At 40.7% G+C, this 57,671-nt stretch carries 61 protein-coding genes (3 of these 61 running past the window's edge); 33 read left to right on the top strand and 28 right to left on the bottom strand.

From position 1 onward, the window contains the following. A protein-coding gene (locus tag VK159_RS16540; RefSeq protein WP_324231273.1) for a metalloregulator ArsR/SmtB family transcription factor crosses the window boundary here: on the top strand, positions 1-12 show its end. Its footprint begins 345 nt before the window's first position; 12 of the gene's 357 nt are visible here — the last part of the coding sequence; its start codon lies off the left edge, out of view; its stop codon occupies positions 10-12. Beyond that, positions 1-451, top strand: the 3' portion of a protein-coding gene (locus VK159_RS16535; RefSeq protein ID WP_324231272.1) for an SRPBCC family protein. 5 nt of this gene lie to the left of the window's left edge; the window shows 451 of its 456 coding nt (coding positions 6-456); its start codon lies beyond the left edge, outside the window; it ends in the stop codon at positions 449-451. The genes VK159_RS16540 and VK159_RS16535 overlap by 17 nt, the downstream gene beginning before the upstream one ends. A gap of 19 nt (positions 452-470) precedes the next feature. Continuing rightward, a complete protein-coding gene (locus tag VK159_RS16530; protein WP_324231271.1) occupies positions 471-941 on the top strand; it encodes an SRPBCC family protein in 471 nt (156 codons plus the stop codon). A 17-nt stretch (positions 942-958) separates the two neighbouring features. After that, positions 959-1,399, top strand: coding sequence for an SRPBCC domain-containing protein (locus VK159_RS16525; protein WP_324231270.1), 441 nt, complete (start codon positions 959-961; stop codon positions 1,397-1,399). Positions 1,400-1,410: 11 nt separating this feature from the next. Then, a complete protein-coding gene (locus tag VK159_RS16520) occupies positions 1,411-1,911 on the top strand; it encodes an SRPBCC domain-containing protein (protein ID WP_324231269.1) in 501 nt (166 codons plus the stop codon). A gap of 43 nt (positions 1,912-1,954) precedes the next feature. On the opposite strand, the gene VK159_RS16515 is transcribed toward VK159_RS16520, so the two are convergent. From VK159_RS16515 to VK159_RS16505, 3 genes are all read right to left on the bottom strand, one after another. Next, complete coding sequence (locus VK159_RS16515; protein ID WP_324231268.1) at positions 1,955-3,607, bottom strand: SulP family inorganic anion transporter; 1,653 nt, start codon at positions 3,605-3,607, stop codon at positions 1,955-1,957. Positions 3,608-3,804: 197 nt separating this feature from the next. Continuing rightward, positions 3,805-4,410, bottom strand: a complete 606-nt coding sequence (locus VK159_RS16510) for a class I SAM-dependent methyltransferase (RefSeq protein ID WP_324231267.1) — start codon at positions 4,408-4,410, stop codon at positions 3,805-3,807. Positions 4,411-4,428: 18 nt separating this feature from the next. Next, a complete protein-coding gene (locus VK159_RS16505; protein WP_324231266.1) occupies positions 4,429-4,839 on the bottom strand; it encodes a hypothetical protein in 411 nt (136 codons plus the stop codon). Between the two features lie 101 nt (positions 4,840-4,940). Here VK159_RS16505 and VK159_RS16500 point away from each other — a divergent pair, with 101 nt between their 5' ends. Further along, the gene (locus VK159_RS16500) at positions 4,941-5,645 is read left to right on the top strand and encodes a Crp/Fnr family transcriptional regulator (RefSeq protein ID WP_324231265.1); all 705 of its coding nucleotides are present in this window, start codon (positions 4,941-4,943) and stop codon (positions 5,643-5,645) included. Between the two features lie 147 nt (positions 5,646-5,792). On the opposite strand, the gene VK159_RS16495 is transcribed toward VK159_RS16500, so the two are convergent. Continuing rightward, positions 5,793-6,377 (bottom strand): hypothetical protein, encoded by a 585-nt coding sequence (locus tag VK159_RS16495; protein ID WP_324231264.1) that lies wholly within the window; start codon positions 6,375-6,377, stop codon positions 5,793-5,795. Here VK159_RS16495 and VK159_RS16490 point away from each other — a divergent pair. From VK159_RS16490 to nagA, 4 genes are read left to right on the top strand one after another with little or no spacing between them, the layout of a single operon-like run. Next, positions 6,376-6,942 carry a regulatory protein RecX gene (locus tag VK159_RS16490; protein ID WP_324231263.1) on the top strand — a complete coding sequence of 189 codons (567 nt, stop codon included), beginning with the start codon at positions 6,376-6,378 and terminating at the stop codon, positions 6,940-6,942. The two genes, VK159_RS16495 and VK159_RS16490, sit on opposite strands and share 2 nt — an antisense overlap. A gap of 36 nt (positions 6,943-6,978) precedes the next feature. Next, the gene (locus VK159_RS16485; RefSeq protein ID WP_324231262.1) at positions 6,979-7,947 is read left to right on the top strand and encodes a lipid A deacylase LpxR family protein; all 969 of its coding nucleotides are present in this window, start codon (positions 6,979-6,981) and stop codon (positions 7,945-7,947) included. Positions 7,948-7,956: 9 nt separating this feature from the next. After that, entirely contained in the window at positions 7,957-8,778 is an 822-nt protein-coding gene (locus VK159_RS16480) for a nitrilase family protein (protein ID WP_324231261.1), read from the top strand. 6 nt (positions 8,779-8,784) lie between these two features. Next, entirely contained in the window at positions 8,785-9,897 is a 1,113-nt protein-coding gene (gene nagA / locus VK159_RS16475) for an N-acetylglucosamine-6-phosphate deacetylase (RefSeq protein WP_324231260.1), read from the top strand. An 85-nt stretch (positions 9,898-9,982) separates the two neighbouring features. Here the strand turns inward: nagA and VK159_RS16470 are convergent, their stop codons facing one another. The 10 genes from VK159_RS16470 to VK159_RS16425 all read right to left on the bottom strand — a co-directional run bounded on the left by VK159_RS16470 (position 9,983) and on the right by VK159_RS16425 (position 18,467). Continuing rightward, on the bottom strand, positions 9,983-10,807 hold the full coding sequence (locus VK159_RS16470; protein ID WP_324231259.1) for a YoaK family protein: 825 nt from the start codon (positions 10,805-10,807) through the stop codon (positions 9,983-9,985). Continuing rightward, positions 10,788-11,261 (bottom strand): hypothetical protein, encoded by a 474-nt coding sequence (locus VK159_RS16465; RefSeq protein WP_324231258.1) that lies wholly within the window; start codon positions 11,259-11,261, stop codon positions 10,788-10,790. The genes VK159_RS16470 and VK159_RS16465 overlap by 20 nt, the downstream gene beginning before the upstream one ends. 17 nt (positions 11,262-11,278) lie before the next feature. Next, on the bottom strand, positions 11,279-11,779 hold the full coding sequence (locus tag VK159_RS16460; protein WP_324231257.1) for a hypothetical protein: 501 nt from the start codon (positions 11,777-11,779) through the stop codon (positions 11,279-11,281). A gap of 204 nt (positions 11,780-11,983) precedes the next feature. Further along, positions 11,984-13,354: a sensor histidine kinase gene (locus VK159_RS16455; protein ID WP_324231256.1), complete on the bottom strand. Its 1,371-nt coding sequence runs from the start codon at positions 13,352-13,354 to the stop codon at positions 11,984-11,986. Positions 13,355-13,392: 38 nt separating this feature from the next. Continuing rightward, entirely contained in the window at positions 13,393-14,091 is a 699-nt protein-coding gene (locus VK159_RS16450; RefSeq protein ID WP_324231255.1) for a response regulator transcription factor, read from the bottom strand. A gap of 182 nt (positions 14,092-14,273) precedes the next feature. After that, the gene (locus VK159_RS16445) at positions 14,274-14,573 is read right to left on the bottom strand and encodes a hypothetical protein (RefSeq protein ID WP_324231254.1); all 300 of its coding nucleotides are present in this window, start codon (positions 14,571-14,573) and stop codon (positions 14,274-14,276) included. Between the two features lie 82 nt (positions 14,574-14,655). Further along, the gene (locus VK159_RS16440; protein WP_324231253.1) at positions 14,656-16,158 is read right to left on the bottom strand and encodes a S41 family peptidase; all 1,503 of its coding nucleotides are present in this window, start codon (positions 16,156-16,158) and stop codon (positions 14,656-14,658) included. Positions 16,159-16,162: 4 nt separating this feature from the next. Then, positions 16,163-17,197 (bottom strand): thiamine-phosphate kinase, encoded by a 1,035-nt coding sequence (gene thiL / locus VK159_RS16435; protein ID WP_324231252.1) that lies wholly within the window; start codon positions 17,195-17,197, stop codon positions 16,163-16,165. A gap of 21 nt (positions 17,198-17,218) precedes the next feature. Further along, a complete protein-coding gene (locus VK159_RS16430) occupies positions 17,219-17,620 on the bottom strand; it encodes a four helix bundle protein (protein ID WP_324231251.1) in 402 nt (133 codons plus the stop codon). 67 nt (positions 17,621-17,687) lie between these two features. Next, positions 17,688-18,467, bottom strand: coding sequence for an inositol monophosphatase family protein (locus tag VK159_RS16425; RefSeq protein WP_324231250.1), 780 nt, complete (start codon positions 18,465-18,467; stop codon positions 17,688-17,690). A gap of 117 nt (positions 18,468-18,584) precedes the next feature. On the opposite strand from VK159_RS16425, the gene VK159_RS16420 reads away from it, so the two are divergent. From VK159_RS16420 to mtgA, 5 genes are all read left to right on the top strand, one after another. Further along, on the top strand, positions 18,585-20,522 hold the full coding sequence (locus tag VK159_RS16420) for a glycosyltransferase family 2 protein (protein ID WP_324231249.1): 1,938 nt from the start codon (positions 18,585-18,587) through the stop codon (positions 20,520-20,522). A 40-nt stretch (positions 20,523-20,562) separates the two neighbouring features. Continuing rightward, the gene (locus VK159_RS16415; RefSeq protein WP_324231248.1) at positions 20,563-22,089 is read left to right on the top strand and encodes a GH3 family domain-containing protein; all 1,527 of its coding nucleotides are present in this window, start codon (positions 20,563-20,565) and stop codon (positions 22,087-22,089) included. A 45-nt stretch (positions 22,090-22,134) separates the two neighbouring features. After that, on the top strand, positions 22,135-22,764 hold the full coding sequence (locus tag VK159_RS16410) for a LysE family translocator (RefSeq protein WP_324231247.1): 630 nt from the start codon (positions 22,135-22,137) through the stop codon (positions 22,762-22,764). Positions 22,765-22,923: 159 nt separating this feature from the next. Beyond that, entirely contained in the window at positions 22,924-23,442 is a 519-nt protein-coding gene (locus VK159_RS16405; protein WP_324231246.1) for a hypothetical protein, read from the top strand. A gap of 150 nt (positions 23,443-23,592) precedes the next feature. Further along, complete coding sequence (mtgA, locus tag VK159_RS16400) at positions 23,593-24,330, top strand: monofunctional biosynthetic peptidoglycan transglycosylase (RefSeq protein ID WP_324231245.1); 738 nt, start codon at positions 23,593-23,595, stop codon at positions 24,328-24,330. On the opposite strand, the gene VK159_RS16395 is transcribed toward mtgA, so the two are convergent. Both VK159_RS16395 and pnuC read right to left on the bottom strand, forming a co-directional pair. After that, the gene (locus VK159_RS16395) at positions 24,319-24,858 is read right to left on the bottom strand and encodes an ATP-binding protein (RefSeq protein ID WP_324231244.1); all 540 of its coding nucleotides are present in this window, start codon (positions 24,856-24,858) and stop codon (positions 24,319-24,321) included. The genes mtgA and VK159_RS16395 overlap by 12 nt on opposite strands. Before the next feature lie 49 nt (positions 24,859-24,907). Beyond that, positions 24,908-25,528, bottom strand: coding sequence for a nicotinamide riboside transporter PnuC (pnuC, locus tag VK159_RS16390; RefSeq protein WP_324231243.1), 621 nt, complete (start codon positions 25,526-25,528; stop codon positions 24,908-24,910). Between the two features lie 75 nt (positions 25,529-25,603). Between pnuC and VK159_RS16385 the strand changes: the two genes are divergently transcribed. The 3 genes from VK159_RS16385 (at position 25,604) to VK159_RS16375 (ending at position 27,635) form a co-directional block, all read left to right on the top strand. Then, positions 25,604-26,716: a saccharopine dehydrogenase family protein gene (locus tag VK159_RS16385; protein ID WP_324231242.1), complete on the top strand. Its 1,113-nt coding sequence runs from the start codon at positions 25,604-25,606 to the stop codon at positions 26,714-26,716. Between the two features lie 77 nt (positions 26,717-26,793). After that, a complete protein-coding gene (locus VK159_RS16380) occupies positions 26,794-27,213 on the top strand; it encodes an OsmC family protein (RefSeq protein ID WP_324231241.1) in 420 nt (139 codons plus the stop codon). Between the two features lie 62 nt (positions 27,214-27,275). After that, positions 27,276-27,635 carry a cupin domain-containing protein gene (locus tag VK159_RS16375; protein WP_324231240.1) on the top strand — a complete coding sequence of 120 codons (360 nt, stop codon included), beginning with the start codon at positions 27,276-27,278 and terminating at the stop codon, positions 27,633-27,635. 142 nt (positions 27,636-27,777) lie between these two features. Here VK159_RS16375 and VK159_RS16370 read toward each other — a convergent pair whose 3' ends face one another. Both VK159_RS16370 and VK159_RS16365 read right to left on the bottom strand, forming a co-directional pair. After that, a complete protein-coding gene (locus tag VK159_RS16370; RefSeq protein WP_324231239.1) occupies positions 27,778-29,490 on the bottom strand; it encodes a hypothetical protein in 1,713 nt (570 codons plus the stop codon). A gap of 154 nt (positions 29,491-29,644) precedes the next feature. Continuing rightward, entirely contained in the window at positions 29,645-30,241 is a 597-nt protein-coding gene (locus tag VK159_RS16365) for a NifU family protein (protein WP_324231238.1), read from the bottom strand. Positions 30,242-30,378: 137 nt separating this feature from the next. Here VK159_RS16365 and VK159_RS16360 point away from each other — a divergent pair, with 137 nt between their 5' ends. The 3 genes from VK159_RS16360 to VK159_RS16350 all read left to right on the top strand — a co-directional run bounded on the left by VK159_RS16360 (position 30,379) and on the right by VK159_RS16350 (position 33,497). Next, a complete protein-coding gene (locus VK159_RS16360; protein ID WP_324231237.1) occupies positions 30,379-30,903 on the top strand; it encodes a ferritin in 525 nt (174 codons plus the stop codon). Positions 30,904-30,993: 90 nt separating this feature from the next. Next, positions 30,994-31,725, top strand: coding sequence for an esterase family protein (locus VK159_RS16355; RefSeq protein WP_324231236.1), 732 nt, complete (start codon positions 30,994-30,996; stop codon positions 31,723-31,725). Positions 31,726-31,838: 113 nt separating this feature from the next. Continuing rightward, complete coding sequence (locus VK159_RS16350; protein WP_324231235.1) at positions 31,839-33,497, top strand: amidase family protein; 1,659 nt, start codon at positions 31,839-31,841, stop codon at positions 33,495-33,497. A 19-nt stretch (positions 33,498-33,516) separates the two neighbouring features. On the opposite strand, the gene VK159_RS16345 is transcribed toward VK159_RS16350, so the two are convergent. Both VK159_RS16345 and VK159_RS16340 read right to left on the bottom strand, forming a co-directional pair. Then, on the bottom strand, positions 33,517-33,828 hold the full coding sequence (locus tag VK159_RS16345; RefSeq protein WP_324231234.1) for a DUF3817 domain-containing protein: 312 nt from the start codon (positions 33,826-33,828) through the stop codon (positions 33,517-33,519). A 19-nt stretch (positions 33,829-33,847) separates the two neighbouring features. Next, a complete protein-coding gene (locus VK159_RS16340) occupies positions 33,848-34,246 on the bottom strand; it encodes a MerC domain-containing protein (protein WP_324231233.1) in 399 nt (132 codons plus the stop codon). A 102-nt stretch (positions 34,247-34,348) separates the two neighbouring features. Here VK159_RS16340 and VK159_RS16335 point away from each other — a divergent pair, with 102 nt between their 5' ends. Next, positions 34,349-35,005, top strand: a complete 657-nt coding sequence (locus tag VK159_RS16335; RefSeq protein ID WP_324231232.1) for an SCO family protein — start codon at positions 34,349-34,351, stop codon at positions 35,003-35,005. Between the two features lie 13 nt (positions 35,006-35,018). After that, complete coding sequence (locus VK159_RS16330; protein WP_324231231.1) at positions 35,019-35,438, top strand: Fur family transcriptional regulator; 420 nt, start codon at positions 35,019-35,021, stop codon at positions 35,436-35,438. A 213-nt stretch (positions 35,439-35,651) separates the two neighbouring features. Here VK159_RS16330 and VK159_RS16325 read toward each other — a convergent pair whose 3' ends face one another. Further along, positions 35,652-37,373 carry a M3 family oligoendopeptidase gene (locus VK159_RS16325; RefSeq protein WP_324231230.1) on the bottom strand — a complete coding sequence of 574 codons (1,722 nt, stop codon included), beginning with the start codon at positions 37,371-37,373 and terminating at the stop codon, positions 35,652-35,654. Positions 37,374-37,475: 102 nt separating this feature from the next. Continuing rightward, entirely contained in the window at positions 37,476-38,021 is a 546-nt protein-coding gene (locus tag VK159_RS16320; RefSeq protein WP_324231229.1) for a DUF5606 domain-containing protein, read from the bottom strand. Positions 38,022-38,302: 281 nt separating this feature from the next. On the opposite strand from VK159_RS16320, the gene VK159_RS16315 reads away from it, so the two are divergent. The 9 genes from VK159_RS16315 (at position 38,303) to VK159_RS16275 (ending at position 48,372) form a co-directional block, all read left to right on the top strand. Further along, complete coding sequence (locus VK159_RS16315; RefSeq protein WP_324231228.1) at positions 38,303-38,935, top strand: hypothetical protein; 633 nt, start codon at positions 38,303-38,305, stop codon at positions 38,933-38,935. 66 nt (positions 38,936-39,001) lie between these two features. After that, positions 39,002-39,748, top strand: a complete 747-nt coding sequence (locus tag VK159_RS16310; RefSeq protein WP_324231227.1) for an SDR family oxidoreductase — start codon at positions 39,002-39,004, stop codon at positions 39,746-39,748. A gap of 49 nt (positions 39,749-39,797) precedes the next feature. Further along, on the top strand, positions 39,798-40,376 hold the full coding sequence (gene gmk / locus VK159_RS16305; protein ID WP_324231226.1) for a guanylate kinase: 579 nt from the start codon (positions 39,798-39,800) through the stop codon (positions 40,374-40,376). A gap of 42 nt (positions 40,377-40,418) precedes the next feature. Continuing rightward, positions 40,419-41,681, top strand: a complete 1,263-nt coding sequence (locus VK159_RS16300; RefSeq protein ID WP_324231225.1) for a hemolysin family protein — start codon at positions 40,419-40,421, stop codon at positions 41,679-41,681. 111 nt (positions 41,682-41,792) lie between these two features. Next, a complete protein-coding gene (locus VK159_RS16295) occupies positions 41,793-44,384 on the top strand; it encodes a zinc-dependent metalloprotease (RefSeq protein WP_324231224.1) in 2,592 nt (863 codons plus the stop codon). Between the two features lie 172 nt (positions 44,385-44,556). Next, entirely contained in the window at positions 44,557-45,438 is an 882-nt protein-coding gene (tatC, locus tag VK159_RS16290) for a twin-arginine translocase subunit TatC (protein WP_255460266.1), read from the top strand. A gap of 98 nt (positions 45,439-45,536) precedes the next feature. Continuing rightward, complete coding sequence (gene rpiB, locus VK159_RS16285; protein ID WP_324231223.1) at positions 45,537-45,989, top strand: ribose 5-phosphate isomerase B; 453 nt, start codon at positions 45,537-45,539, stop codon at positions 45,987-45,989. Between the two features lie 88 nt (positions 45,990-46,077). Continuing rightward, positions 46,078-47,541 (top strand): M28 family metallopeptidase, encoded by a 1,464-nt coding sequence (locus VK159_RS16280; protein ID WP_324231222.1) that lies wholly within the window; start codon positions 46,078-46,080, stop codon positions 47,539-47,541. A gap of 270 nt (positions 47,542-47,811) precedes the next feature. Then, positions 47,812-48,372, top strand: a complete 561-nt coding sequence (locus tag VK159_RS16275) for a hypothetical protein (protein ID WP_324231221.1) — start codon at positions 47,812-47,814, stop codon at positions 48,370-48,372. A 97-nt stretch (positions 48,373-48,469) separates the two neighbouring features. On the opposite strand, the gene VK159_RS16270 is transcribed toward VK159_RS16275, so the two are convergent. From VK159_RS16270 to VK159_RS16245, 6 genes are all read right to left on the bottom strand, one after another. Continuing rightward, positions 48,470-50,137 (bottom strand): putative transporter, encoded by a 1,668-nt coding sequence (locus VK159_RS16270; protein ID WP_324231220.1) that lies wholly within the window; start codon positions 50,135-50,137, stop codon positions 48,470-48,472. Between the two features lie 151 nt (positions 50,138-50,288). After that, a complete protein-coding gene (locus tag VK159_RS16265) occupies positions 50,289-51,263 on the bottom strand; it encodes a deoxyhypusine synthase family protein (RefSeq protein ID WP_182803145.1) in 975 nt (324 codons plus the stop codon). Between the two features lie 171 nt (positions 51,264-51,434). Continuing rightward, positions 51,435-51,884 carry a hypothetical protein gene (locus tag VK159_RS16260; RefSeq protein ID WP_324231219.1) on the bottom strand — a complete coding sequence of 150 codons (450 nt, stop codon included), beginning with the start codon at positions 51,882-51,884 and terminating at the stop codon, positions 51,435-51,437. A gap of 274 nt (positions 51,885-52,158) precedes the next feature. Next, positions 52,159-53,904: an N-acetylmuramoyl-L-alanine amidase gene (locus VK159_RS16255; RefSeq protein WP_324231218.1), complete on the bottom strand. Its 1,746-nt coding sequence runs from the start codon at positions 53,902-53,904 to the stop codon at positions 52,159-52,161. An 83-nt stretch (positions 53,905-53,987) separates the two neighbouring features. Beyond that, on the bottom strand, positions 53,988-55,778 hold the full coding sequence (locus VK159_RS16250; RefSeq protein ID WP_324231217.1) for an acyl-CoA dehydrogenase family protein: 1,791 nt from the start codon (positions 55,776-55,778) through the stop codon (positions 53,988-53,990). Between the two features lie 46 nt (positions 55,779-55,824). Beyond that, the gene (locus VK159_RS16245; protein WP_324231216.1) at positions 55,825-56,265 is read right to left on the bottom strand and encodes a MarR family winged helix-turn-helix transcriptional regulator; all 441 of its coding nucleotides are present in this window, start codon (positions 56,263-56,265) and stop codon (positions 55,825-55,827) included. 138 nt (positions 56,266-56,403) lie between these two features. Between VK159_RS16245 and VK159_RS16240 the strand changes: the two genes are divergently transcribed. Next, positions 56,404-57,671, top strand: partial view of a DUF418 domain-containing protein gene (locus VK159_RS16240; protein ID WP_324231215.1) — the 5' portion only. The gene runs 40 nt beyond the window's last position; 1,268 of the gene's 1,308 nt are visible here — the first part of the coding sequence; the start codon lies at positions 56,404-56,406; the stop codon falls past the right edge of the window.

The following is a 57,671-nucleotide window of genomic DNA, read 5'->3' as shown; positions in this document are numbered from 1 at the left end:
CGCAGAAAATAATACATCTGATCGTTCCATTCGCTTAACAAAACAGCTCAATGCTCCTGTTGAAAAAGTATGGGAAGTATGGAGCAATCCCAATCATATTAAACATTGGTGGGGGCCGGATGGCTTTACCAATACCATTACAAAAATGGATCTGCAGCCCGGCGGCGAATGGTTATTAGTGATGCATGGGCCGGATGGTACTGATTACGATAACAGAAGTGTTTTTACCGAAATAGTTCAACACAAAAAGATCGTTTACGAACATATCAGCGGACATTATTTTATTGCAACGATCGACTTTGAACCGCAGGATAATACAACCGTAATGCATTGGGAAATGCTGTTTGAAACAAAGGAAGAATATCATCAGTTTGTTGAAGTATACAAAGTAGGCGAAAGCCTGCAACAGAATATTGAACGGCTGGCACAATACATTAAACGTTCAAATTAATCATCATTAAACGAAAAACATGCCTGCAGAAAATAATACCGCCGATCGGGAGCTTCGTTTAACTCGATTGCTGAATGCACCTGTTGAGCTGGTGTGGGAAGTATTTACTGATCCCGAGCATATCAAGCATTGGTGGGGACCAAACGGTTTTACCAATACCATTACCAAAATGGATGTGGTGCCCGAAGGTGAGTGGGACCTGGTGATGCACGGGCCTGATGGTACTGATTATAAAAACAAAAGTGTATTTAAAGAAGTGGTGAAACACAAAAAGATTGTGTACGTGCACATCAGTGTGCCGAAATTTTTAACCACAATTGAATTTGAAGAGCGTGGTAAGCAAACACAAATCAGCTGGCACATGCTGTTCGAAAGCAGAGAACAGTTTATACAGGTGGTAAAAACATTCAAAGCCGATGAAGGTCTTACACAAAATATTGACAGGCTCGAATACTACCTCAAGCAGCAATTATTGAATCAACAACCTTAACCATTAAACACATCATCATGCAAAAAGCAAACGACATTGTACTCGAAAAAATTTATAAAGCACCTGTTGCACTTGTATGGCAGGCCATTACCGATGAGCAACACATGCGTAACTGGTATTTTGATTTTAAAGGACAGTTTCAATTAAATACTGGGCATTCATTCGATTGGTATGCCGGCGACCTTAAAGACAAGCAATGGTTGCATCGTGGTGAAATGCTGGAGATCATCCCCAACAAAAAATTGGTGCATACGTGGACCTATCCCGGTTACAGCGGCAAAGCCATTGCTTATTGGGAACTGAGTGAGGTAGATGCGCAAACTACAAAACTCTACTTCCGTTTTGAATTTGCTGAACCGTTTGATGCAAGTGAACCTGCATTGGTGCGTGGCAATTTTGTAAATGGCTGGAACGAACTTATCCTCAACAGTCTTACACAATATCTCAACAAACAATAAACTATATCATCATGTCAACAGTTAAAGAACAGTTTTCAATTACACGTACATTCAAAGCAAGTAAGCAACAGGTGTTTGATGCATTTGCAAATGCAGAAGCATTAGCCAAATGGTGGGGGCCTGCAAAGATGCCCATTGATGTACTACAACTCGATTTTCGTCCGCAAGGCATTTTTCATTATAGCATGAAAGCCGGTGAGGTTTTACGTTATGGTGTATTTCATTATGTGACAATTGAAGAACCGAATCGCATTGAATGGATCAATTCATTCGCTAACGAAGCAGGAGAAATTATACAGGCACCTTTTCCGGGATTGGTTTTTCCAAAACAAGTGATGAATATATTGACGCTTACAGAAGAGGATGGTATCACTACATTACACTTAACAGGCTATCCGATCAATGCAAACGAAGAAGAAGAAAATACGTACTATAGTATGTTTGCAAGTATGAACCAGGGTTTCACAGGTACGCTTGATCAACTGGAAGAATATTTAAAAACTGTACAGTAACATAATGCATGACAGCTATTATTATTGATAGCTGTCATGCATTTTACTTCATCACTAACCTGCTTCTTTCCAATGCTTCTGTGAAACTCGTTGTTACATTTGATTTGCCGATGGCAAACAACAATCTTGCATCTTTCAATTCTTTCATCACCTGGTTGCTGTGCACTTCCGATAAAATAAGTTTCGTCCCTCTTCGCTTCGATTCTTTGTACACTTCCTCAATGGTCTTGATGCCGGTTGCATCAATAATGGGCACATGACGCATTCGTATAATCAATACGTTCGGTGTTTCTTCAATCAGCTTCATGGCGTCTTTAAACTTGTAAGCAGCGCCAAAAAACAGTGGCCCTGTTATTTCAAATACATCCACTCCATCCGGAACCTCGTAATTACCGATCGCTTCTTTATCCTGCTCATCAGAATTGTCTGCTGCTTCTCCCGAAAGCAAACGCACATCACTGAACTGGATCATTTTCCGCATGAATAAAAAAGCAGCCAGAATCATTCCTATTTCTATTGCAACTGTGAGATCAATAAATACGGTCAAGAAAAATGTTGTGAGTAAAACAGCAATATCACTTCGTGGTCCTTTTAATACCGAACGGAAATTTTCCCACTCGCTCATATTGTAAGCGATCACCACCAATATTCCTGCTAATGTTGACATAGGTATCAATGCTGCCCATTTCCCAACAAACAACATAATGAGCAATAACGTAACTGCATGCACTATGCCTGCTACGGGTGTACGTCCACCATTCTTAACATTGGTGGCAGTGCGTGCAATTGCACCTGTTGCAGGTATGCCACCAAATAAAGACGAGAATATATTCGCTGTACCTTGTGCAATCAGTTCCATATTCGATTTATGATTGCCTCCTGTCATACCATCTGCAACCACTGCAGACAATAATGATTCAATTGCGCCAAGCAAAGCAATGGTAAAAGCAGGTTGCACCAAACTTCTGATTGTTGCAAAATCCAGATGAGGAAATGAAGGTGTTGGAATGGAAGAAGGAATTGCACCAAACCGGCTGCCGATAGTTTCAACAGGCAATTGAAAAATTGAAACTGCCGCAGTTGTTACTAAAATAGCAATGAAAGTCCCGGGTATTTTGTGTGTTACTTTCCCCCAAAGTAATACGATCAGCACGGTTGCCAGTGCAATACCTGTTGCGTATACATTCATACTGCTGAAGTGAGTAATGTAAGCGCTCCATTTATCGGTGAATTCGGCAGGCACTGTTCCCATCTTCAGTCCAAAAAAATCTTTCATCTGAGATGAAAAAATAATGATCGCTATCCCACTGGTAAAACCAACAATAAGCGGATGAGGAATAAACCTGATCACAGATCCCAATCTGGCCAACCCCATAATGATCAACAGAACACCTGCCATGAAGGTGGCAATGATCAATCCGTTTACACCATGTGTTTGTACAATACCATAGACAATTACAATAAATGCACCTGTTGGTCCACCAATCTGTACACGGCTTCCACCTAATGCCGATATAATAAACCCGGCAATAACAGCAGTAATCAATCCTTTTTCCGGAGAAACGCCACTGGCAATAGCAAAAGCAATAGCGAGTGGTAATGCTACAATGCCAACAATAAGTCCCGCCATCAGATCTTTACTAAACTGTTGACGGTTGTAGTTTTTAAGGGTATCAAAAAGTTTGGGACGAAACATGATTATAAAGTGAGTTTTAGTGGTTGCCTTCGCTTCGTGTAATTGTAATAAACATGAAGTGATCTTTTTTGTACATCTTCATCAGCAGCAATTCTTAGACAAGTAAAAGGAGGATGCTGTTGGGTACAGCATCCTTGGTTGTTGTCAGGGCTTCCGTTGTGACGGTTTAATTTCTAAGACATGTTACAAGACGCCTTTTATACTTTGATCCAGAATTTCAACAGCTCGTTTGCTTCACTACCTACAAGATGGTAATCAGATGGTATTTCTTCTTCCAGGCTGTGAAAGGTTGCCAGTCTTGTACCGGCAGGTTTTTGCTGCAGTTTTCTGAATAAATAACGGTTGTAGTAGTTGTACAATTCAACTGAGTAATCAATACTGTCATCTATTTTATCGGTACCCGTCAGGTTTTCGTAAAACGGGTTATAAAAATAAAAATGGTCGTAACGATTAAAATCTAACTGTGTGAAATTCCCTTCAATAAAATGCACATTCTCTAACTCTAATTCTGCTTTTGCATGCTCAGCATAGTGGAGCAGCCATTTCCGTTGTTCAATGCCATAATAAAATGATTTGGGTTGATGTTGTGCAGCAGCAAGACAAAATTTTCCAACACCGCAACCAATATCAAGAATAGAAGTATTGGGTTCAGCAGCCAGGAAATCAGCTGCCTTGCGTGCTATACTCAATGCCGTCCAATGTTTAAATGCCAGTGCTTTTATATAGTATGGATAAAGATCATCGAACTCCTTGTCAGAACGAAACCATTTATCTCTGTATTTATTCTGTTCAAGAAAGTGCATAATTTTTATTGAGGATGATTAACTCTTGGCATACTTACTTTTGGTATGTATACTATATTCCTTAGGTAGTAACAGTCCGTTGCGTTCATCAGGTTGAAATGGAATAATCAATGCAACCCAACCTAAATTTTCAGGGTTATGAAGCAACAGCTCATAATTGCCTTCTAAAAAATGATCATTGATCTGAATGATCTTTCCATCCACCGGCATATGCGCTTCAATTTTGTAATCGTTGTAATGGATTGATGCAATTACTTCGCCTTTCTTTTTTACACCGGGAGCTTCATCAAACTTCATCTGTTGCACATTCCTGAAACCCGTTAATTTAAACCTGCATATCCCGGTATAGGCAACGGAACCCTGGAAATCGATCCATTCATGGTCATGAGTGAAATAAAGGTTTTTCTTGAATCGGTTATTCACTTGCATAGTGCAAAGCTACCGGCGTGTGCCTTCCGTTGCGGTTAACCTTATCACTCATAAAAGTGATATTTATCAAGTTTTATTAAACTAAATTTGAATATTCTACAATGAGTATACGCAGTCTTTTCCCTTTTGAAAAATGGGATTTTAAAAGTGAATCCATTTTGGCAGGTCTTCCACCGGAAGATTATGCTCTTCTTACGCTGCACCAAACAGAACATCTTTATGCAAAAGGAGAAATCATTTTCAGGGAAGGTGGTTTTCCCACAGGCATCTTCTTTATCAAGGAGGGAAAAGTAAAAAAATATAAAGCAGATAAAGAGGGCAGGGAACAGATCATTTATGTTGCCAACACCGGTGAGCTCATTGGCTACCATGCCATACTTGCGCAGGATCATTATCCTGATTCTGCAGCTGCCTTAGAAAACAGCAGTATTGTTTTTATTCCGAAAGAAGATTTCCTGGAAGCCATGCAACAATCGGAAGTATTAAGTAAACGGTTATTGAAAACACTCAGTCATGAATTTTCTGTGTTAACCAACAGCCTTTCTTTATTCACACAAAAATCTGCAAAGGAACGGCTGGCCATACAGCTCATCATCCTGAGAGAAAAATATAAGGTTGATTTTAAACCAGGCATGCATGTAGAAATAAACATGAGCAGGAAAGATCTCGCCAATCTTGTAGGCACAGCAAGAGAAAACGTAGTGCGCTTGTTAAGCGAATTAAAGCAGGAAGGTATTTTAGAAACAACGGGCAGCAAGATCACGATCCTTAATATTGACAAACTTTTATCGATCGCCAAAAGCTGAAAGAAAATACTGACAACCTCAAGAAATTATTTCATTAAGGATTGCTGATCTCCCAACCATCCGATAGCAATGAGCTCAACGAGTGAAACTATTTACTGTACAGCAAAAAAGTAATCTTTCAGCTATGTCAGGGCCAAGCAGCTTTCCTCACCCAAACAACAATTTCCGAAACGCAACTGCCGCCTTATGCACCAACTCGTTCCAGTCATCGGCGGCATCTCCATTGGCACCATCAGAAATGTATTTCAAACAGAGAAAAGGAATATTCTCCTGCATCGCAATTAAAGCAAGTGGATACGCTTCCATATCAACAACATTATAGTCCGTTGCTGTATGGCTCATTTCAAAATTATCGCCTGTGCCGCAAATGCTCTTTGGCAAGCCATCGATCTGTAAGCCGTATTGCAGTAGACGATCGATACCGCTCAACGGTGTTTCGTAAAGTTGAAAACCAAGTCCACGTACATCCATGTCCCGTTGTATGAATTGTGTACAGCAAACAATATCTCCTTTGTTGAATATGCTGCTTCCTGCTGAACCAAGATTGATGATCATAGCTGGTTTATGCTGTGCAATGTATTTGGTGAGTGCATACGCTGCACTCACTTTTCCAATACCGGTGATGAGTGTGTTGCAATCGGTAAATTCCTCTGCTGCTTCCGATTCAAGTGCAAAAACATACAAGGCTTTCTGCAAAGGAAGGTTCTGCGAAAGTGGGTGAAGTAAAGACATGTTGCAAATTAAGGAACGAATAGTATTTGAATGGTACAGGTTTGTATTTGGTTTCCGCCAAAGCAAATCATTTTTAAAAGGACTTCTTACATTTGCTTCACTCATGTACAAGCAACAACTCACCAAAGAACAGGCGCACCAGAAAGCAAAGCACTACTGTGCTTACCAGGAGCGTTGTCATAGTGAGGTAAAAGAAAAACTGTATGGCTTCGGGTTGCGTAAATCTGATGTGGAAGAGTTATTGTCGAAACTGATTGAAGAAGATTATCTGAACGAAGAGCGGTTTGCCGTTCAGTTCGCCGGTGGGCGTTTCCGTATGAAGCAATGGGGAAGGGTGAAGATCAAATACGAACTGAAACAAAAATATGTAAGTGAGTACCTGATTAAAAAAGCAATGAAAGCGATCGATGAAGAAGATTATTGGGCCACTGCGCAAAAGCTGTATGATCAAAAATTGAAACAACTGAAAGGTGAAACAAATATCTTCATCCGCAAAAGGAAGATCACCGATTATTTAATGCAAAAAGGCTATGAACAAAGCATCATTAGCGAATTGTTACGTTAAGCTTCATGTTCTGATTTTTAGTAATCTTGTAACCACATGTTGAAACCAGCCATTGTATCCTTCCTTCTATTTTCCTGTTTTGCCTTTGTACAGGCCCAGGACAAGGCGGCTGTTTATACCAAAGAGTTTACGTTAATTACCGAGAACGATAATTACAATTTCACCAAGCAGGATCGTTATTATTCCAACGGTCTTTTTCTTCGCTATCAATGGCTCGCAAAAAATACTTCATCGTCAAGACTGGCTACCAAACTCCATCGTGTTGAAGCCGGGCAAATGATCTATAACCCACATCTCAACCGTCGCTCATTGGAGCAGGTACTGGAGCGGCAGGACCGTCCTTATGCCGGTTGGTTGTATACAAGCTACGGACAAACCAATGTGTTTAACGATGAACGTGTATTGCTGTTCGATGGAGCAGTTGGTATTGTTGGTCCCGGTGCAAAAGGAAAAGAAGTACAAACGAATTATCATAAAATCATTGGTCTGTATAAACTTTATGGATGGGAAAACCAGGTGCAAAACGAACTAGGTGTAAATGCATCGGTGCGTTATTATCAGCCACTCATCGCTGCTACAAAAAACTTTAGTCTTCACGCCACAGGTAAAGCAACATTAGGCAATACGTTTACCAATGCATCAGCCGGCGTATTATTGAAACTCGGCTGGTTGGAAGATGAACAGTACACAGCTTACTGGACAGGCCGCCTTGGGCAAAACAAACAACAGCAACGACATCAAACTGAATTCATCTTTTTCCTTGAACCCACACTCATGGCGCAGGCATACAATGCAACTGTGCAGGGAGGTTTGTTCCGTGAGGAGAAAGGCAACTATACTTCAGAACTGAATCCGTTGATTTATATCGTTAAAACAGGAATCATGCTTTCAAACCGCCAGACTTCCTTCTCAGCTTTTTACCATATCAAACAACGGGAAGCGAAAACCATGATCGATCCGTTTGAAGTGTACGGTGCTTTTGCATTCAGCATCCGCTTTCGTTAACTTCGCTGCATGAGTCATCTTACATTCACACTCATTCAAACAAATCTTCATTGGGAAGATAAAGCAGCCAACCTGCAGATGCTGGAAGAGAAGATCAATTCTATTCAACATCCCACACAGATCATTGTGCTTCCTGAAATGTTCAATACCGGTTTCAGTATGAAGCCGGAAGAACTAGGTGAAGATATGAATGGCCCTACGGTTGAATGGATGAAAAAGATAGCAGCAGAAAAAAGGCTGATCCTTACGGGTAGCTTGATGGTGAAAGATGAAATAGTTCAGGCTGGCGAAACCATCCCTACCCTGCAATATTTCAACAGGCTGATCTGGATGTTACCGAACGGGCAATATGGTGTGTATGATAAACGTCATTTGTTTGCATATGCTGATGAAGACAAACATTATACAGCAGGCACTAAACGTTTGATCGCTTCGGTGAATGGCTGGAAGATCAACCTGATGGTTTGTTATGATCTTCGGTTCCCTGTTTGGGCAAGACAGCAATCAAACGATGATGAACCTGAATTTGATATATTGATCTATGTTGCCAACTGGCCCGAACGAAGAGTGCATGCATGGAAAACATTACTCACTGCAAGAGCCATCGAAAATCAATGCTATTTGATTGGCGTGAACCGAACCGGCAATGATGGCAACAGCATTTATCACAGTGGTAACAGCATGGTCATTGATGCAATGGGTGAAGTGTTGTATGAAAAAGAACATGAAGAAGATGTGTTCACCATTACACTCTCCAAAGAAAAACTTGAAGAGATACGTCATAAGCTTCCTTTCTTAAAAGACGGAGATGCGTTCAGCATTCTTCCATAATATAACATGCTGGCATTTTACAATGGAACAGTTTTTACCGGTGATCGTTTTATAAACGGTTATGCTGTGTTGGTAAGCAATGGAATGATCGAGGCAATATTACCTGCAGCTGATCTTGCTGCTGATATCGATCGTTATGATCTGGAAGGTAGTTTATTAGTACCTGCATTTATTGATCTGCAATTGTATGGCGGCAACGGCTTGTTATTTTCAGAAGCGTTGAATGAAGATGCAATACTTGCGACAGATGCTTATTGTGTAAGTGGTGGATGTACACGTTTCCTGTTAACGATGGCTACCAACAGCATAGATGTTTTTTTGAAAGGCATTGATATTGCAAAAACATTCCTGCAACAAAATGCAAATAGTGGCTTGATAGGGTTACACCTTGAAGGGCCGTATATCAATCCCTTAAAACGTGGGGCGCATTTGTCAGAGTACATTAAACAACCAACACTTGACGAAGTAAAGTTATTGGTTGATAAAAGTGAAGGCATTGTCAAGATGATGACACTTGCACCTGAACTGTGCAATGATGAAGTGATTCAGCTCCTGCTTGATAATAAGATTGTTGTTTCGGCCGGTCACAGTAATGCAACCTATGAACAGGCAACTGCCGGTTTCAACAAAGGCATTACAACAGCAACACATTTATTCAATGCCATGTCGCCTTTGCAGGGAAGGGAATTAGGCATGGTTGGCGCCATCTATGATCATGCAACTGCACATAGCAGTATTGTGTGTGATGGATTTCATACTTCTTTTGCCGCAGTGCGCATCAGTAAAAAAATGATGCAGGAACGTTTGTTTCTGATCACTGATGCAGTAGCTGAAACAAGAGAAGGTGCATATCAGCACTTATTAAAAGACGATCGTTATGTATTAACTGATGGAACGCTGTCGGGTTCTGCACTTACCATGATAAAGGCGGTGAACAATTGTGTGAACAATGCAGGTATTGAATTTGATGAAGCGTTGCGGATGGCTTCACTTTATCCTGCAAGAGTTGCACAGTTACATGATTTCGGTAAAATAGAAGAAGGGTTTAATGCCGATCTTGTTATTCTTTCCAAAGGTGGCTTGGTGAAACAGGTTTACCGGAATAACATGTTTCTTTGATGACAATCATCGCTACTTACAAAATAAAAGATGGACTACGGCAGGAATACCGCAGTCCCAATCAACATGAGTACCCTTGCAACATTCAATAGGCGGGTACTTCTTCTTGAGTTCGTTTCTTTTTTTGTTCCGGTATGTCTGGAAGTCGGTTTGACAGCGATTCCAATTGTATAGCTTGCGTTTTTGATCGTTTGTTGCTGAGATAGCGAAAGAGCTTCAATTTGTAGAAATCGTAAAAGATCACCACTACTAAAAACAAACTCACCACATAAAACAATCGAAAGCCCATATGCATATAAGTAATGCCCGACACAACTGCACCAGCCAGGTATGCAGCAGCAATAGATAATAACAGAATTGCTTTCCCTTTCATTTCCTTATTGTTTCGATATTCCTTGTGTGTGAACATCGAAAACAAAATACCCAGGTCAGTGGTAATGCCGGTAAGATGTGTGGTTTTCACAGCAAAATTTGAAATACTTGCCGTAAGTCCATTTTGTAAACCCATTGCGAACAACATTAACGCCAGCATGGCTTCTGTTTCAATGAGTGTTTCATTGTAAAAAAACTGCCCGTAGATACCCACTGCTACCAGGCAGATAATTTCCAGCACAATTGGTATTGCATGTGCTACATAGGTGTTTTTCTTATTCAAGTGTATGACAAACATGTTCGATACAAACCCTCCAAAGAAGAACAGGAAGATCCAGCCAAGTACAACGGCAGCCTGGTATAAATTTCCTTTTACCAATTCCGCCGCAAGAATGGCATAATGTCCCGTTATATTTGAACTGAAAGAAAAGAACAATAAAAGTGACGCAATATTGACCATGCCGGCCGAAAATGCAGTGAGCACGCCAAGTCTGATATTGTCACCTAACGTTCTGCTGTTACTGTATTTTCTGAGCATATGTTTCTGATTTTTCCCGTTCAAAAATTAATTGTGAAATCCCTCTTGCCTGCACATCCGATTCTGCATTAAGAATCATTTTATTATTATCTAAAACGGTTAGCTGATAATTTTCAATCCGGTCGTTTCCGTATTGGATCTGAAGTACATGACCCCTTCCTTTTATGCGCCAGGTTAAGAGCTCCTGCTGCCCTGCAATCTTTAATCGTAAATGCCCACCCGGTAAAAACTCCCAGTCTTCTGCTCTGTGAAAAGAAAACTCAGGTTGTGTTACTTTGGCTTTACTTGCTGCGGCAATATCTGCAGCAAAGGCAATTCCTGTTTCAAACTTCCAGTCTGTTTCTTTCCACTTTCCAAGGATCAGCTTTTCGGGATTTGCAGATGCATTGAACAACATGAAAACTCCAAGGATGCCACACAGAAACACAAGACTATAGGTAAGCACTAATTTCATAGATGTATAATTTGGTGTCAACTAACAGTTAAACGATTAAAAAACAACTCAGCCACTTTCCCTTTTTCAGGCATCGGCACATCTGATACTGAGCCTATTGTTTGAATACGAAGTTTACTTGCTTTGATATACGGAAGCAGGTCGAAACTGCTTTTGCTTTTGAACTTAGGATTGTAAAGAATGGGAATGCATACTTCATCAACACGGTTAGCTTCTGCATAATTGTTGAATGCTGCTTGTGTAAAACCACTAAACACGTCTTTGCGTATGCTGCGTATCTGCGATGCGTATTTATTTTTCAATACATGACAACCTTCATTAAACTCCCTGCTGGTTAATTCATCCAGCATGCGTGATTTGGAATAAAAAAGTAAACTCGTAATTGAATCTGCTTGGTGTAACCCGTGCAACAGGATAATGTTCAGCTTTACATCTGCGGGCTGCCCGTTCAAATAATTCTTTACAATGTTCAATGATGCAATGCTGAAGTCAGTTGGTATCAATACTGTTTTTTCCATAGCTATTTTGTTTTGCGTTTAGGATGCAAATTTGTTGTTGGAACATTAAAACGACTTTAAGCTGCTATTAGAATGTTGTTAGAATAACAGGACGGATATTAAAATGAGATTAAAAAAGACGCACTATTTTTTAACTGTTTAACAAACACAAATAACTGATGGAAGAATTGCTAAACAGGTTTTCGATTTTAATAAAAGCGGTGATTAATCGAAGCGGCCGATAGGAAGATTAATTTGTACTGTAGTGCCTTGCCCAACAATAGAAGAAACAAGTATTTCTCCATTATGCAAACGAATGATGTTACGGGTAAGCGGTAAGCCGATACCGTAACCTTCATATTTTAATGTGTTGGAAGCACGGAAAAAAGGATCATAAATATATTTCAACTCCTTATCAGGAATACCGATACCGTGATCCTTTACGATCACAAATACATTCTGATCAGATGCCCCGATGGATACATGCACCACATTGTTATTACTGTACTTGCATGCATTGCTGATGATGTTGCTTAAAGCAAGATGGAGCAATTGCTCGTTGCCTTTCACTTTCAACTTCACCGGGTTTTCGGGCAGGAGACTCATGTCGATATGAATACGGCTGTCAGTATTGATCTTTTCGATGGTTTCTTTTACATCCCACAGCAACTGATCGATACGGAGTTTATCAAACTTTTGATTTTTACCATTGAAGCCTGTTTGTGCAAGGAAGAGCAAGGCCTTTGTTTTTCGGTCAAGTGTTTCAGCTTCGTCTAAGATCACTTTGATGGTTTCAATATACTCATCTATGGTTCGGATCTTTGATAAGGTTACATCGGCTTCCCCAATGATCGCCGTTAATGGTGTACGAAGTTCGTGCGATGCATTGCTGATGAAATTATTTTGTGTTTCAAACGATGTTTCAATTCTGTCGAGCATATTGTTAAACGTGCGGGTAAGATCGGTCAGCTCATCGTTATTCATATTATTATCCAGGCGGAAATGTAGATTTTCAGAACTGATCTCTTTTACACGATCAGTTATTTTACGCAGCGGCCGAAAAACATAACGTGCAAAATATAAAGCAATCAATGCTGAAAAAAGAAAAGCAGCAATTATGGCGAAGATGAGTGTACGACGCAGATAAGCGGAGTGATGTAATTCAAAATAGTTTTGAGCCGACGCAATCACCACGTACTCACCCTGTTTACTTTTATAGCGTACGCCTTTATAAAACATGCTGTTTTTGTTGTACTCGCTTTCACCTTTTTTTATAACCTCGTTAAAAAAAGAAATAGGCAAACCAAGTTCCTGCGATTCATTTTTGAATGACTCACCCGGAGAGATACGGTAATAACGGTCTTTTTCCAGCGGCAGTTTTTCAAAAAACTCATTTCGCAGCGCTACCATTTCCTGCGAACTTCCTTCATGATCGAGTTCAACTTTCCCGGCAGTAACAGCACGTATTTCGAGCAGCTTATAAAAATCTTCGTACGAATAATTAGAAACAGAGAGGTACACAAAACCGCTAAACAACAGAATGATGCTTAAAAATGCTGTCAGCAATATAAGCGTGGTTTTGATCTGTATTTTCATTTTTATACTGTTGCCCTTTTCTATGAGAGCAGAAAGGATTATCCGTTATCTTTTAACACATACCCCATACCTATAACCGTGTGGATCAACTTTTGATCGGCATAGGTATCAATTTTTTTACGCAGATAATTTACATAAACATCTACCACGTTCGTACCAATATCAAAGTTCACACCCCATACTTCTTCAAGTATATCCGTACGGGACAGCACTTTGTTTTTATTTTTTATGAAATAGAGCAACAGCTTGTATTCGGTGCTCGTAAGTGAGACAGGTTTATTATCACGAACTACTTCTTTGCTGTAATCGTTCACTTCCAGGTCTGCATACCGGTAAATGTGGTCTTCCTGAATTTCCGGAATAGCCCCACCTGCTTCTGTACGGCGCAGCAATGTGCGGATGCGTGCAAGCAATTCAATAAATTTGAATGGCTTAACAAGATAATCATCAGCGCCTGTTTCTAAGCCCAACACAATGTTTTCAGAAGTGCCAAGAGCGGTTAAAAATAATACCGGGATATTATTATTCACCTTGCGTACATCCTTACATACTTCAAGCCCGTTTTTATCGGGCAACATAATGTCAAGGATAATCAGATCGAACTGGTTGTCATAAAAAAGCTGTAAGCCTGTATTACCGTCAAAGGCCACGGTTACATCAAAGCCTTCCTCAGTAAGACCCTTTTTAATAAAAGAAACCACATGCATTTCATCTTCAACCAGCAGAATCTTTTTCATACACATTGGTTTACTGCAACCTTTATTGGCCACAATAATGTGCAAAAATATCCTGAAACAAGTTAAACAAGATTAAAAACAGATTAGAGTATGGGTTTGAGTACCCTGATCTTAGATATAAACAGTAACTAACGGGAGCGATAAAGCGATCTTTTTACAGCCCGGATATGGACCATTTATAACTAACGCTTACGGATAGTTTCAATACTGTATACATCCAGCGGTTCTGCACAAAAGCATTGATACTTTTCATCTGTTTTCACCAGACAAGCTGATACTGCCAGATCATCTACCTGGTAAGTTGAACTGAGGTTCTTGAGCTTCACCGGTTTTGTAAATTCATCCGACTGGAAATACCAGCCCAACCCATCAACTGCAGGTTCACCACCCCACTGAATGGTTCCCTCAATACAATTTGCTTCTTTGGTGCAGGAAGTAAAAACGAAAGCGAATGCAATCAATGCACTATAAACCCTTTTCATGTGCTCATTTTTATTGTCAGAAATATTTCTATTTGGTGGCAACAATTGTGCTAACCAACATGTACCAATTCTGACAGATGTACTATCCTTTCCGTTGCATGATGAGCTGAACGGCTTTCTCCATTTTCGGATCACGGTTTTGCCTGATGCTCTCGGCACTGGCTTTTGCCTCTACATCGGGCAACACACCGTGGCCGTCTTTGGGGTAATCCTTATTATTTACAATGCGGTACAGCGGTAACCGCACCCGAAGTTTACTGTTTGGCAAGATCATCTCAGGAATAAACACACCGTTGTTACCATAATAGCCACCACCTGTTTCTTCACCAACAATTGTAACATTCTCCTGTCCTTTTACAACTGCTGCAAACAACGTAGTAGCAGAAAATGAAAACCCACCGGTAAGCAGGTACACCTGTCCGTTATAACGTTGTGGTAATGGTTCGTATATACGTTCATTAAAAAACCTGAACCTGTACTTTCCATCTTGTTGCTTTTTATTCAAAAAGAATAAACCAAGATTATAAATAAACCTGCGACTCACTTTTGCATCGCTTTGCACTTTTCGCTGAACAGAATAAATAGAGTCAGTAAACACAAACGGTTCCTTGCTGATGAAGCGTGTTAGGTATAATGATTTTTTGATGAGGCCGCCGCCATTGTTCCGCACATCAATTACCAGGTGCTGAATATTTTTCTTTTCTAACTGCTTAAACGCCCGCTTCAGGAAATGTTTCTGCAATGCCGGACCAAAACTGCTGATGCGTAATGTTGCAAATTTCTTTGATGAATCAATACTGAATGAACGGGTGCGTTGCAAACGTTGCTTTCTTTCTGAAATTTCAGGTTGTGAAGCCGGTGGGGTTTGTGGAGTAATGGAAACCGGTCGGCGTCTTGTTGTATCTCTTGCAGGATCAAACAACGGCAGCACAGTTCGTTTCACTTCACCCCTTGTATTTATATAGTTGATGGTGTAATTCTTTTGCAAACCAAATCGTATGTTATAATACGTGGTGAAGTTGTTACTGATATTCTGGTAGCTGAAATTTTTTGAATTACCATCAATAGACACAAGTGGCAAAAGCGAATCAATTACCTGTCTTGCTGTTAATCCATTGATGGAAAGAATCGGTGTTCCTGTTCTGATCAATGAATCACGACGATTAAGATTAGCAGTAACCACCAATGTCGAATCGTCCACCACTTTTGCAACAAAAGGAAAAGTTGGGAGACGCTTGCCAGCAATGAATTGATTATAGTTTTTAGAAAAACGCACACTGGTATGCCCGCAACGAATTGGGAAAATAGTTTCTGCAATTACATTCCTGAACTGTACTTCATTCAGCGAATCATTAAGCTTTTCATATGCCCGTTGAAATGAAGCATCCACTTCTTCTTTTGAATTATACCAGTAAAGTGAAGGATGATTTTTTTTGAATGTTTCTTCCATCACCTGCACATCTTCTTTCAACTGCTCCGGACTGTACTTACGTTCAGGTGTATAAGCAACACTTCCTGTTGCGGAACAGGAACTCAATGCATACAGAAACACTACTGCAATTACAAATAAGATGTTTTTCCTCATAAAACTATTTACCAAATGCATTCCATCCCTGAGCCGTCAGCTGATGTTTATTGCCACCTCTTGTTATGATATGCGCACCTTCTGCTGCTGCTGTAATATGACCTACGATCCTGATGCCGTTCACATCTTTTATCTTATCATAATCACTTTGTGCAATGGTAAAAACCAGTTCATAATCTTCACCTCCACTCAATGCACAAGCGGTTGGATCTAATTCTAATTTATACGCAAATTCTTTTGCGTCCGGATGCACAGGTATTTTGTCTTCGTAGATCAATGCACCCACTTCACTTTGTTTGCAGATGTGCAATATCTCACTGCTGAGTCCATCGCTGATATCCATCATTGCTGTTGGTACAATTTTCTCTTTCTCTAAAAAGTCGATGATGTCTTTTCTTGCTTCCGGCTTTAATAAACGGCCAACAATATAATCCCTGTTTTCAAGATCAGGCTGCACACCTTTTGTTTCAAGGAAGATTTTCTTTTCCCGTTCAAGCAACAATAAACCAAGATATGCACCGCCAAGATAACCGGTGACGCAGATCAGATCGTTTGGTTTAGCCGTGCTGCGTTTTACAAATTTATCGGGTGCTACTTCGCCAATAGCTGTTACGCTTATTACAAATCCTTTTGTAGAAGAAGTGGTATCGCCACCAACCAGATCAACCCCATATTCTTCACAAGCCACGTACACACCATCATAAAATTCTTCTAACGCTTCAAGACTGAAACGATTGCTCACAGCCAGGCTTAATGTGATCTGTGTAGGAGTCGCATTCATGGCATAGATATCACTCACATTTACCACCACACTTTTATAACCGAGGTGTTTAAGTGGTGTATACATCAGATCAAAATGCACACCCTCGATCAACAGATCGGTTGTAACAACAGTTTGTTTCCCGAAATGATCGATCACCGCTGCATCATCACCCACACCAAGAATTGTTGATGCGTTCTGATGCTCAATATTTTTTGTAAGATGTTCAATTAAACCAAACTCTCCGAGAGAGGATAATTCTGTACGTTCTTCACTCATTTCTAATTTCAGATTTTAGATTTACGATTTCAGATTCTTTCGAACCGATTTCTCAGTTTGTTTTTCAATTTCCATATTCTTTAAAGAAGTATTGATTGATGTAATAACAATAGACAATAATTCATTCGCCTCTTTATACAAATCTCTCAGTTCCTCTTTAAATGTTGGGTTAAACTCAGCCAGCAATTCAAAAAAATACATGCTTTCGTCTAACTCTTCTTCTACAATACGCAGCTTGTTAATAAAGTCAGGTTTCGACTTTGCCCTGCATGCCGCCCTGTAATTTGCTCCGCCAGAGGATGAGCTTCTTACAACCTGACTTACATACTCCTTATTAACGGCATTAAAAGGAAGTTTTAAGCATAGCCATCCTGTGTTGACAGCTAATTGCTTGGATCGTTTTTTTAGTTCATTCTTATCCATGGTGTTCAGGTTAATCTGAAATCGTAAATCTAAAATCTACAATTTCAGCAAGAACACATAATACTTCCTATAGCTTTTTCCTGTCATTAATCACTTCCACCAAATCATCATGAATTTTTCCGTTGGTGGCAACAATGTGAGGTTGATAAGGTGAATAATGATCGCCTTTAAAATCAGTAACCTTACCACCTGCTTCTTCCACCAGCAGAAAACCTGCGGCACTATCCCAAGCATTTAACTTATGTTCATAAAACCCATCAAAGCGACCTGCTGCTACCCAGCAAAGATCAATGGCTGCACTTCCTAAACGACGAACAGGAATACCCTTTCGGATAAACCGTTCAAACACCTGCAATGGACCGTTTGGCATATCGAGGTAAGTGTACGGGAAACCGGTAACCATACATGCTTTGATCAATTCGCTCTGTTCACTCACATGAATAGGTTTATCATTCAAATATGCACCTCCGCCACGTTCGGCAAAAAAGAATTCATTCATAAGCGGATTGTACACAGCACCCATGATCATCTTGCCATCTTTCTCAATGCCGATACTTACACAGCAGATAGGGATGCCGTTTGCAAAATTCACGGTACCATCAATCGGGTCGATGATCCATTTGTAATTTGAATCCTGCGCCATCTCTCCCGCTTCTTCACTCAAAATATAATGATCAGGAAATTCTTTCTTTATGACTTCAAAAATGGCTTTCTCCGCTGCATGATCAGCTTCGGTTACAAGATTGTTCACGCCTTCCTTGTTATGAACGATAAAATCACCATGAAAAAAATGCGTCAGTTGTTCTGCGCCTGCCTTGGTAGCAGCAATTAGGGTTTGTTTAAGCATGCGCAAAGATAACCCCGCAACACAGATTTGAGATTGCAGATTTTACCTGCCCGCCTTTTTATAATAATATATTTGCATTGGTCAGGCGGGGATTTTAGATTTGACCTTTTACAGCCTATGCAGCTTTCGGTTATCATCGTCAATTATAATGTAAAATACTTCCTGGAGCAATGCCTGCTTTCGGTGCAAAAGGCTGTTGAGGGGATTGATGCGGAAGTGTTTGTGGTTGATAATGCTTCGTCTGATGGTAGCCGTGAATATCTCGAACCAAAGTTCACGAACATTCATTTTGATTGGAATAAAGAGAATGTTGGGTTTGGTAAAGCCTGTAACCAGGCACTTAAACAGGCTAATGGCGATTTTGTGTTGTTCCTGAACCCCGATACTGTTGTTCCGGAAGACTGTTTTACTGCCTGCTTCAGTTTTTTTCAGCAAACACCGGATGCAGGTGCTATCGGCATCCGAATGCTTGATGGCAGTGGAATGTTTCTGCCGGAAAGCAAACGTTCTTTTCCATCGCCACTAACTTCGTTCTATAAGTTGAGCGGCTTGTCATTCCTCTTTCCTCATTCAAAAACATTTGGCCGATACCATCTTGGCTATCTAGATGAACATAAGAACCATGCGGTTGATGTATTAGCGGGTGCTTTTATGATGATACGGAAAGAGGTGCTGGCGCAAACAGGCGGGTTCGATGAAAGCTTTTTCATGTATGGCGAAGATGTGGACCTGAGTTACAGGATACAGAAGACAAAGAATAAGAATTACTATTTCAGCGACCGGTCGATTCTTCACTTCAAAGGCGAAAGCACCAAGAAATCATCGGTGAATTATGTGCGGATGTTTTATGATGCCATGAGTCTTTTTGTGCGCAAACATTACTCCTCCTCCCGTGCAGGTGTTTTCAGTTCGCTCATCAATGCGGCCATTTGGGCAAGAGCATTGATGAGTTTGTTGAAGCGTTTTATACAGCGTGTCGGTTTACCATTGCTCGATGCTGTGCTCATCTTCCTGAGTTATATGCTTGCAAAATTTGTATGGACAAATTATATAAGGCCTGAGATCGTTTACATGAATAAATTACTGTGGATCTCATTTGTGGTGTTTTCGTTCCTGTTTTTGCTGGTGAGTTATTACACAGGTTTATACGAGCAAAAGTTCCGCTATAAAAATCTCTGGCAATCATCGTTTATTTCCATTCTTATTATATTGGCTGTTTATTCATTATTGCCTGAAGAATATCGATTCTCAAGAGGTCTGGTATTACTTGGGGCAATGTACAGTTACCTGTTTCTTTACTTATGGCGAAGGATCTTGTTATATGCAGATATATTGGAGAAAGCCATTGATGAAGATGATTACTTTTCGTTGGTGGCAGGTACCGAATCAGATCTGATAAAAGTAAATAACCTTTTACATCTTCATGGTCGCAGCCAAACCATCCAGGGTTTTGTGAGTCCGCTGAACGAACCTAAATCGCTTGGTCGTTTAGACGAGCTGCAACAACTTTTGCAAAATACCCCGGCTAATGAATTGATCTTGTGCCAAAGCAAAGACCTGTCTTTTGCACAGATCATTACATTGTATGAGCAAACAGGCAAACGGGTAAAGCTGCGTTTACATGCCCAACATAGTGAAAGCATTATCGGTAGTGATTCAAAGAATGAAGCCGGTGAAGTATTGCATCGGCAGAAATTACAATTGAGTGAAGAAGTAAATCTTCGCCTTAAACGCTTGATCGATGTGAGTACATCAGCTCTCTTTTTACTCAGCTTTCCACTCCATTTCATCATCAACCGGCATGCATTGAGCTTATTGCAACATAGCCTTGCTGTCTTCACAGGTCGAAAAACATGGGTTGGTTTTTCTACTTCACGTCAACATTTGCCAACACTTCCCGCATCTGTATTGGGGCCTGCGGGACAACCGCATCATTCATCACAGCTGAAAGAAGAAGGTCTTTTATTGGCCGATGAATGGTATGCCCGTGAATACGAACCCATTTACGATCTCAAAACCATCTTTGCGAATTATCAAAAATTAGGCAGCAAGTAAGGCCTTGAGTTATTACATTTGTCAACACTGAACGGTAAGCATGTCATTAATTGAAATCAATCTCCCCAAGTCAATCAGCAAGGCGCTTAATTTGCCGGTCAATTCCCCGAAACGCCAGCAGATCAAAGTGCTTAAAAACCTGTTGAAGAAAGCGAAGCATACCGAGTTTGGTCAGCAATATCATTTCGACGAAATACTCAATAACCGCCACCCCGGGAAACGTTTCCAGGAATTAGTGCCGGTTCATGATTATAATAAGATCTACAAAGATTGGTGGCATAAAACACTGGAAGGTAATACTGATGTTTGCTGGCCGGGAAAGATCAAATATTTTGCGCTCAGCTCCGGTACAAGTGAAGCTGCCAGCAAATACATTCCCATCACGAATGATCTCATGAAGGGCAACCGTATTGCCATGATCAAGCAGTTGATTTCTTTACGCACTTATGAAAACTTACCGGTGCGGAGTTTGGGAAAAGGCTGGCTCATGTTGGGTGGCAGTACCGATCTGCAAAAAGGCCCGGGTTATTATGCAGGCGATCTCAGCGGTATTACCGCCAAGAAAATGCCTTTCTGGTTCAGCCCGTTTTATAAACCCGGAAAGAAGATCGCCAAAACCAAAGATTGGAATATTAAGCTCGACTATATTGTAAACGAAGCACCCAATTGGGATATAGGTTTTGTGGTGGGTGTGCCAGCATGGATACAGATGTGCATGGAAATGATCATTGAACGTTACCAGCTCAAAAATATCCATGAAATATGGCCCAATCTCGCCTTCTTCGTTCATGGCGGCGTATCGTTTGAACCCTATAAACATGGGTTTGAGAGATTATTAGGCAAACCACTTATTTATATTGAAACCTACCTGGCGAGTGAGGGGTTCATCGCTTACCAAAACAGGCAGGATGCGGTGGGTATGCGTTTAGTGATGAATGAGCACATTTTCCTTGAGTTTGTTCCATTTGAAGATAAAAACTTTGATGCCGACGGCAACATTGTGGCAAAACCGGAAGCTTTGATGATCCATGAAGTGGAAGAAGGAAAGGATTATGCATTACTGATCAGCACAAGTGCAGGCACATGGCGTTACTTAATTGGCGATACCATTCGTTTTACAGATAAAGAAAAATGCGAGATCGTTATTACGGGCCGTACTAAACATTTCTTAAGTCTTGTGGGCGAGCACCTGAGTGTAGATAATATGAACAAGGCTATTCAGGTGGTGAGTGAAGACATGAATATTTCAATTCCGGAGTACACTGTTGTGGGTGAACCGCACGGTAATTTCTTTGCGCACCATTGGTATGTTGCCTGCGATGATCGGGTAAACACAGAAGAGTTACGTGTTGCCATTGATAATGCTCTGAAAGAAATTAATGATGATTATGCGGTTGAACGTGGCAGTGCATTGAAAGACGTGTTCCTCGATATTATGCCTGAGTCAACGTTCATGGAGTTTATGAAGTTGAAAGGAAAGATTGGCGCTCAGCATAAATTCCCCCGTGTATTAAAAGGTAAAATGCTGGCCGATTGGCAACAGTTTTTAACAACAGGTAAGTTGTAAGTAATCGATCGCTTGATCGGTGTTTCTATCAATCCATCATCAGACATGACCGAAGCAATCATCAAGGGTTTGGCGTTAGGTTTATTGCTGGCCATCAGTATGGGACCGGTTATTTTTTCCATTATTAAACAAAGCATCAGTAACGGTCACAAAGGTGGGTTGGCATTTGTGTTTGGTGTATCGGCCAGTGATCTTACGCTTGTTCTCGTCAGCAATATTTTTACCGAGCTGTTTAACCGCCTGTTGAAATTTGAAAAAGTGATCGGTCTTGGCGGCAGTGCATTACTTATTGGCATTGGTGTGTATTTTCTCTTCTTCAAGAAAATAAAATTGAATGAACTAGGCGATGGTATTGAAATGAAACGCAGTGCCGGCGATTATGTAAAAATCTTTTTTGCTGGCTATTTCATGAACACACTCAACCCAAGTGTAATTGCCTTTTGGTTTACATGGGCTACGGCCTTTGTTACCATCCCGGTAAATGAACGGATCGCCACCTTCGCCGTTTGTCTTTCTGTAGTTTTTATTTTTGATCTGTTGAAAGTATTTCTTGCCAACAAACTCAGGAGCCGCCTCACTCAAAAGACAATCACCCTCATCAATAAAATATCGGGCAGCATCCTGATCGTGTTCGGAATTATACTCATCATCGGGCTTTTATTTTACAGGAAATAAATTAGCTGTACCTTCTTAACATACAATTTCATTTTTCTGATGTTCTTTTGAGCCTTGTTATGAAATGAGCCATAAAAATTATAGAGCAAATTATATACAGACGGTCACAATTTTTATGGCGAATAACATGTGGCAATAAAAACAATCATAAATAGACAGATGAAACCAGCCATTCTTGTACTGCTTTTATTAATTGCTTCTGTTGCCAACGCACAATTCAATGAATTGGTGTTGCGTAAAAATGGTATCGCCAAAAAACGATATGCCGAAGGTGAAACCATCACCCTTCAAACAAAACTTGGTTTAAAATATACCGGCACTATTTATCTGATCCAGAACGATAGTATCTATTTTCTTGGCGGCGGTATTCACAAACGTGATATTGCCATTGTGTTTAAGAAACAAAAGAAAAAGCACCGTTTTATTCCGTTTAATGGCCAGGCATTTTTATACAGCAATCTTGGTATTCCGTTATTTACTGCCGGTTTGGTCATCAGCGGGGAGCCTTTTTTAAACTCCGCTGTTTCGGGTGTGGCCTTAGTTTATATTCCTGTGCTGTTATTCAATGCGCAACAGCTTATTTTCAACGGAAATAAAAAATACAGGATCGGGAATAAATATGATCTGCAGGTTCTTGATCTTTATCCATCAGAAAAACTTCCTGAAAAAAAGCAGTAATACCATCTTGATTTTCGAAGTAGCCCAAAGGGCTTACGAGAAAATCTTAGATGGTATTAAGCAGCATTAAACAAATACTTACAACATAATCATATAAGCGGCATAACGTATATTGCAACCATGGCGGCAAAGAAATCCAATTCCTCCAACATGACATTTCTTCAAAAAACGTTTCGTTTCCTGAAACGCTTATTCATCATTCTTTTTATTTCCCAGTTTATTTATATCATATTACTCAAGTGGGTCGACCCACCTATTACCATAACGCAACTCGTAAGTGTACTAAAAGGCGAAGGGTTGAAACGTGATTACATCGACATCGAACAAATGGGCAGCAACCCACGGCTCGCCGTTATTGCTGTGGAAGATCAGCTGTTTCCCGATCATGGCGGTTTCGACTGGAAGCTGATTGAAAAAGCGATGGATCATAATGAAAAAAAACCAACACGTATCCGTGGTGCATCTACCCTTTCACAACAAACAGCCAAGAATGTTTTTTTATGGCAGGGCCGCAGCTGGTTCCGTAAGGGACTGGAAATGTATTTCACCAAAATGATCGAATGGATATGGGGAAAGAAACGCATTCTTGAAGTTTATCTTAATGTAGTGGAAATGGGTAAAGGTGTGTATGGAATTGAAGCAGCTGCACGCAGATTTTATTCGAAACCGGCCATACAACTTACACGTGTTGAGGCAGCGCAAATAGCCTCATCATTACGGAATCCCAAAAAATATACAGTAAAGCCATTATCAAAAGCAGTTGCTATCCGTTCCGGATGGGCAGTGCGGCAAATGAATAATCTTGAAGGCGATGAAGATATTCAGCAGTTGATTCGTGATGATGTGCAGCCAAAAAAAGAAAAGAAGAAAAAAAGATCAGCGAAGTAAAGCATCAACGGCTTTCACCGCTTTGTTGAAACGTTCGTCAAAATTTCCGCTTACAATTGTCCATGCTGTAGTTTGTTGTTGTAACAGTTCTTTGTACACAGCAAACAAATCGTTGCGTACTTTCTGTTCGGGATATTCTCTCAATTCATCTTCCACCCAGGGAATATCGGGTTTGCAAAGAAGATAGAGATCGTATTTCTGTTGTTTCAGTTCCTGAAGTATCCATGGATCACAGGAGCCAAATACTACTTCGCTCCATACTTTCATCACATGCATATCTGTATCGAAGAAAATTGTATTCACCTGTTTTGTGAGAGCATCAATTGTGTATTGCTCTGCAAGCTCGGTTTGATTTTTGGCGATTACCAATAAATCATCCGCAGTATAAGGCCTTCCCAACATCAGTAAATATTCTCTTGCATATTCAGGACACCATACCGATTGGTAGTGTTTTGCCAAACGTTCGCTTAAAAAAGACTTACCTGTAGATTCCGGGCCGAGTAGAACAACTTTCTTCGGGAAATTCATAAAGGTTGCAATGTAACGGGTGATGCAATACAAAACAAGGGTAAAACTGCTATCGTAATTTTACTCTTCTCATCCATTCTGCCAATCCAAAAAATGCCATGATCAATAACACCACATAATAGACACTGGTAAACACATATTGTTTCACAAAGTACAAAGGAATTGAAGCTATATTGGTAGCTATCCACCAATACCAACTTTCTACTTTCTTTTTTGCCATCAGCCACATACCTGTAAATGCAGTTGCTGCAGCAAAGGAATCGGCCCAGGGAATTGCACCCGGCGCAAAGTTCTGTTTAAGATAATACAACGAAATGTATAATGCAAGGTAAAAAGCGGCGAAGAATAAAAGTTGATAAATGATCCAGCGGGTATTTGAATAACTGATGTGCAAAACCTGCTGATGCTCTTTGTCCTTTTTTGCCCATAGCCACCAGCCATAAATACTCATGACTGTATAATAAATATTCACTGCAGCTTCGCCTAACAAATGGCCTTTGTAACTCAAATAAATATAGATAACCGTATTTACAAGACCCACTGGATAGACAAGGATGTTTTCTTTTCTGCTGAACCAAACACTCGCAATTCCACACACAACACCAATGTATTCAAGGGCCGTAGTTGCCTTCATCCCTGTTACAAACTGCTGCCAGATAGATTCGATCATGTTTCAAAAATGCATTGAAATTTTCAGATTGAGTGCTAAAAAATTTTCGGGCATCTTTGCAGAAATGTTTGCTGTATGACGATTGCTGTTCTAGGGGCCGGTATGGTAGGCCGTGCCATTGCACTTGATCTTGCCACCGTATTTGATGTTACTTCTTTTGATGTAAGTGAGCAGAACCTGCAACTCTTACAATCTAAATCAACCAAACTAAAAACAGTTGTTGCTGATCTGCAAAACACAGCTGCTTATTCTTCTTTACTGCAACCTTTTGATATTGTAGTTACTGCTGTTCCCGGTTTTATGGGTTTTGAAACCTTGAAAGCGGTGATCAATGCAGGTAAAAATGTTGCAGATATTTCTTTCTTTCCTGAAGATGCATTGCGATTAGATGCGTTGGCCAAAGAAAAAAATGTAACCGCTATTGTTGATTGTGGTGTTGCACCGGGCATGAGCAACTGGATCATCGGCCGCTACAATGCAGAAATGAAAATAGATTCATTTGAAATTTATGTTGGTGGATTACCCTTGCATCCAAAACCGCCGTTCTTTTATAAAGCACCGTTCTCACCCGTTGATGTAATTGAAGAATATACAAGACCTGCACGTTTGAAAGAAAACGGCGTGATTGTTACCAAGCCTGCGTTAACCGACAGGAAGATGATGAATTTTGATGGTGTCGGAACATTGGAAGCTTTCAACACCGATGGATTACGTTCGCTTTTATTCACCATGCCGCATATTCCCACACAGATCGAACAAACACTTCGTTATCCGGGGCATATCGATCTTATTATTGCATTGAAACAAAGTGGTTTTTTCAGCGAAAAAAAAATAGTAGTAGAAGGTAAAGAACTATCACCACTCCAATTCACTTCAAAACTGTTGATCAACGAATGGAAGCTGGGTGAAACAGAAGAGGAACTAACGGTGATGAAAGTAATTGTGCATGGTGAGGGAAAAACGATTGAATACAACCTGCTCGATAAATATGATGCGGCCACACAAACTTCTTCTATGGCTCGTACAACAGGATATGCTTGCACAGCTGCCGTTCATCTACTCACCAAAAAAATGGTTACAAAGAAAGGCGTATTTCCTCCCGAGCTGCTGGGTGATGATAAAAACGCTTTTGATTTTGTATTGAACTATTTACAGGAGAGAAATGTGAACTGGGTAAAGAAAGCATAAAAAAACTTTCATTAGCCCGGCTTGTGAAGAAACCATTTTTGAGTTAGATTTACCAGCTCAAATAAAAAACAAACATTATGATACGTCACGCAACAGCCGTTTGGAATGGCTCAGGAAAAGAAGGTAACGGACACCTGACAACACAAAGCACCGTTTTAACTGATACACAATATTCTTATCTCTCCCGTTTTGAAAGCGGCGTCGGTACTAATCCTGAAGAATTAGTAGCAGCTGCACATGCCGGTTGTTTTAGTATGAAGTTGAGTTTTGTATTGGGTGCCGCAGGATTTACTCCTGAAAAAATTGACACCAAATGTGAGATCACGTTTATTGAAGGAACATTATCTAAATCGCACCTCATTGTATCTGCTTCTGTGCCGGGTATTGATGATGCGAAATTCCAGGAGTGTGTAAAAGATGCAGAACAAAACTGTCCTATTTCAAAACTATTAGGAAAGGGTTTAGAGATCAGCAGCACAGCAACACTGGTTGCATAAATTATTGATCATTATTTATACAGCCGGTTTTCAAATGAAGGCCGGCTGTTTTATTTTACAGTATGGAAAAGATAAATCTTGCAGAAAAGTTTAACCTTTTTACCGAACACTGGAGCCCGCAGATTGCAGGCGAATTAAACGGACAACATGTTAAACTTGTAAAGTTCAAAGGACCATTCACCTGGCATCATCATGATCATGAAGATGAACTGTTTTATGTAGTGAAGGGAAGTTTTGATATGGAGTTAATTGATAAAACAATCACCATTAACGAAGGCGAATTCATTATTGTTCCAAAAGGTGTTGAACACCGGCCTAATGCAAAAGAAGAAGTGCACGTGCTGTTGTTTGAACCTGCTACTACATTGAATACGGGTAATGTGGAGAATGAGTTTACGAAGAAGGAGTTGGGAAGGTTGTAAGAAAAATTCTACTCATTTGATTCGTGTTGCAGCAAACAGCCCTCCAAATTTTCATCATGAAAACACACATTCTTCACAAGGATTGTGAATCACAAATCATATCTGCTTGCCCAATCACTTACTCCCATTTTATGATGTTGATTTAATATCTCCAACTCAACAAATCAACACCCTGCGGACTTCTTGTTTTTACTTCTTCGGCCCATTTAGTAATAAAGTAACGGTTGTAACGCAGGCGGCTGATGTAATTGGGTTGTGTATGATCGCCATTCCAGCAATGCTCTGCTCTATCGCCATAATCAACAAACGCAGCGGGAAATGGATTGGTTAAACGTTTCAATCGTTCTTCAAACAAATACACCGCATTGTTGAGGTAATAATTATCCATATCACCACAATAGATTTTTATTTTGCCTTTGAGTTTATTGCCAAGTTTATTCCAATCCCGTTCAAGGATGTAACCTAAATCATAATTCTCTTTCCAGTAACGTGCAACAGTTGAATCAATTTCGCCGCTGTATTTATTCCAGATGGGTTGCGGATACCCATCGCCACCGCAGGGAGAGAAAACACTCTCCCACACATCAAACTGTTCGCCACTGCGGCTGTTGGTGCCCAATGCCAGCTCACGAAGATTCATATCTCTCAATGTTGCATCAATATGACCCAGGTAATTTCTGTGTCCGGGACGTAACGTTTTTTTAAATGGCCCTTCCCGGTAGTAAGCATTTTTATCTTTATAAATATCAACCACCATATAGGCTCTGAAATCAATTGGATCGGGGCACGCACTATAACAACCATTGAATTCATCAGGATAAAACAGTTGGGCTGCCAGCACTTCCCAACCTCCTGTACTGCCACCATACATAAATCTTGCCCAACCTTCGCCAATACCTCTGAAACGTTTTTCAATTTCAGGAATCAGCTCATACGTAATGGCATCGCCATAAGGGCCATTGTTGGCACTGTTCACGGCATAACTGTCGTCGTAATAAGGAGTAGGGTGTTGAATTTCGATAGCAATTACTCTCGGAAAATCAGGACCCGTCCACAGTTTATAAAAATCATATTCTTCCTGCTGCACGATTTTATTGTAACCGGTTAAGTTGAACCGTGCTATATAATCGGGTTTTAAATCGGGATCGGGTGGCGTTGTTCTGAAACCACTAAAGTCATCAGGAAAATGTCCATGAAAAATTGCCAGCGGATATTTTACTGTGGGGTGCGTATCCCAACCTTCGGGCAACAATACATGAGCACCTATAAACATCGGCCTTCCCCAGAACTCCGTTAATAATTTGCTTTGTATTTTAATGTGCTTAATATACTTCGTGTCTTTTGGTGGTTCAATGGGGGGTATTTCATTATCAAGTGCAACGGTAACAACATCAGCACCGGTGTTGCTGAAACGAAGTTGAACAGGTTTGTTATACAAATTGCCCGGTGCTAAATTCCAATGTTGCCCTTCACCTCTGTCCATCGGCAATTTGACGGTGTGCCCGTCTTTTCGTTTGAACGTTTCATATTTGTGCAACAACACCTGAATATGGTAAGTGCCATTCTTTAATTGCTTCATATTTTCAACCGGGTAACCAAATGCTTTCGCATCAATTGTTTTTACTTCGCCCGGTTTCCAGTTGTCAACATTAATTCCAAACACCTGCTGTGTTTGTGGACCGTCGCTTATTTGAAAGCGTGGTTCTGATTTATTGTTGGTGCTGATGAGTAACAACAACCTTCCGTCTAACGGTTTGTTGCCGAATTTGGAAGGATAAGGAATAAGAAATTTTGTTTGACTGATAACAAGCAAGCTAAGAAGTGAGAGGTATGAGGTGAGAAGAAACTTCTTCATATCAATTATTTTAGAAAAGGAAGTTACTTGATTTTGCTTCTAATCCGGCTTGGACGATACAAATAAGGATCATTAATATTTTGCATAAAAAAAGCGTTGCAATATGTGCAACGCTTTTATCGATAGAATCATTTAAATCATTTCATCTGCGGTCTTATTCTGCCTCTGCCACCACTTCTTCCACTTCAGGGATCATACGCTTCATCATTCCCTCAATACCTGCTTTCAAGGTGATCATTGAAGATGGACAACCGCTGCAACTTCCCTGCAATGCAAGATTCACTTTACCATCTTTAAAACTTTTGAACTGGATAGCACCGCCGTCCATTTCAACCGCAGGCTTCACATAGTTCTCCAGAATTTCCTGGATGCGTTTTACCACATCGCTTTCATCGCCACTCAGGACAACTTCATCCTTCACCGGCTCAACGATCTTTGATTCGTCAATAACCGGTTTGCCTTCTTCCAGGTAATCTTTCAAAAACTGGCGGATGGTCGGGATCAGCTCCTGCCAATCAGTATCAGGTGTAGAACGGGTGAGTGTTACAAAATTGCTGGCAATGAACACGGCTTTCACAAACGGAAAACCAAAGAGTTCCTGCGCCAGCGGAGAGGCATCTGCTGTTGTTACTTCAGGAAAATCAATGCTCTTTCCGGGATACAATAGTTTGTTGGCCACAAACTTCATTGTTTCCGGGTTTGGCGTCATTTCTGTATAGATGCTGATAACGGGGTTACCTGTTTGTATCATGTTGGTGAAACTTTAAGCTGCAAATTTAACAACAAACGGGAGAGTTTGGTTGTGGTTTTCCCATTTTAGCAGATTTATGACTGTTTACAGGCAAAAAACTCCCTTTATCGTAACTTACAAAAACAAAAAACACAATTATGTTATCTCCAAAAATTGAAAAAGCACTGAACGAGCAGGTTTTGCTGGAAGCAGAATCATCTCAAATTTATTTAGCAATGGCCAGTTGGGCCGAGGTTGAAGGACTAAGCGGTGTAGCTGCTTTTTTATACAAACACAGCGATGAAGAGCGGTTGCACATGCTGAAACTGGTGAAATTCATTAACGAACGTGGTGGCCACGGGGTCATCCCTCAATTAAAGGCTCCTGCAGCAAAATATAAAGGAGTGAAAGAGTTGTTTCAGCAGGTGCTGGACCATGAAATACTGGTGAGCACAGAGATCAATCGTTTGGTTGACAGTTGCCTGAAAGAGAAAGACTACACCACACACAATTTCCTGCAATGGTATGTGAGCGAACAGATCGAAGAAGAATCACTGGCCCGCCATATCCTCGACAAATTGAAATTGATCGGTGGCGATAAGAGCGGCTTATATATGTTCGATCGTGATGTTTCTTCCATGGGTGGCGCTGCAGGTGGTAAAGCTGGACCTGCAACTACCTGATTGCACATCTAATAAACACTTCCTTTCTGTTTAAAAACAGAAAGGAAGTATATTGCTGCAGAAGCATGCGCTTCAATTAAATCTATATGTATGCATAGAGAATTATCCGGATGGTACAGCCCTGCATTGAATAAAGAAATGCCCATTGCTACTTACGGTCATTATGGTTTTGCGTTACTGTTGGTACCCACAGCAGCAGCTGACTACCTGGAGTATGAACGTTTTCAATTGATGGATACATTGCGTCCGTGGGTAGAAGCAGGTAAAGTGAAAATATTTTCTGTAAACAGCATCAATACAGAAAGCTGGATGCACAATGAAATGGAAGGCGCACATAAGGCTATCCGACATAACCAGTTCAACGAATATATTTTTAATGAAGTGGTGCCGTTCATCAAAACAAGCACATCATTCGATACGCCAATTATCACCTGCGGTGCATCATTCGGCGCATTGCACAGTATGAATTTATTTTTAAAACGTCCTGATTTGATCAATGGTGTAATTGCCATGAGTGGCGTATATAATCTGATGGAATACAGCAAAGGACATTATGATGAACAGGTGTATTACAACAGCCCCATGCATTACATGCCCAACTTAACTGATCATGCGGTATTGGAACAGATTCGCCAAAGCAATCATATTCATATTTTCAGTGGAAGTGGTGCTTATGAAGATCCTTCAAGCAGCGGGCGTTTTGCAAAAATTCTCTACGACAAAGGCATTAACTACGAACTGGATATTTGGGGCGAAGAGTGGCCACACGATTGGAATACCTGGCGTGCTTTATTGCCGCATTATCTTGAAACCAGGTTTTAGAAGCTCGCTTAATCAAGAGTTAAACATAAAGTCTTTCCATTCATCAAATGCAATCAACAATCTGTTGGTTGCATTTGTAGTTTTAGTAGTTTCCACTTCTTAAACCAAAACGCATGAGAAAATCATTCTTCTTTTTACTTACCTGTTTCCTATCTCTAACAATTGCTGCGCAACAAAAAGATACCATCAGCAAAGAAGATCTGAAGATCGCTGCGAAAGTGATTGGTCTTGATTTTACAGAACCTGAACGTGACAGTATGATGCGTGATGTGCGGGACAATTATACTGAGTATGTAAGAATGCGAAGCCTTCCGCTCAACAACAATGTGCCCATGAGTCTTTGGCAAAGTCCGGTGCTGCCGGGTATGCAGTTTGAAACAAAACAATTACCTGTAATATGGAATGTTCCTGTCAATGTAAACATGCCCATTAACAAAGCTGATCTTGCTTTCTATAATATTCTGCAGTTAGCTTCGCTCATCAAAAACAAAAAGATCACATCGGTTGAGCTTACAAAATTTTTTATCGAACGCATGCGCAAGTATGGCGACACCTTACAATGTGTTATTTCTGTAACAGAAGAAATTGCTATGCAGCAAGCGAAAGCTGCTGATGCGGAAATAGCAAAAGGAAAATATCGTGGACCATTGCATGGTATTCCATACGGACTAAAAGATCTGTTTGCAGTAAAAGGAACTAAAACAACATGGGGCGCTACACCATACAAAGACCAAACAATTGACGAAGACAGCTATGTGTACAGCAGGCTGAAAGATGCAGGTGCAGTATTAATTGCCAAGTTCACACTCGGCGCTTTAGCCATGGGCGATTGGTGGTTTGGTGGCCGTACAAAAAATCCTTGGAACCTCAACTTCGGTTCATCAGGTTCATCTGCAGGTTCAGCGTCTGCAACAGTTGCGGGTCTTGTACCTTTTGCTATTGGAACAGAAACCTTAGGTTCTATTATTTCACCTTCTACTGTTTGCGGTGCAACTGGCTTGCGACCAACATTCGGCAGCATCAGCAGAAGTGGAGCAATGACACTTTCATGGAGTCTTGATAAAGTTGGGCCTATCTGTCGTAGTGCAGAAGATGCTGCTGTTGTGTTCAATTATATTCATGGAACAGATGGGAAAGATCCCGGTGCGGTGAACATGCCGTTCAATTATGGAGTGAAGAAAGATATCAAAAAACTCCGCATCGGTTATGCAAAGAATTTTTTCGATCGTATTCGTGATACAAGTGCCAACGAATGGAAAGTGTTGAAAGCATTTGAACAAATGGGCATCAAACTTATTCCCGTTAATTTCCCCGACAGTGCTGCTTATCCATTCGACATTGTAGGCATCACCATTGGTGCAGAGAGTGCTGCAGCATTCGATGAATTAACAAGAACAGATATGGATGATCTGTTGACACGTCAAAATAAAAATGATTGGCCCAACTCTTTCCGTTCATCGAGATTAATTCCTGCAGTGGAATATATCAATGCAAATCGACACCGCTATTTGTTGATGCAACACATGAAAACATTTTTTGAAACAGTTGATGTAGTTATCACCCCAACTTATGGCGGGCGTCAATTAGCTATCACCAATCTTACAGGTCATCCCGCATTGGTAATGCCGACAGGTTTTAATCAAAGAAAGCTTCCAACAAGCATTACGTTGGTTGGCAAGTTGTATGATGAAGCAACATTGTTACAGGTGGGCAAAGCATTTCAATTAGCAACCGGTTGGGATGATGTGCATCCTGAAATGTTTAAGCAGTAAGAACAACTATAAGTAATAATTATTTGTTTGATGCAAGCAGCTGCTCTTCTTTCTTTAACTGCTTGTCATATACAAACGTTCCAAGCGGTAACCATGCTGCAACAAACGCATAGAGAAACTTTTTGAAGGGCCAGTTGTACACTTCCTTCACATAATAAGCGAGTGCTACATACACAACAAACAATAAACCATGTGCCCAGCCAACATACTTAACGGCCAAGGGAAGATCGAATATGTATTTCAAGGGCATAGCAATTAACAACAGCACCAGAAAAGAAATACCTTCTGCAATTCCTGTTTTGCGTAAAAGTTGGATCGGTTTCAGATTCATGTTACAAAGAAATAACAGATCAGTGATTACAATCTGTGGTATGACAATGATTTGCTTTTCTGCAAAAACGATGATTGAGAATATGTGCAGTAATAACCAATGCAACCGCCGGTATCACAAATACAAATGAAGAGTAAGGAAACTTTATAAACTGGTTGAGCGTAAACAGTAACATACCAATAGAGAAAGGAACGAGCGTTCCCCAATGGTGATGGTGTTTTTTATACCCATGCCACAAGGTTGAGAAACCGATCACAAAGGCGGTTCCCAATAAAAGTATTTCCACAAACACATTGTGGATGATGTTGATTCCGAAAAGAGGAAGGCTGGTGATAAATAAGGGCACAACAGCACAGTGGATGGCACAGGCTACAGATGCGGCGATTCCCAAGGCTTCCCAATTAATACGCATATTCATAAAGGACAGCAAAAATACATATTTGCAATTATGTTGCAAATTTTATTTTGAATTGAAATTCGCCTCGGTTCGCTCCGTACCTTTGCGGTTCATTTTAATGATATGTCCAAAAAGTTGTGGTTCTACCTTGGTTTCTTCGTGCTGTTAACGGGTGTTTTCTTTCTCGCTATTTTCTGGGGTACAGACCTGTGGCGTAAAAAATTGCCCACGATGAACGAGGTAAAAGACTTTGCGTTTGTAAACCAGTTGGGTGACACCATCACGAACAATAATGTGGCGGGCAAAGTACAGGTAGTGGAATTTTTCTTTACAACCTGCACCGGTATTTGCCCAAAGATGAACACCAACATGGCCGTGATCGCCAAAGATTTTGCTGATGAAGAAGATTTTATCATTCTCAGTCATACGGTTGATCCGGATAAAGATTCAGTTGCCCGTTTGAAGCAATATGCCGATTCAATGAAGATCGATCCAAAGAAATGGATGCTCTTAACGGGTACCAAAGAAAAATTATACGAAGCAGCCCGCAAAAGTTATTTACTCGATGATCAGAAGAACGGTCTTGATCCTATTGCTGATCAGTTTATTCATACCCAGCTTTTTGCCTTGGTTGATAAAAGCGGTAAACTGCGTGGTATTTATGACGGACTAAAAAAACAGGAGTTAACCAAGTTGAACGAAGACATCAGCCTGGTGTTGAAAGAAGGTTACGATGGCCCACGTTTTGTGAACGGAATTTTTCAGAATAACCCGAATTAAGTAATTTTCATACATGAGCGAAGCGATCAAAGAGTTGCTGAAAAAAAATCACATGAGTGTAACCGATAGCCGGTTGCAGATACTCGACATGTTTTATCATGCGCCCGGTGCATTGGCGCATGCTGATATTGAAAAGAAAGCCAGCGATAAAATTGACCGTGTTACCATTTACCGCACCTTACAAACCTTTGAAGAAAAAGGCATCATTCATACAATTCCAACAGCCGACAACTCGGTGAAATATGCATTGTGTAAAGATCAATGTGCCGAAGGTCATCATCACGATAACCATGTGCATTTTGTATGTGATCAATGTGGTAAAACCATTTGCCTGGATGATGTATTAGTGCCTGAAGTAAAATTGCCAACGGGTTTTCAACCACAGCAAAGTAATATGGTGGTGAATGGTTTTTGTAGTGATTGCAGAAGCTAGGGCTAAGAGATAAAGAAAGAAAAGAGTTAAAAAGAGAAGTGTACCAATGCTTCTCTTTTTTATTAATACTAATTGTCATATATCGTGCACTATCATCTACGCTTTTCCTCCTTCCACTCGTTCATCCTCTTGGCTAAAAATAAAAATGCCCTCCCGTAGAAACGGCAGGACATGATTAATGTTCTGATTTAGCAGTGCAAATATCGGTATTAATTAGTTAAGATTATCCATTTCTGTTTTTGTAAAATCCATAAGGGTTTTAATATGGCTCGGTGAAAAGTCGAACTTCAACCCTGCTGCTTCATACAATTGGGGCAATGTTTTCGTTCCGCCCAAGCTTAATGCATTGATGTAATTCTGCAAAGCTTCCTGCTGGTTCTGTTTGAACTGCATCCACAAACCAATGGCGCCTAACTGGGCAATTCCATATTCAATATAATAGAACGGCACTTCAAACAAATGCAACTGACGTTGCCATTCGTATGGACGGAATTGTTCCAAACCTGTGTAATCAATCAAGCCCGTACTGTATTCATTTGCCAGCGCCATCCACTTTGCACCACGCTCCTCAGCAGTATGTGCAGGATTTTCATAGAGCCAATGCTGAAATGCATCGATCCTTGCGATCCATGGTAAAATGGTGAGCACTCGTTCCAGTTGTTTGAATTTTGCACGGCGCAATTCTTCCTTATCCTTGAAGAAAATATCCCAATGCTCCATGCTGAAGAGTTCCATCGCCATACTCGCCACTTCAGCAATCTCAGCGCCATATTCTTTAAAGCCTGTAAGTTCAAGATTATGTGTAAGGAATGAATGAACAGCATGGCCACCTTCATGCACCATTGTAGTCACATCATCCAACGTACCGGCAGCATTCATAAAAATAAACGGTGCACCTGTTTCAGCTAACGGCATATTGTAACCGCCGGGTGCTTTTCCTTTGCGGCTGTCAAGATCAAAGCGTTTCAATTCATTCATCTTGCGCAAACAATCAGCAAAGAAAGGATTGAGTTGTTCGAAACATTCAATTGTTTTTTCTGTCAACTCTGTTCCATTAGTAAACGGTTGTAACGGAACGATGCCTTCCGGCTCTGCATCCATATCCCAGGGACGTAACTGATCAACACCAATCGCTTTGCGTTGTTCTTCGTAAATAATTTTCACCAGCGGTATCACATGTTGCTTCACTGCTTCATGGAAATTGAAACAATCTTGTGGCGTGTAATCAAAACGACCAAGTTCTTTAAACTTATAATCACGGTAATTTCTAAAATCCGCATTCAATGCTAATTGATGACGTTTTTCTACAAGTTTATCAAACAATGCATTCAATGCATCACGATCCTGGTAACGGCGGTTCTGTATTTTCATGTACACTTCTTCACGCAATTTCCGATCAGGATTTTCTAAAAATTTTCCTGCTTGTTGCAAAGTGTATTCTTTGCCATTTACTTCCACCGTCATCTTACCTGCAATCTGTCCGAACTGTTGTTGCATTACATTCAGTTCGCTCATGATCGGGATATTCGCTTCACGAAAAAGATCAATGCTTTTTTTGATCGAACGTAAGTAGGTAAAGTATTTATCGGCATCCAGTTCTTTGGTGTATTCGCATTCAACCAGTTTGCGGTTAAGCTTATCTGCATAGGGTTGCATCTTTGGTGCAATCTCAATGTAGAAATAGTTGAAGGCTTCTTCCAGTTGTTTATTCTCTGTGTCGCAGGTCATACGTACCTGGCGCCAGCAGGCATCTTCACTGATCACAGCTTCCAGTTCACTGCTGTTCTGCAACCATTGCTCAAGCTCTGCCTTACTGTTAATGGGTTGCTCAAGCAGCTGTTTAAAATAAGGCTCAAGAGTTTCCCAAGTTGTAATGGTGAAATCTTTCGGTAAGAATTCCCGCTCAATAGGTTTAATATCTGCTGTCAACGTCATAATCAAAACTGTTTAAAAAATGATGCCGGTAAACCGGTAAGCAGATAAGAAGTTTAACTTCCCGCTCCCCGTCTTACCGGCACCAAATGTGATGAGTATAAATTAATCTTCTTTCTTCTTTTTAGCAGCAGCCTTCTTTTTGGGTGCTTCTTCAGTAGCAACTTCTTCTGCTTTTGGTTCAGCTTTTTTCTTCGCTGCTTTCTTTGCAGGCTTCGCTTCATCTTCAACCACTGCTTCTTCAACCGGTGCTTCTTCCTCAGCCACCTCGGTTAATTTAATTTCAATTCCTTTTGCACTGATGATGCCATACCACTTCACCATTTTCTTCATATCACTGGTATACACACGCTCAAAATCCAGATCGGGGTATACTTTTTCGAAATAAGCTTTAATGGCTTTTGCATCTTTTTCATCGGGCAACTTGCCACCTGCACTTTCCATGGCTTTAAAAATATCAGTAAGATTTACATTGTCACGAACAGTGTAAACTTCAATACTTTCCAGGTGTGAGAACTGGTGTTGACGAGTAGATGCAAACTTTGTTGAGTTATCATCGAGCGAACGCACAATAGCACCATCGCTTTTGCTGCTAACGAGTTCAAACAAGCCGGGCATTCCGGTAACTGCAATTAATTTTCCGTATTCCATAATTTTCAATTCAAGGGTTGCAAGTTAAAGGATTTCGGTTAACCTCATTTCAATTTAACGCCAAACTAAGGAGCTATATCAGATTATCAGCGGCATTGGGAAATGAGGAATCAAAGCCAGTGAAAGCCAGTAAATATGCCTTTTGCGGTCATATCCGCCAGCTTTAACATGTATTTTGTAGTACTGTTTATGAAAAATGAGCGTTATACCTGCACAGTTAATTGCCTGAAGGCAGAAACTGTTTATATTCGTTAATAATTCTAAAAGCCAATTCCTATATCTTGAGCTTGCTACACACACAGGACGTAAATCTTGATCGAATTTCCAGTAAACAGGTTGTTTCTTTTATACATGATAACCAGTTGTACCAGCTGAATGATTTTGCGGCATTGGAATCGTTCTGTCCCAAATCAAATTGTACCAAGGCATTTTATACACACCATAAAACATTTCATATCCGTGAGCGGATCGAAAAAGTATGGGAAGCCTATAAAAACATTCACCCAAAACAAGCCTGGTGTGGCAACATGCTTCAGTTTGGTATGCAATACTGCCGCAAGAATAATTCCATTTCTTATATTGATGATGAATATACCGGTGCAAAAGCCGGGCAAATTGTTCTTATTCGTGTAAAAGCATTGGGCGGTTTGGCAAAAGTGGCGGTAGGTCATGAAATTACAGCCGTTCATGAAAAAGAGATGTGTCTTGAAACAAGCTATCTCGTGAAAGGAAAATCGTTGGGCAGCCAGCGTATTCAGTTAAAGACCTGTAAGGATGGTTTCACTGAAATTTCACATCACACAATTTATAAAAGCGGATCCTGGCTGAGAGATAGAATCATTTATCCGTTCTTCCACACCAAAGCCATCCGTGAATTCCACAATAATATACGCAGGTCATTAGGGCTTGCCTGATGCTGTTTCCCAGCCAACCAGTTTGAATACAAGATTCTTTTATCTTTAATCAAACACGCTTTTTTTATGAACTGGGAAAACACAATTGCCATCATTACCGGTGCCGGAACAGGCATTGGTAAAGCCACAAAAGAGCTCTTACGCAGCAAAGGCTGCACGGTTTACAATCTCGATTTTGCTGATCACGACCAAAGCGATCAACAATATTTTATTCCCTGTGATGTACGCAACCGGCAGCAGGTGAATGAAGCAATTGACAAAGTAATTTCTGTAGAAAAGAAAATTGATTTCCTCTTTGCCAACGCAGGTATTCATCTTTTTGCAACGCTTGAGCAAACCAGTGATGAAGAATTGCAACGTGTAGTTTATACCAATTTGTTTGGTGTGTATTATACATTGCAAAAAGTAATTCCTGTTATGAAGGCACAACAAAAAGGAAGTGTGGTGCTGATGGGATCTGATCAATCGTTTATTGGTAAAGCTGCAAGTTCTGTTTATGGCATGACGAAAGGAGCAATAGCCCAACTCGCCAAAAGCACAGCAATTGATTACGCACCGTTTAACATACGTGTAAATTGCATTTGCCCCGGCACAATTGATACGCCGTTGTTGCATAAAGCGGTCGATCGTTTTTCGCAACTGAGCAATACGGCTAAAGAAGAAATCTATAAAAGCTTAGACACAATTCAACCAATGGGGCGCATCGGGAAGCCGGAGGAAATTGCAAAAACTGTTGCCTTTCTGTTGAGTGATGAAAGCAGCTTTACCACAGGGAGTCTGATTGCTGTTGATGGTGGTTATGTTTGCCAGTAATTGAATGTTTCCGTTAACATTACAGCTATTCATTTATTTTTGAAGCTTTATGGAACAGGAATATCATAAGATCATCATCATTACCGCTCCTTCAGGCGCAGGAAAAACCTCCATCACCAGGCAACTGATGAAGCATTTCCCGCAACTTGCTTTTTCTATTTCAGCAGCTACACGTAAACCAAGAGCGCATGAAAAAGATGGTGTTGATTATCATTTCATGAGCACAGAAGCTTTTCAGCAAAAAATTCATGAAAATGCTTTTATGGAATGGGAAATGGTGTATGAAGGAAATTATTATGGCACCCTCAAAAGTGAAATGGAACGCATCTGGAGTAATGGCCAAATTCCGGTACTCGATATTGATGTAAAAGGTGCTATTCATGTGCAGGACCTGTATCCCAAACAAATACTCACCATTTTCATTGAGCCTCCATCCATTGAAGAATTGAAGCGGAGGTTAGAAAGCCGTGGTACAGAAACAGCTGATTCGCTCCAGGCCCGTGTTAGTAAAGCCTCTTACGAAATATCATTCAAGCATTCGTTTCAACACGTGATCGTGAACGACAATCTTGAAAAAGCTATTGCAGAAGCAACTGCCATTGTAGGGGCATTCATCAAGGCTGAGTAATCGGCCTTTGTAATTCCTGCAAAAACACTATTTTTAATTACTATGAATTGGGTGTTATTGATATGGATAGGGGTAAGTATGTTGTTTGTTGGCTTTTTTGCCGGATTGCAAACAGCATTTGGTTCGCTCAATCGTTTCTCCGTAGAGCTTAAGAAAAAACAAGGTGTTGCAAGCGGCCGCATCCTTAGTTTCTTTATCGAAAATCAAAGCCGTTTTATTGGTGCTTTACTCGTTGCAGTAACATTATCATTGGTGGTGTTTGTATTGTTGGTGAACCGTTTCTTTGACCCGTTATGGAAACAGATGCCAACGCCTATCCGCAATTCCGCTTTTTTGCGCATTACCATTGAGTTGTTTACATCTGGCTTGCTTGCATTGTTGATACAGGTTATATTCAAAGCCATCTTCCGCAAAAAAAGCAACTCTGTTCTTTCATTTTTTGCACGAACAGTGAGTTTACTTTACAGCATATTTTCACCTGTTGCTTCTTTATTTGTTGGTTTGGCAGAATGGATTTTGAAATATTTATTTGATGTGCGCATCAGTGATAAAAAAGAAGCATTCACAAAAGTTGATCTTGAACATTTTATTCAGCAAGGCAAAGATGATAACGAGGAATCGCAAGACATCAATACTGAGTTATTCGAAAACGCATTATCGCTACCCGGCGTAAAAGTGCGTGAATGTTTAATTCCACGAAAAGAGATTGTTGGTGTTGAATCGTCAGCAAGTGTTGAAGAAGTGAAACAAAAGTTTGTGGAAACAAAACTCAGCAAACTCATTGTTTACGAAGGCAACATCGATAATATTCTTGGTTACGTTCACCAGCTCGATCTGTTTCGTAAACCCGATGACATTAAATCAATTTTATTACCGATTCCTGCAGTACCTGAAAGTATGGGACTTACAGATCTTATCAGTCAATTCACCCGTGAACGTAAAAGTATAGCATGGGTGGTTGATGAGTTTGGCGGCACCAGCGGTATTGTAACCATGGAAGATCTGCTGGAAGAAATTTTCGGCGAAATTCAGGACGAATACGACACCGAAGAGTTTGTTGAAAAACAACTTTCCGATAATGAATTCATTTTCAGCGGCCGTTTGGAAACAGATTATCTCTCCGAAAAATACAACCTCGAGTTTAAGGAAGAAAGCGACGCCGAAACCTTATCGGGCTACATTGTTGAACACCATGAAACCATACCTGTTGCAAAAGAACGTATCATTATCGACGACTACGAGTTTGATATCCTCTCCGTAAGCGAAACAAGAATTGAGACAGTTAAGATGAAAGTCCTTCGCTGATTTCAGTTGTAATAACCAGTTACAGGAAGCTTTGTCCGCTTATACAAACCCCGCCCATCTACGAAAACTTTATTTTACCTTTTCTTATCAGTTAACAACAAAACAAGAATTATGAACAAGCGTTTCGCATTAGCCTTATCAGCTGTTTGTTTGTTACTGGGTACTGAAATTTCAGCCCAAGCAAAACCCGGAGCAGCCGCTCCCGCTGACTCAACCAAAAAGGCGCCCCCAAAACCTGCCGGTATTACCGACAAAGTAAAAGCCAGTAAAAAACATTCCGGTCTGTTTACCCTTTACCAGGATACCGTAACAGGCAGTGTACAGATGTACATCCGGAAAGATCAGTTGAACAAAGACTTTATTTACCAGAGTTTCTCTCTCAGCGGCCCTACAAGTTTGTTTCTTCACCAGGGTATGCACCGTGCAACATTGGTGTTTAAAATGAAAAAGGCCTACGACAAGATTGAGTTCTCTACAGTAAACACCAACTTCTACTACGATTCAAAGAATGCCGTAAGCAAAGCTGCGAATGTAGATGTGGCCGATGCGGTTTTTTATGCCGATAAAGTAGGTGCAGAAGATTCAACCGGTTATCTCGTAAGTGTTGACCAACTGTTTCTGAGTGATAAACTCGATCCAGTGAAGCCAATTTTCCCTCCAACCATTCCTCCGGGTGCTGTTTTTAACCTTGGTGGTTACAACCCAACAAAAAGTAAGTACAGTAATATCCGTTCATATCCCAACAACAGCGATGTAGTTGTTGATTTGGCTTACGATAACCCGATGCCTTTCAACCAGGGTGGAAAAGATATTACTGATGCACGTTTTGTGCGCATTAAACTCCAGCACACGTTTATTGAAATGCCGGTGAACGATTATAAACCACGTTTCGATGATCCTCGTGTTGGATTCTTTACTCAGGAAGTAGATGATCTTACATCAAACGAGATCGTTAACTATCGTGATATGATCAACCGCTGGCATTTGAAGAAAAAAGATCCTTCAGCTGCATTAAGTGAACCCGTTGAGCCGATCACATTCTGGGTAGAAAACACCACACCTGTTGAATACCGTGAAATTGTAAAAGCAGCAGGCGAACGCTGGAACGAAGCGTTTGAAAAAGCCGGTTTTAAAAATGCAGTGGTGATGAAGATCATGCCTGATGATGCTACATGGGATCCTTCAGATATCCGTTACAATGTGATCCGTTGGGTATCTTCTCCCTATCCTCCTTATGGAGCAATCGGGCCCAGTTTCGTAAACCCAAAAACAGGTCAGATACTTGGCAGCGATATTACCATTGAGTGGGCAAGCGGTGCTGAAACTCCTTTCCTCGATGTAACAGAAGAGAACAATGCAGCTGCTGCAACGCTTAACCTGCAACAGCAAATGATGGAGAACATGCCATCGCACATGCGCAAGCATTGGGCTACCTGCACCATTGGCAGTGAGTTGGCAAAACAATACATGGCAGGCTCAACACTTATTACAACTGCTGATGCTCCTCCCGGAGAAGTGAGAAAAGCACATGAACAGTTTTTGTATTATCTCATTCTGCATGAAATGGGTCATACCCTTGGTTTGAACCATAACATGAAAGCCAGCCAGATGCTGAGCCCGGCAGAAGTACATAACACTGCTATCACACAAAAATTAGGATTGCAGGGTTCAGTAATGGATTATCCTTCTATCAATATCAATAGCGACAGAAGCAAGCAAGGAGATTATTACACCATGAAACCCGGACCATACGATCTGTGGGCAATTGAATTTGGTTACCGTGAGTTCCCTGCCGGCCAGGAACAAACTGAGCTGAATAAGATTCTCCGTCGCAGTCATGAACCACATCTTACGTTTGGTAATGATGCTGATGATATGCGTAGCCCCGGAAACGGTATTGATCCACGTGTTATGATCAATGATATGAGTAATGATATGGTTGCTTATGGCGAAGACCGTATCAAATTTGTGAACAGTGCCATGAGCAAACTGGTAAGCAAATATGCGAAAGGCGATAAGAGCTACCAGGAAGTACTGATCCGTTACAATGTTTTGAACGGACAGCGTTTCTCAATGGCCAATGCCATCAGCCGTTATATTGGTGGTGTGCAGGTTGACAGAAGTTTCCCCGGACAGAACAATGGCAGCAAACCATTTGTGATTACGCCGGTTGCGTATCAGAAAAAAGCAATGAACTTCCTGGCAACTTATGTATTTGCGCCAAATGCGTTTGAAGCAGATCAGCAATTGTTGCCTTACCTGCAGGTTCAGCGTCGTGGTTATAATTTCTTTGGGGCACCGGAAGATCCGAAACACACTTCACTTGTGCAGAATTTCCAAACGAATATTCTTGCACAACTGTTGCACCCAACTACGTTGCGTCGTATCAACAACAGTGCATTGTATGGTAATACTTACAGCGTGGCTGATGTAATGAACGATATTATGAATGCCATCTTTAAAGCAGATGCAGCGGGTGCAGTAAATGTGTACCGCCAAAACCTGCAGACAGAATTTGTTAAGGGTGCGGCAGCAATTGTGGCAGCACCAGCCGGTTTCGATAACCCTTCGAAAAGTGCTGCTTACAACACTTTACGCAAGGTAAGAACCATGCTTGCTACGGCGGTTTCGCCGAACGAGCAAACACGTGCTCACCGCAGCATGCTCACATTTTTGATTGATAAAGCATTGGCTGTAAAATAAACAGACCTGGTCTGTTGATTGAAAGCGGTCCTTCGGGGCCGCTTTTTTTATGAGCGTATCAGGGTTGCCAACCTGGATTTATTCCCGCAGGTGCAGAGGAATTGTTGAAAGGTTGGCAACCCTTTTTTTGCTCATCCATTTCGGGTTACATTTGCAACTGAAATCATTAACCGTGGCGGAAACTAAATCAGAACGCAGATCAATTATACAACGCATCCGTGGTGCAAGAGGCGAAGAAAAAGCTGAAATGAGTTTTATTGATCACCTCGAAGAACTGCGTTGGCACGTGGTGCGTGCCGTTATTGCCATTATTATTGCTTCCCTTATTGTATTGTTCAATATCGATTATGTGGTGAATAATATTTTTATGGGACCGGCACATAAAGATTTTATCACCTACCGTTGGTTGTGTGATCTTGGCAAATGGATGCATGTAGATGCTCTTTGCCTTTCTGATTTCAGTATCAAATTCCAGAGTAATGCCATGACGGAACAGTTCCTTACCACGTTCACAGTTGGTTTTACTTCAGGTTTCATTTTAGCCTTCCCTTATATCTTTTGGGAGATCTGGAAATTCGTTCGTCCCGCTTTGAATGATAAAGAACGCAGCGGCACAACCGGTGCTATCTTCTGGATATCGTCTCTGTTTTTCCTGGGTGTGGCATTTGGTTATTTTGTTCTCACACCGTTCATGGTAAATTTTTATTCAAACTATTCGCTCAGTCCGTTAATTGAGTTTCGCCCTACCATCAGTGATTATTTTGAGAACCTGATCTACTTAACTGTTGGTGTGGGATTGCTGTTTCAATTACCTGTGGTGGTAATGCTGCTTACAAAAGTGGGCATGCTTACGCCTATTACTCTTCGCAAGATCCGCAAGTATGCATTCGTGGTGATCATTATTATGGCGGCCATCATCACTCCATCAACAGACCCATTCAGTCTTGCTTTGGTGACGATTCCTTTATATGGCTTGTATGAATTCAGTATTATGCTGAGTATGCGTATTTACAGACGCCAGATCAAGCAGGAAGATATTGAGGAGTGGAGTTAGTTCTTAATGGATAATTTTAAAATGAATAATTGATATTGCCTACAACTTAAACAGAGGTGCTACCTTTGTAAAAGATCATCAATTCTAAACTATTCGATATGCAAATTTTTGATATGAGTAAGCCCGTTGCAATTGGTTGCGATCATGCAGGGTTCGATTACAAAGAAGACCTGATCTCTTATCTTGAAGGGAAAGGAATTGCATTTAAAGATTTCGGCACTTATTCAAAAGACAGTGTTGATTATCCTGACTTTGCTCATCCTGTTGCTTCAGCTGTTGAGAATGGCGAAGCTGCTTTTGGTATTTTGTTATGCGGCAGTGCCAATGGTGTTGCCATTACAGCAAATAAGCATCAGGGTATTCGTGCCGGGCTTTGCTGGGGCGAAGAAATTGCTCAGTTGGTTCGTGCGCACAATAACGCAAATATCATTTGTATTCCTGCCCGTTTTGTTCGTGAAGGTGATGCTGAAAAAATGGTGGACACCTTTATGACGACTGAATTTGAAGGCGGTCGTCATGGGTTGAGAGTTGGCAAAATTGCATGTGCCTGACAATTGCTTACTTACGCAACCGCTCATATATCTATCCCGCCAATGGCGGGATTTTCTTTTATATTCGGCCTTCTAAAAAAAATAATGCATGAGGACATTCTTATTGGCAGCACTCAGTTTGCTCGCCTTCTCCGTATCGGCCCAAAAGAAAAACAAAACGGCTGAACAGTTTTCGAAAACCATTACAGAAAATGATCTCAAAACCCATCTCTACATCCTTGCCGGACCGGAAATGGAAGGAAGAGAAACCGGCACTGCAGGACAACGTAAAGCAGCCGAGTATTTGAAACAACAGTTTCAGCGTATTGGTATTGCACCCGCAAACAATGGTAACTACGAACAGTTTTATCCTTTGTACAAAGACACGTTGAAAGATGCCACTGTAGCAGTGAGCGGAAAGAAGTTTGAATTTGGAAAAGACTTTTCAGCAGCACTCAACAGCGTTATCACTTCACAACAGTTTTTCAGTGAAGTGGTTTACATGAGTAAAGTTGATACAACAACTGATATTCGTGGTAAAGCAGTAGTGATCGTTGCAAAGAACGGCACACAGCTTCCTGCGTTTAACGATATCAATAAATTGTACAGCCGTCAACCTGCAGCTGTCTTGTTTGTAGTGAACAATATTGACAAACAACCTTCACCACGTGGCGGTCGTTTAACATTCAGTTTATACCGCAGCCGTCAAACTCCATTGGTTGTTCGTGTTTCTGAAGCTGTAGGCGAAACGTTATTAAAAGAAGATTTCGCAACGGCAAAAGCACAAACACTTGAAACAAAAACTTTGGCAACTGAGTTGATGCTTGATTTCCGTAAAGAAACAGAGATCACACAGGCATCAAATGTGTTGGGTATGATCGAAGGAACAGATAAGAAAGATGAGTGGATCATTATTTCTGCGCACTACGATCACGTAGGTATTATCAATGGTAAACTTCACCCCGGTGCTGATGATGATGGTAGTGGTACTGTTGGTGTATTGGAAGTTGCTGAAGCGTTTGCAAAAGCAAAAGCAGCAGGCAAAGGACCACGCCGAAGCATTTTATTTTTAGCTGTAAGCGGTGAAGAAAAAGGTTTGTGGGGAAGTGCTTACTATGCTGATCATCCTGTGTTTCCATTAGAGAAAACAAGCATCGATATCAATATTGACATGATCGGCCGTAAAGATGATAATATCAAATCACTCGATACAAATAATCATGTGTACTTGATTGGTGATGATAAACTCAGCAGTGAGTTGCCACGTTTTGTTGACAGCATCAACAACATGTACATCAAAATTATTACCGACAGAAAATACAACGATCCAAAAGATCCGAATCGTTTATACTACCGCAGCGACCATTACAACTTTGCAGCAAAAGGAGTTCCCATTGTATTTTTCTTTGATGGTATTCATAAAGATTATCACAAACCAAGTGATACGCCTGATAAGATCAATTATGATTTGCATGAAAAACGTACACGCCTGGTGTTCTTCCTTGCATGGGATGCAGCCAACAGGAATAATATGTTTGTGAGAGATATTCCTTTGAATGTTCCCCCGAGATAATTTATTGAATTGAGATAAAAACAAAACCCCGGCATTTCTGTCGGGGTTTTTTTGTACGCCGCTCTAAGATTAACATAGTTCAGCACTTATACTTTTTAACCACACACTTACAAAATAAGTTATCTCACATTTTGAAATCGGTTGAATCCCATTTACATTAGCACAATATCTTTTAACTTCTACATTCCATACAAAGCATCCCCAATTTGTGCGTTACCACAGCCGACCTTGTGTTTCCAACCTATTTTTCATTAGTAATTAAATCATTTTATGAAACAAAAGTTTGCTTTTCTTTTTATTTTTTCTGTTTTATTAGTCCCTGGTTCTTACTCACAGATTACAAAAGGGTTTTGGATGTTTGGAGGAAACGGAAGTTTTGAGCACAGTAAAACAACCTATCCGCAAGGGCAAATAAAGGTTACAAATATTCGGGTGAGCCCTAATGCCGGGTATTTTTTAGTTGACAAATTTGCTGCAGGATTGCGGGTAGACGTTCTACATACCAAAGGTGGAAGTATTACGCCACCTTTTTCCAAATCCACAACGTTACAAGTGGGGCCATACTTAAGGTACTATTTCTTAAAAGCCGACAAGAGATTTAACCTTGTTTCGGAGGCGGGTGTTTCATATTTCACCAACAAGGCAAGCGACTCTCAGGTTAATTCATTTGAATTTAATTCTTTGGCAGGGGCAGTTGTTTTTTTGAATTCATCTGTTGGGCTTGAGATGCTTGCCAGTTACAAAGCAGGTAAAGCGGAATCGATACCCTATAACAATTTTGGTTTCTTAATTGGCTTGCAAATACATCTTGAACGAGATCGGGACAATTAATTGAATTGACATAAATATAAACCCCGGCATTTCTGTCGGGGTTTTTGGTTTTTTAAACCTATACATCATCAATAGTAGTCAGTTTAATTTCCTGTTTTCAGGAGAGGAATAATATCAGCAATTGCGCTGCAATGATCCGCAAGATCATTGTCAATGGATAAACTGTTGCATACGTAACAGATGCCACTTCGTTTTTTGCCAGTTGTGCAGAGAATGCCAATGCAGGCGGATCGGTACTTGCACCTGAAAGCAATCCACACACTTCAAAAAATGTTTTACGAAATACGTAGTGAGCGATCATGCCAACGATCAACAGTGGAACAATCGTAATAGTAAGTCCCATCACGATCCATAACCACGCATTGTTACCGGATAATGCTGTTTGCAAATTCGCACCACTGCTTAAGCCTACGCTGGCAAGGAATAAACTGATACCTAATTCACGCAGCATTAAGTTAGCGCTGTAAGTTGTGTATTGATTCAAATAAAGCTTACCGCCATAACGGCTCAGTAACAAAGCAATAATGAGTGGACCACCTGCCAAACCGATCTTCACCGGTACAGGCATATTAAAGAAGAACATGGGAATACTCCCTAGCAATACACCAGCCACAATACCAATAAAGATCGGTGCCAGATCTGGCACATCTAAACGCTTTAATTGATTGCCGATTGTTTTGGTAACCATATCTACACCTTCTTTTGTACCAACCACTTTCAATTGATCACCGAGTTGCAGAACAATATCACCATGTGCCACCATCTCCACACCTGCACGGCTTAAACGTGTTAGTGTAAAATCGTGTTGATGCAGTGCAGCTATATCGCCTAATCGTTTATGCGTAACATCTGCCTGTGTTACCACAACAATACGAGAGATCAATTCACTTTGAGGAATCTCTTTCAGATTCATTTTGCTTTCTTCGCCAATGATCATCTTCAACACTTCCAGTTGATCTTTATGTGCAACAATCAGCAACACATCATTCTCACTTAAATGTGTTTGCGGCGTGGGCGTAACAACTGAACCATTGTGAAATAATCTTGAAACAACAATGGGCTCTTTCAGCAACTCAAAAATTGTACGAAGGGGTTTGCCGATCAGTTGTTTGTTCTGCATTACTAAATGAATGGAGACCGGCTTATTTGATTTGATTACATCAAGCTTACGGTGCAACTCCCGTTCTTTATCCAGGTTAACACGAAAGACAGCTTTCAAAATAAGAATGGCACCAATAATACCAAACACACCAAACGGATAAACCACCGCATATGCTAATGTGATAAACGAAGTATCATTTGCAGCAAGATGCAGATCTTTTGCAGCAGCCTGTGCTGCACCAAGTCCGGGTGTATTGGTAACTGCACCACTCATTACGCCGGTAAGTGTGGTAATGGGTTGCTGCAACAGGTAATAAAAGGCAACAACTACCGCTACGCCAAGAAAAACCACCATTGCTGCCAATCCGTTGGTAACAGCGGCGTTCTTTTTAAGTGACGAAAAGAAACCCGGCCCTACCTGCAAACCTATCGAGTAAACAAAAAGAATCAAGCCAAACTCTTTTAAAAAATGCTCCGTTTCTTTATTAATGTGAATGCCGAAATAGGATACCGCCAACCCCATAAATAAGATCCAGGTTACGCCCAGCGAAATACCGAAAATTTTTAAGCGTCCAAGCCAGATGCCGATAGCGATGACGATTCCATAGATGATCACGGTTTGAGGAATACTTTCTTCCGTGAGAAGTTTTATAAACCAATTCATAATGCAGTAAAAGTAGTAGCGGGTTATAAGTTGTTCAACCAATCACAATCAGCCGCAAAGCTTTTTATAAGCAGTGAAATTTAAAAACAAGGTAAAAAAAGAAGGCGACACTTTTTGAATGTGCCGCCTTTATCAAAATAAATGATTGTAATTACAAACCAAGAATCCATGCAAAGATCAAAGGCGCTACAATGGTAGCGTCACTCTCTACAATAAACTTTGGTGTGTTAATGTCGAGCTTACCCCAGGTAATTTTTTCGTTGGGTACAGCACCGCTGTATGAACCGAACGATGTGGTTGAATCGCTGATCTGGCAGAAATAACTCCAGAAAGGAACATCATGCCATTCAAGATCCTGGTACATCATCGGCACAACACAAATCGGGAAATCACCTGCAATACCTCCACCGATCTGGAAAAAGCCAACGCCTTTGCCACCGCTGTTCTGGCGGTACCAATCGGCCAGCCATACCATGTACTCAATACCATTCTTTACCGTGCTTGCTTTCAGTTCGTTCTTAATGACGTAGCTGGCGAAGATATTACCGGTTGTACTGTCTTCCCAACCTGGCACCACGATCGGAATATTTTTTTCAGCAGCCGCTACGATCCAGCTGTTCTTTGGATCGATCTCATAATACTGTTTCAGATCACCACTTAAAACGGTTTTGTATAAAAACTCATGTGGGAAATAGCGTTCGCCTTTTGCTTCTGCTTCCACCCATTGGCGGTGCAAATGTTTTTGCAAACGACGGAAGGCTTCTTCTTCAGGAATACAGGTATCGGTTACACGGTTGTAGTGGTTCTCTAACAGATCCCACTCATCCTGTGGTGTAAGATCACGATAATTTGGTACACGCTTGTAATGACTGTGTGCAACAAGGTTCATCACATCTTCTTCCAGATTGGCACCTGTGCAACTGATGATCTGCACTTTATCCTGGCGGATCATTTCGGCGAGGCTTAAACCAAGCTCAGCAGTACTCATGGCGCCTGCCAATGTGATCATCATCTTGCCACCTTCGTTCAGGTGTGTTTCATAACCTTTGGCAGCATCTATTAATGCAGCAGCGTTGAAATGACGGTAATGATGTTGAATGAATTGTGAAACGGGTCCTTTGTTCATTTTTTAAATTTTAAAAGTGACCGCCTTCAGATCCCGATCGTTTGCATCGGGAGACTTTGCGAAAGAGCTGCAAAAGTAAAGATTATCGGGGTTTGGCTTTATTAATTCATAAATAAAAAAGCCCCCCGATTCAGATCGGGGAGCCATTCCAAAACAACACCTGTAGTGTTTTTATTTTCTCTTTTTTGTTTTACTGATGCGTGTATAATCACCAGATGCAGAAACTTTATAAATAGAGAAGCATTTTGCTTCATCAGTTTTTACTAGGTAAAACAATTCACCCTGCTTGCTTATTTCAGCGATGTTCAATATTTGTTTGTCTTTGGTAAGCTGTGTCACAGCTTCCGATGCGAGGAATGTCATTTGCTTTTGTTGAATCAAACGATGAACAGCTTCCACTTCACCATCTGCGGTATACCAGGCCAGCATGCGATCATTATTCAATTTAAAAGAAGCGAGAAAGTACCCTTGTTTTTCAGTCCATGAAACATCTACTGCTTCTGTAAATTGTTTTTCGAAAGCAGCCATTACTTTTTCATTTTCTACAGGAGAGGGTGAAGGCGAGGCCCAGGCTGATGCAGCGATGACAACTGCAAACAGCATTACAAATACTTTTTTCATAATTAACATTTTTAAGGTTTAATGATTAATGACTCTTTTACAGAAATCATTGATGAGCCAAATGTAGTTTGCTGTATATAGTAGTGCAAGCTAATCTTGACAAAAGGCTGTTAACACATCCTTCATAGTGATGAACGGGTGCAACAAGTGTAACATGGACATTGCCAAATAGTAAAACCCTTTACAGCAAAGGGTTTCAACTACTCTTAAAGAAATGATAAATGCCGAGTGCCATGCTGAGTGGCAAAACCGGTAAGGATGAATGGAAACGGGTTTACTGTTTTTTACATAGCTCCAGCCAATCGTTGATGCCTTTTACAATGGCATCGGCCATTTGTTTACGGTAAGCCGGATCAAGTACATTGGCTTCATCTTCGGGATGGCTGATAAACAATGTTTCTACAAGAACATTGGGAAACTCGGTAAAGCCATTAAGGATAAAATTAAAATTGCCAATATTACCGTACTCGGCCAAACCCATCTCCAACATACGCTGCAGAATTGTTTTTGTTAGCAGTCGGTAACCGATATGCTTGTAGTATGTGCTTGCTCCTTTTACACGCACAGGATCGGCACTGCTGTTTAGATGAATACTGATGAGCAAATGAGGATTCGCCTGTTGAAACACAGTATAGCGATCGTGGTTATCATAGGTGGTATCTCTTGTTCTTGTGGTAACCACTTTTGCTCCTTCAGCTTCCAGTGCAGCCTGAAGTTCCTTAGCAATGGCCAGAGTCATATCTTTTTCCATTACACCTGTTAAACCAAAAGCCCCTTTATTATTACCGCCATGCCCTGCATCAACTGCAATAACAAGATTGTTGAGCGAAAGTATTTGTGGCTGACGCTTGATGCGAATGACGAGGTTGTTGCCATTGTAATAAATACGATGACCCCAGTGTCGTTTGTTTTTAAGATCAATACTGATGCGGAAAATATCCTGGTCGAGTTGATTATAGTAAACATCGCCGATCTCTTTGGTACTGCCCATTTGTGTGATCCAGTTGCTATTGGATGTTGCACCAAATACATCCACCACGATCTTTGATGGGTTTACCTCCTGAAATGTTTGATAGGCCAACCGCTCAGTTAATGGAAGAGATACATAATCAAAACTGCTATCGCCCCAAACCCGCATATTGCCGGTGAGCGATGATGGTGTATAATTATGTTCAAGCACTTTCACATGTTCATCTTCAATATAAGCCTGGCGATTTTTGCTCAACTGCACACAATATTTATTCCCGACTTTGCTCACAGCTTTTAACCGAACAAGTGAATCAACATAGCCCATCTTTGTTCCTCCCAATCTGTCTTCACCAAGTCCTAAAAGAATGTACGGTATCTTTCCTTTTGTTTCAAGTAACAAACCATTGGCAGGCATCATTGCAAAATTACTTTTGCTTGTAGCTTCAATAGGATCATCAGTTCCTTTAGCCCATACCATCAGTTTTAGTTTAGATGGCTTATCAGCAAACAGATCGTCTTTATCTTTCACCACATATTCCATTTGATAAATGCCTTTTACTCCGTTTGAATCCTTCACATAAATTTCTTTGAATGATGTGCCATTTTCAAGTTGTACCACAGCACCAGGCAGAGCTTTGACTGTCATCTTTAATTTATCGCCCGGCTTTACCAATAACAGATCGGCCTGTGGTTCTATTCGCCAATAGGCGACGGTATTTGTTGTAAGAGTTTTTTCCTTTTCAGGCAATTGATAATTGAAAAAGAGACGCTTCGATTCCTTTGCTCCTTTGTCATTTGAAGCTTCCAGTAAAAAACTTGTATCGCCGAGTTTCAGATTCAGTTCAACAGCAAACGTACCCGTAGGCCATACTTTTGTTTCAATTCCGTTTACTGTAATTGTACAACCCTTGCAGGTAAGCCCTGCCACAAATTGTTTTGACGATACAACAGCATTCTGTGTTTTTGATGGAGTACTGATGCGCAGAAAAACCTGCTGTGCTGCTACCGTATGAAAAAACAAAACAGAAGTAATGAAAAAAAGAAACTTCATAATGTGAGTTGAAATGAAATAAAAAATCCTTTGCAAATTAGGCAAAGGATTTTTAAAAGGTGAGATGACTCACCACATCAACATTATAACGGATACTTTCCGTCGTTTCTCAGCTTTGCTACGATTCGCCTTCTAGCTTCTTTTGAATTATAGGGATCCACTTTTGTAAAACGTTTCAGGCCCAGCAACATCATGCGATGTTCGTCTCCATCTGCAAATGCATTGATGGCATCTTTACCATACTTGTTAATACGGTCAGCTGCATCATACAAATACGTATGCATCATATCCAGTTCAAACTGACAGGCTGCTTCACCTTTTTCTTCAACCATTTTGGCCGCACGCAACAAGGCGCTTTCCGCATTAAATGTTTGAATGGCCATGTCTGCAATATTCATCAATACTTCCTGCTCATGTTCGATCTTCATCATGAATTTTTGTACCGCAGCACCTGCTGTTAACATGATGGCTTTTTTGAAATTGGCGATGGCCTTGTATTCTTTTGCAAACGGCGTATCATCTTCACTGCCAAAATCAGGAATGCTCATCAGTTCTTTTTGCACATTCATAGCAGCCGTCATAATATCCAGACGGCCTTTCATGGCACGCTTCAAAACCATATCAACGGTGAGGAGTCGATTGATCTCGTTTGTTCCTTCGTAAATACGGTTGATACGGCTATCACGATAAGCTCTTGAAATATCATATTCATCACTGAATCCGTTTCCGCCATGTATCTGCACACCTTCATCAACTACATAATCCAATACTTCACTACCATCAACTTTCAACATCGCACACTCAATGGCATATTCTTCAGCGGCACCAAGCAATGCTTCATTGAAAGGTTTGCCTGCAGCTAAAAGATCATGTTCCATATCATCGATCCACTTACTGGTGCGATACAAAGCACTTTCGCAAACCCAGATACGGGTTGCCATTTCTGCCAGCTTGTATTGAATGGCGCCGAAGTTGATAATAGGTGTTTTGAATTGCTCACGTGTTGTTGCATAGGTTAATGCAATATTCAATGAGCGTTTTGAACCCCCTAATGCAGCGGCTGCTAATTTCAAACGACCAATGTTTAAGATGTTAAACGCAATGATATGACCTTTGCCTTGTTCACCCAATAAATTTTCAACCGGTACTTTACAATCCTGGAAATAGAGTTGCACAGTTGATGAACCTTTAATGCCCATCTTATGCTCTTCCGGTCCTTGTGTAAACCCTTCCATACCACGTTCAACAATAAAGCCGGTAAAATCTTTCCCGTCAATTTTTGCAAACACGGTATAGATATCTGCAAAACCACCATTGGTGATCCAGCATTTTTGTCCGTTTAAGATGTAGTGCTTACCATCTTCACTTAACACAGCTGTTGTTTTTGCACCCAACGCATCACTGCCACTGTTGGGTTCGGTTAAACCGTAAGCACCTTTCCATTCACCCGTTGCTAACTTGGGAATGTATTTTGTTTTTTGTTCGGGTGTACCGAAATATAAAATCGGTAATGTACCGATGCCCGTGTGTGCAGCAATAGCAACAGAAAAAGAGTAACCACCACCTAATCCTTCATTCACTAATGTTGCAGTAATAAAATCTTTACCGAGTCCGCCAAACTCTTCAGGAGCAGATGTACCAAGTAAACCTTGTTCACCGGCTTTATCCATCAGCGAAGGCATCAACCCTTCTTCCATTTTATCGAGTCGGGCTACAACAGGTAAAACTTCAGTATCAAGAAATGATGCACACATTTCTTTCACCATCACTTGTTCCTCATTAAAATTTTCAGGCGTAAATGTATACTGCGGTGTGCTTGTTTTAATTAACCATTCGCCACCTTTCAGTTTTGTTGCAATCGTTGCGGTGCTCATATCAATAGTATTTAAAGTGTGTAGAATTATTTTTTTGAAATGATTCTTATTTCAGATTATCATATACTATCTGTAACACTTCTTTACAGATATCAATTTTATCAGCAGGTACTCCGAGTAATGCTTCGTTCAATGTGTTGTTGGCTACATTCATCGTTTCTTCTTCCAGCTTACGACCCTGATCAGTTAAGAACACCTGGTTAATACGCCGGTCGTTTTTACTCGCTACCCGTTTTACAAGCTTCAGCTTTTCGAGGTTATCGACCAAACGTGTAATACTGGGTTTATCCCGAAACGTAGCATTGCACAAATCCTGCTGACTCAAACCATCATTCTTCCACAAATGGTAGAGTACGCTCCATTGTTCAACGGTAATTTCAATTTTACCCTGCTTCATATTCTTCTGCAAACGCCGTGCTATTGCCGTGCTGGCTTTGCCCGTCATGAAGCTGTATAATTCGCCTTTTCTAAATTGGTTGTTTGGCATATAGTTGTTTATGCAACTACCCAAATATAATAATACTTTCCGAAAGCTGGCAAAATTTTTCTTAAAAGAGTATCTTACTATTTCTCCTCTCCCTACACAAAGCTGCCTCCCATTTTTCACCACCAAAACCAATCTAACATGACCATCGATCAGGCCGCTCCTGTTTCGCAGAGCGAACGTATTGTTCTTCTCGATTCCCTGCGGGGAATTGCTATTCTCGGCATTTTATTGATGAATATCCCGGGCTTTGCCTTACCCGATCCTGTTTATCACGATCCATCTGTACTCAATGAATGGGGAACCATCAACTTCAATACCTGGTATTTTATTGATTGGTTTATGGAAGGAAGCCAGCGGGCACTATTTTCCATGTTATTCGGTGCCGGTATTATTTTATTTATCAGCAGGCAGGAAAAGAAGAGTGAGGGACTTTGGCCGGCCGATTATTTTTTCCGCAGACAACTCTGGCTGCTCGTGTTTGGCCTGTTCAATGCGTTTGTGCTGTTGTGGTTTTGGGATATTCTGTTTCACTATGCCTGTATTGGTATGATTGCGTTTACGTTTCGCAGAATGACGCCTAAAGCATTGATCATCGCTGCTATTGTTTGTCTTGGTTTGCAAACGGCAAGAGATAATGTAGATGCATACCGTGATCGTAAAATGATTGCAAAAGGAGAATTGATCGCTAAGATGGATACATCAACAATTAAACTCACTGATCAGCAGAAAGAAGATCTCGGGGCAATGACTGCTTTGAAAGAAAAAGCCAGTGAGAAAGGAAGACTTAAAGAAACGAATAAAAACCTTGCAATTGTGAGAGGTGATTATTGGGGTTTTTATGATTATCAAAGTGCAAGAAGTTTGCGGGGCGAATTATTTTACACCTACTTCGGCATTTGGGATATTTTGATCTTTATGTTTTTAGGTATGGCCTTTTTTAAATCGGGCATCTTAATAGGACAAGCTTCAACAAAAGTTTATTGGGGTTTATTCATTGGCGGGCTTGGTATTGGTCTTGTGCTGTCTTACTTCCGGTTACAACCTTATATCGATTACAAGTTCAACGAATTTGATTATAAGAAAAATGTACTCTTCGAGTTTTATGAAATTTCAAGAGTCTTCCGTTCAGTTGGAATTTTTGGTTTGATCATGTTGCTTTACAAATCGGGTTTGTTCAAATGGTTCTTTGCATTGCTTCGGCCTGTTGGCCAAATGGCGTTCACCAATTACCTGATGCAATCGCTTTTAGTTGGATTGTTCTTTTATGGTGTTGGTTTTGGCATGTATGGCAAACTAACCCGTTTTGAAATGTATTATGTGGTTGGAGCAACCTGGTTGCTGCAAATTATCTGGAGCCATATCTGGCTACGGTTCTTCCGCTTCGGTCCGCTTGAATGGTGTTGGCG

The organism is Lacibacter sp., from assembly GCF_035299325.1.
Lineage (GTDB): Bacteria > Bacteroidota > Bacteroidia > Chitinophagales > Chitinophagaceae > Lacibacter.
The sequence above is the reverse complement of the archived record's forward strand: the minus strand, read 5'-3'. Positions and strand labels throughout refer to the sequence as shown.

What these genes read in the sequence shown, in the direction of transcription:
- VK159_RS16505 (WP_324231266.1), bottom strand. Translation starts at nt 4,839, where the DNA reads ATGCAAGTGAATAACCGATTCAAGAAAAACCTTTATTTCACTCATGAC.
- VK159_RS16410 (WP_324231247.1), top strand. Translation starts at nt 22,135, where the DNA reads ATGACCGAAGCAATCATCAAGGGTTTGGCGTTAGGTTTATTGCTGGCC.
- VK159_RS16515 (WP_324231268.1), bottom strand. Translation starts at nt 3,607, where the DNA reads ATGTTTCGTCCCAAACTTTTTGATACCCTTAAAAACTACAACCGTCAA.
- VK159_RS16405 (WP_324231246.1), top strand. Translation starts at nt 22,924, where the DNA reads ATGAAACCAGCCATTCTTGTACTGCTTTTATTAATTGCTTCTGTTGCC.
- VK159_RS16425 (WP_324231250.1), bottom strand. Translation starts at nt 18,467, where the DNA reads ATGCTTAAACAAACCCTAATTGCTGCTACCAAGGCAGGCGCAGAACAA.
- VK159_RS16295 (WP_324231224.1), top strand. Translation starts at nt 41,793, where the DNA reads ATGAACAAGCGTTTCGCATTAGCCTTATCAGCTGTTTGTTTGTTACTG.
- VK159_RS16530 (WP_324231271.1), top strand. Translation starts at nt 471, where the DNA reads ATGCCTGCAGAAAATAATACCGCCGATCGGGAGCTTCGTTTAACTCGA.
- VK159_RS16370 (WP_324231239.1), bottom strand. Translation starts at nt 29,490, where the DNA reads ATGAAGAAGTTTCTTCTCACCTCATACCTCTCACTTCTTAGCTTGCTT.
- VK159_RS16280 (WP_324231222.1), top strand. Translation starts at nt 46,078, where the DNA reads ATGAGGACATTCTTATTGGCAGCACTCAGTTTGCTCGCCTTCTCCGTA.
- VK159_RS16385 (WP_324231242.1), top strand. Translation starts at nt 25,604, where the DNA reads ATGACGATTGCTGTTCTAGGGGCCGGTATGGTAGGCCGTGCCATTGCA.
- VK159_RS16510 (WP_324231267.1), bottom strand. Translation starts at nt 4,410, where the DNA reads ATGCACTTTCTTGAACAGAATAAATACAGAGATAAATGGTTTCGTTCT.
- VK159_RS16380 (WP_324231241.1), top strand. Translation starts at nt 26,794, where the DNA reads ATGATACGTCACGCAACAGCCGTTTGGAATGGCTCAGGAAAAGAAGGT.
- mtgA (WP_324231245.1), top strand. Translation starts at nt 23,593, where the DNA reads ATGACATTTCTTCAAAAAACGTTTCGTTTCCTGAAACGCTTATTCATC.
- VK159_RS16320 (WP_324231229.1), bottom strand. Translation starts at nt 38,021, where the DNA reads ATGGAATACGGAAAATTAATTGCAGTTACCGGAATGCCCGGCTTGTTT.
- VK159_RS16490 (WP_324231263.1), top strand. Translation starts at nt 6,376, where the DNA reads ATGTTGCAAATTAAGGAACGAATAGTATTTGAATGGTACAGGTTTGTA.
- nagA (WP_324231260.1), top strand. Translation starts at nt 8,785, where the DNA reads ATGCTGGCATTTTACAATGGAACAGTTTTTACCGGTGATCGTTTTATA.
- VK159_RS16265 (WP_182803145.1), bottom strand. Translation starts at nt 51,263, where the DNA reads ATGAACAAAGGACCCGTTTCACAATTCATTCAACATCATTACCGTCAT.
- rpiB (WP_324231223.1), top strand. Translation starts at nt 45,537, where the DNA reads ATGCAAATTTTTGATATGAGTAAGCCCGTTGCAATTGGTTGCGATCAT.
- VK159_RS16495 (WP_324231264.1), bottom strand. Translation starts at nt 6,377, where the DNA reads ATGTCTTTACTTCACCCACTTTCGCAGAACCTTCCTTTGCAGAAAGCC.
- VK159_RS16325 (WP_324231230.1), bottom strand. Translation starts at nt 37,373, where the DNA reads ATGACGTTGACAGCAGATATTAAACCTATTGAGCGGGAATTCTTACCG.
- VK159_RS16415 (WP_324231248.1), top strand. Translation starts at nt 20,563, where the DNA reads ATGTCATTAATTGAAATCAATCTCCCCAAGTCAATCAGCAAGGCGCTT.
- VK159_RS16445 (WP_324231254.1), bottom strand. Translation starts at nt 14,573, where the DNA reads ATGAAAAGGGTTTATAGTGCATTGATTGCATTCGCTTTCGTTTTTACT.
- VK159_RS16350 (WP_324231235.1), top strand. Translation starts at nt 31,839, where the DNA reads ATGAGAAAATCATTCTTCTTTTTACTTACCTGTTTCCTATCTCTAACA.
- VK159_RS16270 (WP_324231220.1), bottom strand. Translation starts at nt 50,137, where the DNA reads ATGAATTGGTTTATAAAACTTCTCACGGAAGAAAGTATTCCTCAAACC.
- VK159_RS16275 (WP_324231221.1), top strand. Translation starts at nt 47,812, where the DNA reads ATGAAACAAAAGTTTGCTTTTCTTTTTATTTTTTCTGTTTTATTAGTC.
- gmk (WP_324231226.1), top strand. Translation starts at nt 39,798, where the DNA reads ATGGAACAGGAATATCATAAGATCATCATCATTACCGCTCCTTCAGGC.
- VK159_RS16335 (WP_324231232.1), top strand. Translation starts at nt 34,349, where the DNA reads ATGTCCAAAAAGTTGTGGTTCTACCTTGGTTTCTTCGTGCTGTTAACG.
- pnuC (WP_324231243.1), bottom strand. Translation starts at nt 25,528, where the DNA reads ATGATCGAATCTATCTGGCAGCAGTTTGTAACAGGGATGAAGGCAACT.
- VK159_RS16250 (WP_324231217.1), bottom strand. Translation starts at nt 55,778, where the DNA reads ATGAGCACCGCAACGATTGCAACAAAACTGAAAGGTGGCGAATGGTTA.
- VK159_RS16480 (WP_324231261.1), top strand. Translation starts at nt 7,957, where the DNA reads ATGAGTCATCTTACATTCACACTCATTCAAACAAATCTTCATTGGGAA.
- VK159_RS16340 (WP_324231233.1), bottom strand. Translation starts at nt 34,246, where the DNA reads ATGAATATGCGTATTAATTGGGAAGCCTTGGGAATCGCCGCATCTGTA.
- VK159_RS16375 (WP_324231240.1), top strand. Translation starts at nt 27,276, where the DNA reads ATGGAAAAGATAAATCTTGCAGAAAAGTTTAACCTTTTTACCGAACAC.
- thiL (WP_324231252.1), bottom strand. Translation starts at nt 17,197, where the DNA reads ATGAGTGAAGAACGTACAGAATTATCCTCTCTCGGAGAGTTTGGTTTA.
- VK159_RS16330 (WP_324231231.1), top strand. Translation starts at nt 35,019, where the DNA reads ATGAGCGAAGCGATCAAAGAGTTGCTGAAAAAAAATCACATGAGTGTA.
- VK159_RS16460 (WP_324231257.1), bottom strand. Translation starts at nt 11,779, where the DNA reads ATGGAAAAAACAGTATTGATACCAACTGACTTCAGCATTGCATCATTG.
- VK159_RS16450 (WP_324231255.1), bottom strand. Translation starts at nt 14,091, where the DNA reads ATGAAAAAGATTCTGCTGGTTGAAGATGAAATGCATGTGGTTTCTTTT.
- VK159_RS16245 (WP_324231216.1), bottom strand. Translation starts at nt 56,265, where the DNA reads ATGCCAAACAACCAATTTAGAAAAGGCGAATTATACAGCTTCATGACG.
- VK159_RS16260 (WP_324231219.1), bottom strand. Translation starts at nt 51,884, where the DNA reads ATGAAAAAAGTATTTGTAATGCTGTTTGCAGTTGTCATCGCTGCATCA.
- VK159_RS16420 (WP_324231249.1), top strand. Translation starts at nt 18,585, where the DNA reads ATGCAGCTTTCGGTTATCATCGTCAATTATAATGTAAAATACTTCCTG.
- VK159_RS16360 (WP_324231237.1), top strand. Translation starts at nt 30,379, where the DNA reads ATGTTATCTCCAAAAATTGAAAAAGCACTGAACGAGCAGGTTTTGCTG.
- VK159_RS16430 (WP_324231251.1), bottom strand. Translation starts at nt 17,620, where the DNA reads ATGGATAAGAATGAACTAAAAAAACGATCCAAGCAATTAGCTGTCAAC.
- VK159_RS16485 (WP_324231262.1), top strand. Translation starts at nt 6,979, where the DNA reads ATGTTGAAACCAGCCATTGTATCCTTCCTTCTATTTTCCTGTTTTGCC.
- VK159_RS16470 (WP_324231259.1), bottom strand. Translation starts at nt 10,807, where the DNA reads ATGCTCAGAAAATACAGTAACAGCAGAACGTTAGGTGACAATATCAGA.
- VK159_RS16355 (WP_324231236.1), top strand. Translation starts at nt 30,994, where the DNA reads ATGCATAGAGAATTATCCGGATGGTACAGCCCTGCATTGAATAAAGAA.
- VK159_RS16525 (WP_324231270.1), top strand. Translation starts at nt 959, where the DNA reads ATGCAAAAAGCAAACGACATTGTACTCGAAAAAATTTATAAAGCACCT.
- VK159_RS16365 (WP_324231238.1), bottom strand. Translation starts at nt 30,241, where the DNA reads ATGATACAAACAGGTAACCCCGTTATCAGCATCTATACAGAAATGACG.
- VK159_RS16300 (WP_324231225.1), top strand. Translation starts at nt 40,419, where the DNA reads ATGAATTGGGTGTTATTGATATGGATAGGGGTAAGTATGTTGTTTGTT.
- VK159_RS16520 (WP_324231269.1), top strand. Translation starts at nt 1,411, where the DNA reads ATGTCAACAGTTAAAGAACAGTTTTCAATTACACGTACATTCAAAGCA.
- VK159_RS16465 (WP_324231258.1), bottom strand. Translation starts at nt 11,261, where the DNA reads ATGAAATTAGTGCTTACCTATAGTCTTGTGTTTCTGTGTGGCATCCTT.
- VK159_RS16500 (WP_324231265.1), top strand. Translation starts at nt 4,941, where the DNA reads ATGAGTATACGCAGTCTTTTCCCTTTTGAAAAATGGGATTTTAAAAGT.
- VK159_RS16255 (WP_324231218.1), bottom strand. Translation starts at nt 53,904, where the DNA reads ATGAAGTTTCTTTTTTTCATTACTTCTGTTTTGTTTTTTCATACGGTA.
- VK159_RS16345 (WP_324231234.1), bottom strand. Translation starts at nt 33,828, where the DNA reads ATGAATCTGAAACCGATCCAACTTTTACGCAAAACAGGAATTGCAGAA.
- VK159_RS16440 (WP_324231253.1), bottom strand. Translation starts at nt 16,158, where the DNA reads ATGAGGAAAAACATCTTATTTGTAATTGCAGTAGTGTTTCTGTATGCA.
- VK159_RS16455 (WP_324231256.1), bottom strand. Translation starts at nt 13,354, where the DNA reads ATGAAAATACAGATCAAAACCACGCTTATATTGCTGACAGCATTTTTA.
- VK159_RS16395 (WP_324231244.1), bottom strand. Translation starts at nt 24,858, where the DNA reads ATGAATTTCCCGAAGAAAGTTGTTCTACTCGGCCCGGAATCTACAGGT.
- VK159_RS16310 (WP_324231227.1), top strand. Translation starts at nt 39,002, where the DNA reads ATGAACTGGGAAAACACAATTGCCATCATTACCGGTGCCGGAACAGGC.